The 56,116-nt window shown below is 68.0% G+C and carries 59 protein-coding genes (2 of these 59 running past the window's edge); 32 read left to right on the forward strand and 27 right to left on the reverse strand.

Annotated elements, in window-relative coordinates; genetic code table 11:
- From U9J23_RS24020 to U9J23_RS24030, 3 genes are all read right to left on the reverse strand, one after another.
- Nucleotides 1-1,554, reverse strand: partial view of a transglycosylase domain-containing protein gene (locus U9J23_RS24020; RefSeq protein ID WP_272266354.1) — the 5' portion only. The gene continues 1,020 nt to the left of window position 1, outside the view; only the first 1,554 of its 2,574 coding nucleotides appear in the window; it begins with the start codon at nt 1,552-1,554; the stop codon falls past the left edge of the window.
- 517 nt (nt 1,555-2,071) lie between these two features.
- The gene (locus U9J23_RS24025) at nt 2,072-2,230 is read right to left on the reverse strand and encodes a hypothetical protein (protein ID WP_155418938.1); all 159 of its coding nucleotides are present in this window, start codon (nt 2,228-2,230) and stop codon (nt 2,072-2,074) included.
- A 33-nt stretch (nt 2,231-2,263) separates the two neighbouring features.
- On the reverse strand, nt 2,264-2,686 hold the full coding sequence (locus U9J23_RS24030; protein WP_172414849.1) for a DUF5318 domain-containing protein: 423 nt from the start codon (nt 2,684-2,686) through the stop codon (nt 2,264-2,266).
- 232 nt (nt 2,687-2,918) lie between these two features.
- Between U9J23_RS24030 and U9J23_RS24035 the strand changes: the two genes are divergently transcribed.
- The gene (locus U9J23_RS24035) at nt 2,919-3,476 is read left to right on the forward strand and encodes a PadR family transcriptional regulator (RefSeq protein WP_006550821.1); all 558 of its coding nucleotides are present in this window, start codon (nt 2,919-2,921) and stop codon (nt 3,474-3,476) included.
- Nucleotides 3,469-4,569 carry an inositol-3-phosphate synthase gene (locus U9J23_RS24040; protein WP_272266220.1) on the forward strand — a complete coding sequence of 367 codons (1,101 nt, stop codon included), beginning with the start codon at nt 3,469-3,471 and terminating at the stop codon, nt 4,567-4,569. The genes U9J23_RS24035 and U9J23_RS24040 overlap by 8 nt, the downstream gene beginning before the upstream one ends.
- Before the next feature lie 90 nt (nt 4,570-4,659).
- Here U9J23_RS24040 and U9J23_RS24045 read toward each other — a convergent pair whose 3' ends face one another.
- The 3 genes from U9J23_RS24045 to U9J23_RS24055 are packed head-to-tail and all read right to left on the reverse strand — an operon-like array spanning nt 4,660 to nt 7,737.
- On the reverse strand, nt 4,660-5,418 hold the full coding sequence (locus tag U9J23_RS24045) for an SDR family oxidoreductase (RefSeq protein ID WP_059381884.1): 759 nt from the start codon (nt 5,416-5,418) through the stop codon (nt 4,660-4,662).
- Nucleotides 5,415-6,488, reverse strand: a complete 1,074-nt coding sequence (locus U9J23_RS24050; protein WP_059381885.1) for a phosphotransferase family protein — start codon at nt 6,486-6,488, stop codon at nt 5,415-5,417. The genes U9J23_RS24045 and U9J23_RS24050 overlap by 4 nt, the downstream gene beginning before the upstream one ends.
- Before the next feature lie 16 nt (nt 6,489-6,504).
- Nucleotides 6,505-7,737 (reverse strand): acyl-CoA dehydrogenase family protein, encoded by a 1,233-nt coding sequence (locus U9J23_RS24055; protein WP_326600834.1) that lies wholly within the window; start codon nt 7,735-7,737, stop codon nt 6,505-6,507.
- Between the two features lie 81 nt (nt 7,738-7,818).
- Between U9J23_RS24055 and U9J23_RS24060 the strand changes: the two genes are divergently transcribed.
- Complete coding sequence (locus tag U9J23_RS24060; protein WP_059381887.1) at nt 7,819-8,406, forward strand: TetR/AcrR family transcriptional regulator; 588 nt, start codon at nt 7,819-7,821, stop codon at nt 8,404-8,406.
- 97 nt (nt 8,407-8,503) lie between these two features.
- On the opposite strand, the gene U9J23_RS24065 is transcribed toward U9J23_RS24060, so the two are convergent.
- The 7 genes from U9J23_RS24065 to U9J23_RS24095 all read right to left on the reverse strand — a co-directional run bounded on the left by U9J23_RS24065 (nt 8,504) and on the right by U9J23_RS24095 (nt 17,003).
- On the reverse strand, nt 8,504-10,633 hold the full coding sequence (locus U9J23_RS24065) for a transglycosylase domain-containing protein (RefSeq protein WP_059381888.1): 2,130 nt from the start codon (nt 10,631-10,633) through the stop codon (nt 8,504-8,506).
- 169 nt (nt 10,634-10,802) lie between these two features.
- Entirely contained in the window at nt 10,803-10,994 is a 192-nt protein-coding gene (locus U9J23_RS24070; protein WP_059381889.1) for a hypothetical protein, read from the reverse strand.
- Nucleotides 10,991-11,812, reverse strand: coding sequence for a carbohydrate ABC transporter permease (locus U9J23_RS24075; protein ID WP_059381978.1), 822 nt, complete (start codon nt 11,810-11,812; stop codon nt 10,991-10,993). Before U9J23_RS24075 ends, U9J23_RS24070 begins: the two co-directional genes overlap by 4 nt.
- Before the next feature lie 83 nt (nt 11,813-11,895).
- The gene (locus U9J23_RS24080) at nt 11,896-12,969 is read right to left on the reverse strand and encodes a carbohydrate ABC transporter permease (RefSeq protein WP_059381890.1); all 1,074 of its coding nucleotides are present in this window, start codon (nt 12,967-12,969) and stop codon (nt 11,896-11,898) included.
- A 17-nt stretch (nt 12,970-12,986) separates the two neighbouring features.
- Nucleotides 12,987-14,270 (reverse strand): ABC transporter substrate-binding protein, encoded by a 1,284-nt coding sequence (locus U9J23_RS24085; RefSeq protein WP_059381891.1) that lies wholly within the window; start codon nt 14,268-14,270, stop codon nt 12,987-12,989.
- A gap of 157 nt (nt 14,271-14,427) precedes the next feature.
- Nucleotides 14,428-15,501 (reverse strand): ABC transporter ATP-binding protein, encoded by a 1,074-nt coding sequence (locus tag U9J23_RS24090; RefSeq protein WP_059381892.1) that lies wholly within the window; start codon nt 15,499-15,501, stop codon nt 14,428-14,430.
- Nucleotides 15,502-15,548: 47 nt separating this feature from the next.
- On the reverse strand, nt 15,549-17,003 hold the full coding sequence (locus U9J23_RS24095) for an alanine/glycine:cation symporter family protein (RefSeq protein ID WP_326600835.1): 1,455 nt from the start codon (nt 17,001-17,003) through the stop codon (nt 15,549-15,551).
- 97 nt (nt 17,004-17,100) lie between these two features.
- Here U9J23_RS24095 and U9J23_RS24100 point away from each other — a divergent pair, with 97 nt between their 5' ends.
- From U9J23_RS24100 to U9J23_RS24155, 12 genes are all read left to right on the forward strand, one after another.
- On the forward strand, nt 17,101-17,910 hold the full coding sequence (locus U9J23_RS24100; RefSeq protein WP_326600836.1) for a DUF2786 domain-containing protein: 810 nt from the start codon (nt 17,101-17,103) through the stop codon (nt 17,908-17,910).
- Nucleotides 17,907-18,434 carry a TIGR04338 family metallohydrolase gene (locus U9J23_RS24105; RefSeq protein WP_059381894.1) on the forward strand — a complete coding sequence of 176 codons (528 nt, stop codon included), beginning with the start codon at nt 17,907-17,909 and terminating at the stop codon, nt 18,432-18,434. The genes U9J23_RS24100 and U9J23_RS24105 overlap by 4 nt, the downstream gene beginning before the upstream one ends.
- A 291-nt stretch (nt 18,435-18,725) precedes the next feature.
- Complete coding sequence (locus U9J23_RS24110; RefSeq protein ID WP_059381895.1) at nt 18,726-19,370, forward strand: hypothetical protein; 645 nt, start codon at nt 18,726-18,728, stop codon at nt 19,368-19,370.
- 5 nt (nt 19,371-19,375) lie between these two features.
- Complete coding sequence (locus U9J23_RS24115) at nt 19,376-20,689, forward strand: SRPBCC family protein (RefSeq protein ID WP_059381896.1); 1,314 nt, start codon at nt 19,376-19,378, stop codon at nt 20,687-20,689.
- Nucleotides 20,686-21,099, forward strand: a complete 414-nt coding sequence (gene gvpJ, locus U9J23_RS24120; protein WP_059381897.1) for a gas vesicle protein GvpJ — start codon at nt 20,686-20,688, stop codon at nt 21,097-21,099. Before U9J23_RS24115 ends, gvpJ (U9J23_RS24120) begins: the two co-directional genes overlap by 4 nt.
- A complete protein-coding gene (locus U9J23_RS24125; protein WP_059381898.1) occupies nt 21,099-21,911 on the forward strand; it encodes a GvpL/GvpF family gas vesicle protein in 813 nt (270 codons plus the stop codon). Before gvpJ (U9J23_RS24120) ends, U9J23_RS24125 begins: the two co-directional genes overlap by 1 nt.
- Nucleotides 21,912-21,913: 2 nt before the next feature.
- Nucleotides 21,914-22,168 (forward strand): gas vesicle protein GvpG, encoded by a 255-nt coding sequence (locus U9J23_RS24130; protein ID WP_059381899.1) that lies wholly within the window; start codon nt 21,914-21,916, stop codon nt 22,166-22,168.
- 4 nt (nt 22,169-22,172) lie between these two features.
- Nucleotides 22,173-22,469: a gas vesicle protein GvpO gene (gene gvpO / locus U9J23_RS24135; protein ID WP_059381900.1), complete on the forward strand. Its 297-nt coding sequence runs from the start codon at nt 22,173-22,175 to the stop codon at nt 22,467-22,469.
- On the forward strand, nt 22,466-22,867 hold the full coding sequence (gene gvpJ, locus U9J23_RS24140; RefSeq protein WP_059381901.1) for a gas vesicle protein GvpJ: 402 nt from the start codon (nt 22,466-22,468) through the stop codon (nt 22,865-22,867). The genes gvpO and gvpJ (U9J23_RS24140) overlap by 4 nt, the downstream gene beginning before the upstream one ends.
- Complete coding sequence (locus U9J23_RS24145; RefSeq protein WP_085468636.1) at nt 22,860-23,648, forward strand: GvpL/GvpF family gas vesicle protein; 789 nt, start codon at nt 22,860-22,862, stop codon at nt 23,646-23,648. Before gvpJ (U9J23_RS24140) ends, U9J23_RS24145 begins: the two co-directional genes overlap by 8 nt.
- Complete coding sequence (locus U9J23_RS24150) at nt 23,645-23,872, forward strand: gas vesicle protein (RefSeq protein ID WP_059381902.1); 228 nt, start codon at nt 23,645-23,647, stop codon at nt 23,870-23,872. Before U9J23_RS24145 ends, U9J23_RS24150 begins: the two co-directional genes overlap by 4 nt.
- The gene (locus U9J23_RS24155; protein ID WP_059381903.1) at nt 23,869-24,162 is read left to right on the forward strand and encodes a gas vesicle protein K; all 294 of its coding nucleotides are present in this window, start codon (nt 23,869-23,871) and stop codon (nt 24,160-24,162) included. Before U9J23_RS24150 ends, U9J23_RS24155 begins: the two co-directional genes overlap by 4 nt.
- Before the next feature lie 10 nt (nt 24,163-24,172).
- Here U9J23_RS24155 and U9J23_RS24160 read toward each other — a convergent pair whose 3' ends face one another.
- Nucleotides 24,173-25,309: an acyl-CoA dehydrogenase family protein gene (locus tag U9J23_RS24160; RefSeq protein WP_059381904.1), complete on the reverse strand. Its 1,137-nt coding sequence runs from the start codon at nt 25,307-25,309 to the stop codon at nt 24,173-24,175.
- Between the two features lie 10 nt (nt 25,310-25,319).
- Nucleotides 25,320-26,489: an acyl-CoA dehydrogenase family protein gene (locus U9J23_RS24165; RefSeq protein WP_059381905.1), complete on the reverse strand. Its 1,170-nt coding sequence runs from the start codon at nt 26,487-26,489 to the stop codon at nt 25,320-25,322.
- A 102-nt stretch (nt 26,490-26,591) separates the two neighbouring features.
- Between U9J23_RS24165 and U9J23_RS24170 the strand changes: the two genes are divergently transcribed.
- From U9J23_RS24170 to U9J23_RS24185, 4 genes are all read left to right on the forward strand, one after another.
- Complete coding sequence (locus tag U9J23_RS24170; protein ID WP_059381906.1) at nt 26,592-27,218, forward strand: TetR/AcrR family transcriptional regulator; 627 nt, start codon at nt 26,592-26,594, stop codon at nt 27,216-27,218.
- A gap of 10 nt (nt 27,219-27,228) precedes the next feature.
- Nucleotides 27,229-28,023: an LLM class F420-dependent oxidoreductase gene (locus U9J23_RS24175; protein ID WP_059381980.1), complete on the forward strand. Its 795-nt coding sequence runs from the start codon at nt 27,229-27,231 to the stop codon at nt 28,021-28,023.
- 29 nt (nt 28,024-28,052) lie between these two features.
- Nucleotides 28,053-29,279 (forward strand): alpha/beta fold hydrolase, encoded by a 1,227-nt coding sequence (locus U9J23_RS24180; protein ID WP_272266232.1) that lies wholly within the window; start codon nt 28,053-28,055, stop codon nt 29,277-29,279.
- A 128-nt stretch (nt 29,280-29,407) separates the two neighbouring features.
- A complete protein-coding gene (locus U9J23_RS24185; protein WP_059381981.1) occupies nt 29,408-31,486 on the forward strand; it encodes a PhoX family protein in 2,079 nt (692 codons plus the stop codon).
- Nucleotides 31,487-31,535: 49 nt separating this feature from the next.
- On the opposite strand, the gene ggh is transcribed toward U9J23_RS24185, so the two are convergent.
- Nucleotides 31,536-32,873 carry a glucosylglycerate hydrolase gene (gene ggh, locus U9J23_RS24190; protein WP_059381908.1) on the reverse strand — a complete coding sequence of 446 codons (1,338 nt, stop codon included), beginning with the start codon at nt 32,871-32,873 and terminating at the stop codon, nt 31,536-31,538.
- A gap of 119 nt (nt 32,874-32,992) precedes the next feature.
- The gene (locus U9J23_RS24195) at nt 32,993-34,162 is read right to left on the reverse strand and encodes an LLM class flavin-dependent oxidoreductase (RefSeq protein WP_059381909.1); all 1,170 of its coding nucleotides are present in this window, start codon (nt 34,160-34,162) and stop codon (nt 32,993-32,995) included.
- 166 nt (nt 34,163-34,328) lie between these two features.
- Here U9J23_RS24195 and U9J23_RS24200 point away from each other — a divergent pair, with 166 nt between their 5' ends.
- The gene (locus U9J23_RS24200) at nt 34,329-35,645 is read left to right on the forward strand and encodes an MFS transporter (RefSeq protein ID WP_059381910.1); all 1,317 of its coding nucleotides are present in this window, start codon (nt 34,329-34,331) and stop codon (nt 35,643-35,645) included.
- Nucleotides 35,646-35,697: 52 nt separating this feature from the next.
- Here the strand turns inward: U9J23_RS24200 and U9J23_RS24205 are convergent.
- A protein-coding gene (locus U9J23_RS24205) for an IS5 family transposase (RefSeq protein ID WP_370670846.1) occupies nt 35,698-36,589 on the reverse strand; the annotation gives its coding sequence in 2 pieces (ribosomal slippage) (nt 35,698-36,097 and nt 36,096-36,589; 894 coding nt in all).
- 138 nt (nt 36,590-36,727) lie between these two features.
- Here U9J23_RS24205 and U9J23_RS24210 point away from each other — a divergent pair.
- Both U9J23_RS24210 and U9J23_RS24215 read left to right on the forward strand, forming a co-directional pair.
- Nucleotides 36,728-37,642, forward strand: coding sequence for a spermidine synthase (locus tag U9J23_RS24210; protein WP_059381913.1), 915 nt, complete (start codon nt 36,728-36,730; stop codon nt 37,640-37,642).
- Nucleotides 37,639-38,667, forward strand: coding sequence for a pirin family protein (locus U9J23_RS24215; RefSeq protein WP_370670847.1), 1,029 nt, complete (start codon nt 37,639-37,641; stop codon nt 38,665-38,667). The genes U9J23_RS24210 and U9J23_RS24215 overlap by 4 nt, the downstream gene beginning before the upstream one ends.
- A 47-nt stretch (nt 38,668-38,714) precedes the next feature.
- Here the strand turns inward: U9J23_RS24215 and U9J23_RS24220 are convergent, their stop codons facing one another.
- The gene (locus U9J23_RS24220; protein WP_059381915.1) at nt 38,715-39,005 is read right to left on the reverse strand and encodes a putative quinol monooxygenase; all 291 of its coding nucleotides are present in this window, start codon (nt 39,003-39,005) and stop codon (nt 38,715-38,717) included.
- Nucleotides 39,006-39,091: 86 nt separating this feature from the next.
- On the opposite strand from U9J23_RS24220, the gene U9J23_RS24225 reads away from it, so the two are divergent.
- The gene (locus tag U9J23_RS24225) at nt 39,092-39,712 is read left to right on the forward strand and encodes a class I SAM-dependent methyltransferase (protein ID WP_059381916.1); all 621 of its coding nucleotides are present in this window, start codon (nt 39,092-39,094) and stop codon (nt 39,710-39,712) included.
- A 3-nt stretch (nt 39,713-39,715) separates the two neighbouring features.
- On the opposite strand, the gene U9J23_RS24230 is transcribed toward U9J23_RS24225, so the two are convergent.
- On the reverse strand, nt 39,716-41,158 hold the full coding sequence (locus U9J23_RS24230; RefSeq protein WP_059381917.1) for a flavin-containing monooxygenase: 1,443 nt from the start codon (nt 41,156-41,158) through the stop codon (nt 39,716-39,718).
- A gap of 3 nt (nt 41,159-41,161) precedes the next feature.
- The gene (locus U9J23_RS24235; protein ID WP_059381918.1) at nt 41,162-42,172 is read right to left on the reverse strand and encodes a PHP domain-containing protein; all 1,011 of its coding nucleotides are present in this window, start codon (nt 42,170-42,172) and stop codon (nt 41,162-41,164) included.
- A 40-nt stretch (nt 42,173-42,212) separates the two neighbouring features.
- Between U9J23_RS24235 and U9J23_RS24240 the strand changes: the two genes are divergently transcribed.
- Entirely contained in the window at nt 42,213-42,917 is a 705-nt protein-coding gene (locus U9J23_RS24240) for a SanA/YdcF family protein (RefSeq protein ID WP_039584416.1), read from the forward strand.
- A gap of 10 nt (nt 42,918-42,927) precedes the next feature.
- A complete protein-coding gene (locus tag U9J23_RS24245; protein ID WP_229583042.1) occupies nt 42,928-43,599 on the forward strand; it encodes an SDR family oxidoreductase in 672 nt (223 codons plus the stop codon).
- A 21-nt stretch (nt 43,600-43,620) separates the two neighbouring features.
- On the opposite strand, the gene U9J23_RS24250 is transcribed toward U9J23_RS24245, so the two are convergent.
- Genes U9J23_RS24250 through U9J23_RS24260 form a run of 3 tightly spaced genes read right to left on the reverse strand, consistent with a single transcriptional unit; the run spans nt 43,621 to nt 46,076 of the window.
- A complete protein-coding gene (locus tag U9J23_RS24250; protein WP_106200936.1) occupies nt 43,621-44,676 on the reverse strand; it encodes a DUF6777 domain-containing protein in 1,056 nt (351 codons plus the stop codon).
- A gap of 9 nt (nt 44,677-44,685) precedes the next feature.
- Nucleotides 44,686-45,693, reverse strand: a complete 1,008-nt coding sequence (locus tag U9J23_RS24255; RefSeq protein WP_326600837.1) for an alpha/beta fold hydrolase — start codon at nt 45,691-45,693, stop codon at nt 44,686-44,688.
- The gene (locus U9J23_RS24260; RefSeq protein WP_059381922.1) at nt 45,693-46,076 is read right to left on the reverse strand and encodes a nuclear transport factor 2 family protein; all 384 of its coding nucleotides are present in this window, start codon (nt 46,074-46,076) and stop codon (nt 45,693-45,695) included. Before U9J23_RS24260 ends, U9J23_RS24255 begins: the two co-directional genes overlap by 1 nt.
- A 142-nt stretch (nt 46,077-46,218) precedes the next feature.
- Here U9J23_RS24260 and U9J23_RS24265 point away from each other — a divergent pair, with 142 nt between their 5' ends.
- The 3 genes from U9J23_RS24265 (at nt 46,219) to U9J23_RS24275 (ending at nt 48,426) form a co-directional block, all read left to right on the forward strand.
- A complete protein-coding gene (locus tag U9J23_RS24265) occupies nt 46,219-47,046 on the forward strand; it encodes an alpha/beta hydrolase (protein WP_059381923.1) in 828 nt (275 codons plus the stop codon).
- Between the two features lie 64 nt (nt 47,047-47,110).
- Nucleotides 47,111-47,707 carry a CsbD family protein gene (locus U9J23_RS24270; RefSeq protein WP_085468646.1) on the forward strand — a complete coding sequence of 199 codons (597 nt, stop codon included), beginning with the start codon at nt 47,111-47,113 and terminating at the stop codon, nt 47,705-47,707.
- A 59-nt stretch (nt 47,708-47,766) separates the two neighbouring features.
- On the forward strand, nt 47,767-48,426 hold the full coding sequence (locus tag U9J23_RS24275; protein ID WP_059381925.1) for a hypothetical protein: 660 nt from the start codon (nt 47,767-47,769) through the stop codon (nt 48,424-48,426).
- A 98-nt stretch (nt 48,427-48,524) separates the two neighbouring features.
- Here the strand turns inward: U9J23_RS24275 and leuS are convergent, their stop codons facing one another.
- Nucleotides 48,525-51,392: a leucine--tRNA ligase gene (gene leuS / locus U9J23_RS24280; RefSeq protein ID WP_059381926.1), complete on the reverse strand. Its 2,868-nt coding sequence runs from the start codon at nt 51,390-51,392 to the stop codon at nt 48,525-48,527.
- Nucleotides 51,393-51,488: 96 nt separating this feature from the next.
- Here leuS and U9J23_RS24285 point away from each other — a divergent pair, with 96 nt between their 5' ends.
- Together U9J23_RS24285 and U9J23_RS24290 are read left to right on the forward strand one after the other, a co-directional pair.
- Nucleotides 51,489-51,893, forward strand: a complete 405-nt coding sequence (locus tag U9J23_RS24285; protein ID WP_059381927.1) for an SdpI family protein — start codon at nt 51,489-51,491, stop codon at nt 51,891-51,893.
- Nucleotides 51,894-51,953: 60 nt separating this feature from the next.
- On the forward strand, nt 51,954-52,907 hold the full coding sequence (locus U9J23_RS24290) for a DUF1648 domain-containing protein (protein ID WP_326600838.1): 954 nt from the start codon (nt 51,954-51,956) through the stop codon (nt 52,905-52,907).
- A gap of 24 nt (nt 52,908-52,931) precedes the next feature.
- Here the strand turns inward: U9J23_RS24290 and U9J23_RS24295 are convergent, their stop codons facing one another.
- Together U9J23_RS24295 and U9J23_RS24300 are read right to left on the reverse strand one after the other, a co-directional pair.
- Nucleotides 52,932-53,549, reverse strand: a complete 618-nt coding sequence (locus U9J23_RS24295) for a YqgE/AlgH family protein (protein ID WP_326600839.1) — start codon at nt 53,547-53,549, stop codon at nt 52,932-52,934.
- Between the two features lie 13 nt (nt 53,550-53,562).
- Nucleotides 53,563-54,231, reverse strand: coding sequence for a TetR/AcrR family transcriptional regulator (locus U9J23_RS24300; protein ID WP_059381929.1), 669 nt, complete (start codon nt 54,229-54,231; stop codon nt 53,563-53,565).
- A gap of 166 nt (nt 54,232-54,397) precedes the next feature.
- Here U9J23_RS24300 and U9J23_RS24305 point away from each other — a divergent pair, with 166 nt between their 5' ends.
- Complete coding sequence (locus U9J23_RS24305; RefSeq protein ID WP_106200926.1) at nt 54,398-55,348, forward strand: NAD-dependent epimerase/dehydratase family protein; 951 nt, start codon at nt 54,398-54,400, stop codon at nt 55,346-55,348.
- Nucleotides 55,349-55,445: 97 nt separating this feature from the next.
- A protein-coding gene (locus tag U9J23_RS24310; RefSeq protein ID WP_059381931.1) for an MFS transporter crosses the window boundary here: on the forward strand, nt 55,446-56,116 show its 5' portion. It continues 649 nt past the right edge of the window; 671 of the gene's 1,320 nt are visible here — the first part of the coding sequence; the start codon lies at nt 55,446-55,448; its stop codon lies beyond the right edge, outside the window.

Here is a 56,116-nt window from a genome sequence, read left to right on the forward strand (position 1 = left end):
ACCGTTGTCCATCTCGAGCATCATCCGGTAGAAGCTCGTGTTCAAAGACCGCTTGAGTGCTTCGGCGATGGTGCACTGCCCGCACGACTCGCCCTCGACGTTGCCGATCTTGATGCCGTTGACCGTCAGCGGACCGCTGTCGTAGGTCTTCGACAACGGCACACCCTGGTCGAGGTTGGCAGCCAGGCCGAACACCTTGAACGACGAACCCGTCTGCAGACCGGACTGGGCGAAGTCGTAACCGACACCGCTCTCACCGCCGTAGTAGGCGCGGATCGCCCCCGACCGGGGATCGACCGACACCACCGCGGTACGCAACTCCTCGGGTTCACCCTCGAGATTGCTCTGCGCCGCCTCGACCGCCGACTGCTGGGCCTGCGCGTCGATCGTCGTGGTGATCTGCAGACCGGCCGTGTTGAGGAGGTTCTCGTCGATGCCCTCGCGGGACAGCTCGGCCAGCACCTGGTTCTTGATCAGGCCTTCGGGGCCGGACGACTGGTCGCCGTTGTCGAGCTCCGCGATCGGCACGTAGGCCGGGTACTTCATGCCCGCCCGCTCGGCCGCATCGAGCGTGCCGGCGGCGACCATGCCGTCGAGCACGTAATTCCAGCGCGCCTCCGCGCCCTCGGGGTTCTGCTCGGGATCGAGCAGCGACGGCAGCTGGATCGACGACGCGAGCACGGCGCCTTCCTCGACGGTGAGCTCACCGACGGGCTTGCCGAAGTACGCATTCGACGCGGCAGCGATGCCGTAGGCACCGCGACCGAAGTAGATGGTGTTGAGATAGGCCGCGAGGATGTCGTCCTTGGCCCACTGGTTCGCCATCTTCGTCGACAGCACCAGCTCCTTGAGCTTTCGCGTCAACGTCCGCTCGGAACCGACGACAGCGACCTTCACGTACTGCTGGGTGATGGTCGAACCACCACCGGCGCTGTCTCGGCCGAGCACGTTGTCGCGGGCGGCACGCGCGAAACCGGTGACCGAGAAGCCCGGATTGCTGTAGAAGTCGCGGTCCTCGGCGGCGAGCACGGCGTTGCGGACGTGCACGGGAATCGCGTCGAGTTCGACCTCGCTGCGGTTGCCCTCCGGCGGGATCACCTTCGTGATGACGCCCTCGCCGTCGGAGTTGAAGATGGTCGCGGCCTGGTTCGTCTGCAGCTCACCGGGGCGCGGCACGTCCTGGACGATGTACGCCAGCATGAACGTGAGGATCGGGACGAGGATGCCGGCGGCGACCACGACGTAACCGATCCGACGGATCGTGCGCCAGCGGTTGCTCTTGCCGCCACCCTTTCCGCCTCCGGCGCCGCCACCCGAACCTCCACCGGGCGGAACGGTGGGAGGTCCGCCTGCGGGCGGGCCGCCGGCGACGCGCGTCGTGGGTGCATCGTTCGCAGCACTCGCACTTCCTGCGGTGCTCGCACCCATCGCAGCGGAAACCCGCTGCGTCGGGGCATCCGCTCCGGGACGCATGGCAACGGTCGGATCGGCCTGCGGCGTGCGCTGGACGGGAGGCACCGCGCCGGGCGGCAACGTGCCGGGACGCGGCGGCATCGGCTGATCGGGGTTGCGCGGCTGGTTCGCGCCCGGGGCAGGCACCGGTCCGCGCGGCGGGTACGGCTGTCCCGGCCGACCCTGCTGGGGACCCGGCCCCTGAGCCGGACCCTGGGGACGCTGCCCCTGACCGGAAGCCGGAGGACGCTGCCCCTGACCGGGGATCTGAGGACGCTGCCCCTGACCGGGACCCTGGGGCGGGTACGGCGGACGGCCGCCGGGGCGCGGCGGCTGCTGACCTGCGGGGCCGGGCTGTCCGCCCGGTCGACCCGGCTGACCCTGAACTCCCGGTCGACCCTGTGCTCCCGGTTGACCCTGCGGTCGCGGTTGCGGCGGCAACGGACGACCCTGCACCGGTCCCGGGGCAGGGCGCTGCTGTCCCGGACCGGGCTGTCCCTGACCGGCACCGGCAGGAGGACCGGGACGTTGCTGCCCGGGCTGCGGTCCGTCGGGACCGCCGCGCTGGGGCGGAACGGCCTTGTTGTCCTCGGGTTCGTTGTCGGGGGAACTCACGTACTCATCTCCAACTGTTCTCGCGACGCATCACGCCGCGGCCTCGACACTGCTCCACGAACGGCCGATCGGCGATGCCGGCGGACGGCAGCCGATCGACGATGTGCGCAGCGGACGACGCGACGATCAGGTCGTGCGGGTCGGACCCAGGAGCGAACTCCACGAGAAAGCGTACGGGCACGTTGCCGGTACCCCTTCACTCGCTGGCGGTACGACGGCTCGATCCCGTCGACCGGCGACGCGGGCTCTTGGGGGCGGGTTGCGATCCCAGGACGTACGACTGCACCAGGTGATTCCAGCTACAGGTACGGCACACCTCGACCACGTGAACCGAGAATTCTTCCTGGCTGGCGGCCAGACGCACCAACTCTTCGGGAGTGCGCGCCGACCCGGACACCGGACCGAGTTTGTCGCCGAAGACCCACGAGACGAGGGTCAACTGCTCCTTACGGCAGATGGGGCACATCACATCGCTGCCCCGTCCGTGAAATTTCGCCGCCCGCAGCAGATAGGGGCTCGCGTCGCAGACCTCGCTGACTCCGCGCCGCCCCGAGTAGACCTCGGCGAGCAGCGAGCGTCGCTGCAACGCGTAGTCCACCACCTGCCGCTGAATTCGCACGGCTTCCAGAGTACGTGCGGGCTGTGCGGCGTTGGGCGCGGAGTGGCCCACCGGACATCGAAGACGGGTGGTCGAAGCGGTACCGACGTATTTCCGATCGGGCCCGGAGAAGGGTGCCCGTGTGCGACCCGACGTGACACGAATCGTGTGGGGCGTATCGTCGTATATATCGGCGCGATATAGTTCTGTGTCGTATCAATCGGTTGGTTCGAACGGAAACAGGAGGTGACCCGTGCTGGAACTGGCGATACTCGGGCTCCTCCTCGAATCGCCCATGCACGGCTACGAGCTGCGCAAGCGTCTGACCGGGCTCCTCGGAGCCTTCCGCGCCTTCTCCTACGGGTCGCTCTATCCGACTCTGCGGAGAATGCAGGCGGACGGCCTCATCGAAGAGGATCCGGGAATTCCCGGTCCCGTGAAACGACGTGCCCGCCGCGTCTATCAGCTCACCCCGAAGGGTCGAGAACGCTTCACCGAGCTGGTCGCCGACACGGGACCGCAGAACTACACCGATGACGGATTCGGCGTGCACCTCGCCTTCTTCGGTCGCACTCCCGCCGAAGCGCGGATGCGAATTCTCGAAGGCAGGCGCCGCCAGGTCGAGGAGCGCAGAGAAGCGCTCCGCGATGCGATCGGACGGGCCAGCGGCACACTCGATCGTTACACCCGTCAGCTCCATCAGCTCGGCCTCGAGTCCAGCGAGCGCGAGGTGCGCTGGCTCAACGAACTCATCGCCGCCGAGCAGTCGTCAGCAGCACGCAACAAAGAAGGAGAACCCGACCATGGGTGAGAACAGCACCGCGGTGCGCGTGGCCATTGTGGGCGTGGGGAACTGTGCCTCTTCCCTGGTCCAGGGCGTCGAGTACTACAAGGATGCGGACGCCGAGACCACCGTCCCCGGCCTGATGCACGTCGAATTCGGTTCCTACCACGTGCGCGACGTCCAGTTCGTCGCCGCGTTCGACGTGGATGCCAAGAAGGTCGGCTTCGACCTGTCCGAGGCGATCCTCGCGAGCGAGAACAACACCATCAAGATCGCCGATGTGCCGCCGCTCGGCGTGCCCGTGCAGCGCGGCCACACGCTCGACGGCATCGGCAAGTACTACGCCGAGACCATCGAGCTGTCCGACACCGAGCCCGTCGACGTGGTTCAGGCGCTCAAGGACGCCCAGGTCGACGTTCTCGTCTCCTACCTCCCCGTGGGTTCCGAAGAGGCAGACAAGTTCTACGCGCAGTGCGCCATCGACGCGGGCGTCGCCTTCGTCAACGCTCTCCCCGTGTTCATCGCCTCCGACCCCGAGTGGGCGCAGAAGTTCACCGACGCCGGTGTCCCGATCGTCGGCGACGACATCAAGTCGCAGGTCGGCGCCACCATCACCCACCGCGTGATGGCGAAGCTGTTCGAGGACCGCGGTGTCGTGCTCGACCGCACGTACCAGCTCAACGTCGGCGGCAACATGGACTTCAAGAACATGCTCGAGCGCGAGCGTCTGGAGTCGAAGAAGGTCTCCAAGACCCAGGCCGTCACGTCGAACCTCAACGGCCCCCTCGCCGGCAAGGTCCACGACCGCGACGTGCACATCGGCCCCTCCGACTACGTGCAGTGGCTCGACGACCGCAAGTGGGCGTACGTCCGCCTCGAGGGTCGCGCGTTCGGCGACGCTCCGCTGAACCTCGAGTACAAGCTCGAGGTCTGGGACTCCCCGAACTCGGCCGGCATCATCATCGACGCCATCCGCGCGGCGAAGATCGCCAAGGACCGCGGCATCGGCGGCCCGATCCTCCCGGCTTCGGCATACCTGATGAAGTCCCCGCCGGTCCAGATGGCCGACGACAAGGCTCGTACCGAGCTCGAGGCGTTCATCATCGGAGCCGACGCGTAAGTCGTTCTTCGGCAGTATTTCCGACGAAGGCCGCATCCCTCACCGGGATGCGGCCTTCGTCGTTCCTGTTGAACGGGTTCCGGACCCTGCCTACGCCATCTTCCGGATCACCGACAGCGGCAGCACCTTCATCGCGTAGCCGAGCGGAATCCACGGCCAGCCCGGAACGTACGCCTTGGACGGTTCCTTCTCGATCGCAGCCGCCAGTGCGCGACAACCTGTTTCGGTGTCGACGATGAACGGGACCTTCTTCACCTTCTCGTTGATCTCCGACCGGATGTAGCCGGGGAAGATCGTGCTCACCGAGATGTCGGTGTCCGCCAGATCGGCTCGCATCCCTTCACCGAGCGAGGCGACGGCGGCCTTCGACGCGGCGTAGGTCGTCAGGTTGCGCGGCATGCCCCGCAACGCGCTCATGGACGAGATGAGCACGACGTGCCCGCGTCCCCGGGGTCGCATGAGCTCGAGGGCCGCTTCGCTCTGCGCCAGTGCACCGAGGAAGTTGGTGTTCGCGGTCTGGACGTTCGCGCGGAAGTAGCCGGTACCGAGGGGTTGTCCCTTGCCGAGGCCGGCGTTGACGATCACCCGGTCGAGACCACCGAGTTCCTCGTCGAACTCGCGGAAGACGGTGAACACGTCGTCGTGCTCGTTCACATCGAGGGCACGCACGCTCACGGTGATACCCGGGTGTGCGGCGAGCAGTTCGGCCCGCAGCTCCTCCAGTCGTTCGACGCGGCGTGCGGCGAGCGCCAGATTCCTTCCTCGCGCGGCGAATTCACGCGCCATACCGGCACCGAGCCCGGAACTCGCACCGGTGATGAGGATGTTCCGTCGCTGCGGGCGGCTCATCGGCTCTCCTTCTCGTATCGATCGATCAATGCACTGCAACGGGATTCGAGGTAGCCGACCACTATCCAAAAGTCCTTGAAGGCCGGATTGGTGGTGTGGCCGTGGTGGTAGCGGTAGTAGATCTGCTGGGCGATCACGGCGAGGCGGAACAGTCCGAACACCTCGTAGAATCCCCAGCCGTCCACCGGCAGTCCGGTTCGCTCGGAATAGTATTCGACGATCTCCTGCCGGGTGAGCATGCCGGGGAGATCGGACGGTTGCCGCTTCGTCAGCAGCAGCATGTCGTCGTCGTCCGCCTGGACCCAGTAGGCGAGCGAGGAGCCGAGGTCCATCAGGGGGTCGCCGATGGTGGCCAGCTCCCAGTCGAGTACCGCGACCGGCTTCAGCGGATCGTTCTCGTCGAGCACGATGTTGTCGAGCCGGAAGTCGCCGTGGATCACGGTCTGCGCGACGTCCTGCGGTTGCCGCGCCGCCAGCCACTCGGTGACGCGGGCGAAGTCGGGGACGTTGTCGGTGCGGGCCTTGGCATAGCGCGACGTCCAGCCCGCGACCTGCCGTGCGACGTAACCGGATCCGCGACCCAGCTCGGACAGTCCGGCGGACTCCGGATCGATGCCGTGCAGTTCGACGAGCAGGTCGACGATGCGCAGGCACAGGGTGCGGGTGTCCGCTTCAGAGAGGTCGAGCTTCGTGGGCGGATTCGTGCGCAGGATGGTGCCGGGAACCCGGTCCATGACGTAGAAGTCGCTGCCGAGCACGCTGTGATCGGTGCACAGACCGACCATGGTGGGCACGTACGGGTAGACCGGCGCGAGCATCGACTGGATGCGGTATTCGCGTGCCATGTCGTGCCCCGACGACGGCTTCGCCCCGGCCGGTGGGCGGCGCAGCACGAGATCACGATCCGGATAGCGCAGCAGGTAGGTCAGATTGGATGCGCCGCCGGAGAACTGGCGAACCTCCGGCACCCCTGTGATGCCGGCGTTCTCGGTGAGCCAGGCCGCGACCGCGCCGACGTCGAAGGCGTCCTCGTCGCGAACGGTGCGGGCGTTGTCGGGAAGTGTGGTCATCGTCGAAAAATCCCTCTCACGCGTACTTGCCGAGTTCGAACCGGGCGACGAGCCCCTGGTGCACCTCGTCGGGCCCGTCGGCGAGACGTAGTGCTCGCGCCGCCGTCCACGCCCCGGCGAGCGGGAAGTCGTCGGAAAGCCCACCGCCGCCGTGGATCTGGATGGCGAAATCGACGATCTGCTGGGTGACGCGCGGTGCGACGACCTTGATCTCCGAGACCGCCGAGCGCGCCCCTGCGAGTCCCTGCGTGTCGAGCAGCCAGGCCGCATGCAGGACGAGCAGTCGCAGCTGGTTGATCGCGATGCGGGCGTCGGCGATGCGTTCGCGGTTGCCGCCGAGGTTGATGATCGGCTTGCCGAAGGCGGTGCGCTCGAGACCACGGCGGCACGCGAGTTCGAGGGTGTGCTCGGCCAGCCCGACGAGGCGCATGCAGTGGTGGATACGACCGGGACCGAGGCGGCCCTGCGCGATCTCGAATCCTCGTCCGGGACCGGCGATGACGGCGTCGAGCGGCAGCCGGACGTCGGTGAAGGACACCTCACCGTGGCCGCTGGGCTCGTCGAAGAAGCCCATGGTGGGGAGCATGCGTTCGACCTCGACACCCGGGGTGTCGAAGGGCACGAGGACCATCGAATGTCGCTGGTACTTGTGGGCTTCCGGATCGGTGAGGCCCATGAAGATGAGCACCTTGCAGTCGGGATGGCCGACGCCGGTGCTCCACCACTTGCGGCCGTTGAGCACGATCTCGTCGCCCTCGACCACGGCGGTCGCGGCCATGTTCGTCGCGTCCGACGACGCGACCTCAGGTTCGGTCATGCAGAAGGCCGAACGGATCTCGCCGTCGAGGAGGGGACGCAGCCACTGTTCCTTCTGCGCCTCGCTGCCGTAGTGGTAGAGGACCTCCATGTTGCCGGTGTCGGGGGCGTCGCAGTTGAACACCGCGGAGGCGAACTGCGAGCGGCCCATCTCCTCGGCGAGCGGGGCGTATTCGACGTTCGACAGTCCGGCACCGAGTTCGGCGTCGGGCAGGAAGAGGTTCCACAGGCCTTCGGCGCGGGCCTTGCGCTGCATCTCGCGGAATTCGGGGGAGACGGCCCACCTCTCGGCGGCGTCGATGTCGCGTCGTCCCTCTCCGGTGGTGCGTCGCTCGGCCCGCAGTCGCTGTTCGACGGGCGTGACCTCTGCGGCGATGAACGCTCGGAGGCGTTCGAGATAGTCGCGACTGCGCTCGGACTGTGCGAAATCCATCGGGTGCCTTCCGTCGAGTTCGACCGGGAATCTGCCCGGTCGGGCGGTCGTAACTGAGCGATGCTCAGTTAGGCTATCGGTGTGAGCACCCCGCGACAAGAGGCTCCCAAGGGACGGCGTCGTCTGCCGCCCGAGGAACGTCGACGGCAACTCGTGGCGATCGGGCTGCAGGAACTGTCGACGCGCCCGATCCACGCTCTGTCGATCGACCGCGTCGCCGAGATCGCCGGCATCTCCCGCGGCCTGCTGTTCCGCTACTTCCCCACGAAGCAGGACTTCTACGTCGCCGTCGTCGGCGCCGCGTCACGCCGGTTGCTCCGCGCGGCGGATCCCGATCCGGACGAGCAGGATCCGCTCCGGGCGGTGCTGCAGCCGTTCGTGTCGTTCATCGACCGTCACGGTGACAACTACCAGGCGTTCTTCCACAGCGGCGTCGGCTCGGATCCCCAGATCCGCGACATCCACGACTCGATGCGCGACACCATGGTCGAGCGGGTCGTCGCGGCGCTGGGCTGCGACGACACCCCCGTCACCCGCATGCGGCTGCGGGCGTGGTGGGCACTCGTCGAGTCGCTGGCGATCGACCGGTTCCACGAAGGCACGCCGAGCATCGACGAGATCGTCGACTATTCGGCCGCCCTGCTGCCGACGGTGCTGACCGGGCCGTAGACGAATCACGTCGTCGACGACGAAGGGGAGGTTGTGTGCGTCCCCGGTCGGGAGAACGCACACAACCTCCCCCTCGACGAACGAGTGGACTCCCCCTCTACAAGCCGGGGATCTGGATCGTCACGCCGGGGAACACCTCGATCTGCGAGGGCACCTGGACCGGCAGGTCGACCGGCGGCGCCGGAATCGTGATCGGCGGCAGGTTCGACAGGTCGGGCAGCTGGAAGGTCGGCGGCGGGGCAGTGGTGGTGGTCTCGATACCGGCGTCCTTCGGGACACCCGCCTGACCACCGATCGGTGCCGGCCACGGGAAGCTTTCGACGGGTGTGCCCTCGAGCGCGCCGTCCATCGTTCCCTTCCAGATGTCCGACGGCAGTCCGGAACCGTAGATCGACCCACCCCAGCTGTTGGTGATCGGCCCGGCGTCGGGGGTGCCCATCCACACGGCCGTCGACAGCGACGGCGTGTACCCGACCATCCAGGCGTCCTTGTTCAGCCCGGTGTCACCGAGCTGCGTGGTACCGGTCTTCGACGCCGACGGCCGGCCACCGGCGAGCGCATGCCCGCGCGAGTAGGCGGCGATCGGCATCATGGCCTGGGTCGCGTTGTCGGCGACCGCGGCATCGAAGCGCTGCTCGCCGGGGGACGCCGGTCGATCGAGGAGCACGACACCGTCGGCCGTGACGACCTTCTGCACGAAGTACGGCTCGTGGAAGACACCGGACGCGGCGATCGTCGCGTAGGCGGAGGCCATGTCGATGACACGTGCCTGGTACTGGCCGAGGACGATGCCGCCCTCCGGAGGACCGCCGTTCTCGCTCAGCGTCTGCCCCTCGACGCCGGGGATCGTCAGCGGGATTCCTGCTGCGTGCGCGGCGTCGGCGATCTTCTGCGGGCCGTTCGACATGGACATCATGAGCCGATAGAAGCTCGTGTTCAGCGACCGCTTGAGTGCCTCGGCGATCGTGCAGCGTCCACACGACTCGCCCTCGACGTTGCCGATGCGGATGTTGCCCACCGTGAGCGGGGAGCTGTCGAAGCGCGCGTTGAGGCCGATCCCGTCGTCGAGTGCGGCGAGCAGGCCGAACACCTTGAACGCCGACCCGGTCTGGACGGGTGCCTGCGCGAAGTCGAAGCCGGCGCCGTCCTCACCGCCGTAATAGGCGCGCACGGCACCGGAGCGGGGATCGACCGAGACCACCGCGGTGCGCAGCTCCCCGGGCTCGCCGGACAGCGTGGACCGGGCGGCGTCGATCGCCGCCTGCTGGGCCTTCAGATCGATGGTGGTGGTGATGCGCAGGCCCTCGGTGTTGAGGTCCTGTTCGCTGATCCCCGCCGCGGACAGCTCGCGCAGCACTTGCGTACGGATGTGTCCTTCCGGACCCGTCGCCTCGGTGGCCAATACAAGGGTGTCCGACGGCACCGTCGGGGGGAACACCTGCTCCGACCGCTCGGAGGGGTCGAGGACGTCCATCTCGACCATGCCGTCGAGCACGTAGTTCCAGCGCTCCTCGATGGCCGGCAGGTTGTACTCGGGGTCGAGCGACGACGGCGTCTGGATCACCCCGGCCAGGACAGCGCCCTCGGAGACCGACAGTTCCTCGACGGGCTTGCCGAAGTACGCCTGCGACGCCGCGCCGATGCCGTAGGCGCCGCGACCGAAGTAGATGGTGTTGAGATACGCCTCGAGGATCTCGTCCTTCGACCACTGTCGCGCCATCTTGGTGGAGATGACGAGCTCGCGCATCTTGCGTTCGAGCGTGCGATCGGCGCCGACGAGCACGTTCTTGACGTACTGCTGGGTGATCGTGGACCCACCGCCGGCGGTGTCCTTGCCCATGACGTTGTCGCGGGCCGCGCGCGCGAAACCGGTGATCGAGAAACCGGGATTGCTGTAGAAGTTGCGGTCCTCCGCCGACAGCACGGCGTTGCGGACGTGCTCGGGGATCTGCGCGATACCGACCTCGAGACGGTTGCCCTCCGGCGGGACGACCCGCGTGATCTCGGTGGCGTCGTCGGACGCGTAGATCCGCGCGAGCTGGTTCGTCTTCATGTCCGCCGGGGTCGGCACCTTCGCCGAGTAGTAGGCGGAGGCGAAGATTCCGAGCGGTACGAGCACGGCGAGAACGAACGCGACGAGTACGGCGTAGCGAACGATGCGTCCCCTTCGCTTCTTCGCTGCGGCCGCGGCGGCGCGCGAGGATGTCGACCTTTTGGGGCTCGTCACTCGTTCCACTTTCTCGGTACCGGTAATCCGGACGGGAGGGTCTCCCGCCCACCGTATGGTACGGAAACGACCGCAGGACGCCTCCGGAACACCGCTTCGGTGCTCCTTCTCACGTCACGACAGAGTCGATCCGATCGGCGTCGATCCGATCGGCGTCATTCCGATCGCGTCATTCCGATCGGCGCCACGCGCGGAACGCGAACCCCCACATCACGACGAATGCGAGCAGCACGAGGGACGGCACGATGCCGGGTTGCGGCGACGTCAGCTCGGCGACGGCGGAGATCACGGCCATCACCGTGAACACCGTGAGCAGGCCGAGCAGCATCTCGAGTCGGTTCCGGCGCGGAACCTTCCTCACGACTTGACGCCACCCGCGGTCAGACCCGAGATGATGCGTCGCTGGAAGATCAGCACCATCACCACGAGCGGCACCATGACGAGCGTGCCGCCGGCCATGATCGACGCGTACGGGGTGACGTACGGGTCGGTACCGGTGAACCGTGCCATCGCGACCGTCACCGGGGCCGTGCTCTCGCTCGACAGCTGCGACATCAGCAGGTACTCGTTGACGGTCGCGATGAAGGCGAGGATCGCCGTGGTGAACAACGCGGGTGCCGCGAGCGGCAGCATGACCAGGCGGAACGCCTGCCCGCGCGTCGCACCGTCCATCCGGGCGGCCTCCTCGAGTTCCCACGGCAGCTCGGAGAAGAACGAGGTGAGCGTGTAGACGGTCAGCGGCAGCACGAACGAGATGTTCGGGATGATCAGCGCCTGGTACTTGCCGATCCAGCCGATGTCGGTGAACAACTGGAACAGCGGCGTCACGAGCGCGACGACCGGGAACATCGACGCGCCGAGGATGAGGCCGGTGACGAAGTACTTGCCGCGGAACTCGAACCGCGACAGCGCGTAGGCGGTGAACACGCCGAGCAGCAGCGCGACCGCCGTGGTGGCACCGGCGATGATGACGCTGTTGAGCAGCGCCCGCGAGAAGTTGACCTTGGCGTCGGGGTCGAGCGCGTCGGCGAAGTTCTGCAGCGTCGGGTTCGACGGCCACAGGGTCGTGCTGAACGTCTCCGACGGGTCGCGCAGGGCGGTGACGATCATCCAGTAACAGGGAGCCAGGCCCCACACGACGATCAGCGCGACACCCACGTAGGTGCCGACCGTGCTCATCCTGCGCTTGAACGGCACCTTGCGGGACTGCACCGGCGTGGGCTCGGGCTCCGGCTGGATCCGGGGAATCTCGGTGGTGACGGTCATACGACCTCCCCCTTACGCTGCTTCTCCTGCGTACTCACCGCGTTGGCGCCGAGGAACCGCACCAGCACGAAGGCGACGGCGAAGATGAGCAGGAAGGTGATCGTCGACAGGGCCGACGCGGAGTTCGAGCCCTGACGCATCTGGTCGACGACGAGCACCGAGATCGTGGACGTCGCGGGATTCGACCCCATCATGATCGCGGGCAGGTCGTACATGCGCAGCGCGTCCATGGTGCGGAACAGGATCGCCACCATGAGGGCGGGCTTCACCAGCGGCAGCGTGATCATCTTGAATCGCTGCCAGGCGTTCGCGCCGTCGACCTTCGCGGCCTCGTAGACGTCCTGCGGGATCATCTGCAGGCCGGCGAGGATGAGCAGCGCCATGAACGGCGCCGTCTTCCACACGTCGGCGACGATGATCGCGAAGCGCGCCGGCCACGGATCGGCGGTCCACAGGTAGTCGGTGCCGAGCAGTTTGTTGGCGGCACCGTCGTTGGCGAAGATGAAGAACCACAGCTTGGCGGTGACGGCGGTGGGGATCGCCCACGGCACCAGCACCGAGGCGCGCAGCAGGCCGCGGCCCCGGAACGACTTGGCCATCACGACCGCCATCGCGAAACCGATCACCGTCTCGAGCGAGACCGTGACGACGGTGAAGAAAAAGGTGTTGAAGATCGACTGCCAGAACTGGGAGCCGAGGGTGCCCGGGGGGCACGGAATCGAACCGGTGGCGGTATTGCAGGTCTGGGTGATCCAGCGCGTGTAGTTCTCGATCCCCACGAAACCACCGGTGACGAACCGGCCCGTCTCGGGATCGAGTCGCTTCGAGTCACCGTGCAGCGACATCCACACCGCTCGTCCGAGCGGGTACAGGATGATCACGGCCAGGACGAGCATCGACGGTGCGACGAACATCCATACCGGGACCTTGCGCCGCGTCTCCACCGCCGCGGCGGGAGGCGCGGGCACGCGGTGACGTCCGCCGACACGTCCGCGGTCGGGACCGGGGACGGTCCCGACCGCGGGGGCGTGTGGCGGATCCGCGGGATTGTCGACCTGCGGGTCAGCCATGTACTGCTCCTAGAGCATCAGTTGCCGGCGGTCTCGATGCCGGCCTTGGTGTCGTCCAGCGCCTGCTGGACGGTCTTCTCGCCACGGATCGCAGCGTAGGCGTTGTCGGAGATCGCCTTCGACACGGCCGAGTAGTACGGCGACGCCGGACGCGGCTTGGCGGCCTCGAGGACCTCCTTCAGCGTCGAGAAGTAGGGGTACTGCTCGAGGATGGAGGCGTCGTCGTAGACCTCGGCGAGAACCGGGGCGCCGCCCGCTTCCGCGTAGTACATCTGCGACTGGCGGGTCTGCATGAACTCGAGGAAGTCACGCGCGGTGGCGGGAGCATCCGAGAACGCGCTGATGCCGACGTTGTAGCCGCCGAGCGTCGAGACGCCGGGGCCGTCGATGCCGGGCAGGACGGCGATGCCGTAGTTGCCGGCGACCGACGAGGTCTCACCGTCGGTGTAGAAGCCGGGCCACGTGCGCAGGAACAGTGCCTCGCCGTTGCCGAAGGCGGTCTGCGACTCGCCCTCGGTGTAGGTCTGCGCGGCGGCCGGGATGATGCCGTCCTCGAAGTTGTCGACGATGAACTGCAGGCCCTCGGCCGTCTTGTCGTCGATGGCCGGGGTCAGGCCGTCCTCGGCGACGAAGGAGCCACCGAAGGCGTTGACGATCTCGGTGACGTTGACCGTCAGGCCTTCGTAGTTCTTGAACTGACCGATGTAGCAGGCGATACCCGCCTCCTCGGCCTTCGGGCACTCGGCCTTCAGGTCGTCCCAGGTCGCGGGCGCCTCGTCGACGAGGTCGGTGCGGTAGTAGAGGAACGCGCCGTTCGTGTTCTTCGGGGCGGCGTACAGGGTGCCGTTGTAGGTGCCCGACTCGACGGTCGCGGGCAGCACGCCCTCGGTGTCGATCTCCAGGTCGCCCTCGAGGGGGAGCAGCCAGCCGTTCGCGGCGAACTCCGCGGTGTTGGTGACGTCGACGGCGATGAGGTCGTACTCGTCGCTCTTGGCCTGCATGCGCTGAGCGATGTCGTCGTACTGGTCGTTGGCCTCCTTGGCCAGCGGCTTGAACGTCACCTGCTCGTCGGGATGCTCGGCGTTCCAGTCGGCGATGATGCTCTCGAGTGCCGTGTTCAGGGGATCCTGCCCCTCGACGATCGTGATCGGGCCGCGGCCCTCGGCGGACGCAGCGGTACCCTCGCTGCCGCTCGAGGTGTCGTCGCCACCGTCGTCCGACGAGCAGCCGGCGAGAACGAGCGCGGTCGCGGCCGTAGCGGCGATCGCAGCCCTCCGCATCGCCTTCGTATTCAGAACCATCAACAACTCCCCATTCGAGGTCGAAAAACACACGTCGGTGACCCTGGTGCACCGACACCGGCCACTACTGTGGCACGCAGCACCGGTAAAAGTCGGCATTCCGCCCATCCTGAATCGGTCGAGTGTCGAGTGCACCGACCGATCACGGGAACGATCGTCAGCCGATCCGCTTCCCGTCGGACGTCCCGAAGACGTGCACGTGCTCGGGGTCGAAGCGCAGGTACAGCCGGTCGCCCTTCTGCGGAGGATTGCGCCAGTCGCTGCGCGCGACGATCTGCTGCACGATCCCGCCGACATCGGCCCGGCCGTAGACGTAGGCCTCCGAGCCGAGCTCCTCGACCACGTCGACGTCCATGGCCAGACCCTCGTTCGAGATCTCGAGGTGTTCGGGCCGGATACCGAGCACGACCTCCTTCTCGGTGACCTGACCGAGCACGTCGCGCGGCACCGGTACGTGGATGTCGCCGATCATCGCGCCGCGGTCGAAGACCGGGAGGCGGAAGAGGTTCATCGCGGGCGAGCCCATGAAGCCGGCGACGAAGACGTTCGCGGGCCGGTTGTAGAGCACACGCGGCGATGCGCACTGCTGCAGGATGCCCTTCTCGAGCACCGCGACGCGGTCGCCCATCGTCATCGCCTCGACCTGGTCGTGGGTGACGTAGACGGTGGTGGTGCCGAGGCGGCGCTGCAACTGCGCGATCTGCGTGCGGGTCTGCACGCGGAGCTTGGCGTCGAGGTTCGACAGCGGCTCGTCCATGAGGAAGACCTGCGGCTGGCGGACGATGGCGCGGCCCATCGCGACGCGCTGACGCTGGCCGCCGGACAGTGCCTTGGGCTTGCGGTCGAGGAACTGTTCGAGGTCGAGCATCTTCGCGACCTCGACGACCCGCTCACGGATCTCGTTCTTCGGTGTCTTGGCCAGCTTCAGCGCGAAGCCCATGTTCTCCGCGACCGACATGTGCGGGTAGAGGGCGTAGTTCTGGAACACCATCGCGATGTCGCGTTCCTTCGGATCCTGCCCGGTGACGTCCTGGTCACCGATGAGGATGCGCCCGCTGTGCACCTCCTCGAGGCCGGCGAGCATGCGCAGCGAGGTCGACTTGCCGCAGCCCGACGGCCCGACCAGGACGAGGAATTCGCCGTCCTCGATCTCGAGGTCGAGCGCATCGACCGCGGGCGTAGTCGAGCCGGGGAACAGGCACGTGGCCTTGTCGAAGGTCACCGACGCCATCTCGCAGATCCTTTCCGAAGCGGAACACGCTCGTGCGGTAGGGGAATCTACCGTGCGTCGCTCGATCGGTTCTCGACCGGCGTGATGTCGTCGTCGTTCCAGACCTGGATCCCCCGGACGCCCGGGACGTCACCGGCGTGGAAGACCGGATCGCGGCCCTGCTTGCGCTGCGCGCTGTAGTGGTGGAACAGGGCGTAGGCGATACCCGACAGCGGGATCAGGGCGATGAGGTTGACGATGGCCATGACTCCCATGGCGAGGTCGGCCAGTGCCCACACCAGCGGCAGCGATCCGATGGCCCCGAGGAAGACGCACAGCACGACCGCCGAGCGCAGGTAGGGCAGGATGCGGCGCGATCCGGTGAGGAACTCCATGTTGGATTCGCTGTAGTAGTAGTTGCCGATCACCGAGGTGAACGCGAGGAAGAAGATCAGCACGGCGAGGAAGTGCACCGTCCAATCGCCGAGCTGCAGCGCGAGCGCGTTCTGCGTCAGCGCCGCGCCCTCGAGACCGCTGCCGAACTCGGGCTCCGACAGCAGGATGATGAAGGCCGTGATCGAGCAGACCAGCAGGGTGTCGAAGTAGACGCCGAGGCTCTGGACCAGGCCCTGCTTGACCGGGTGGGAGACCGCGGCGGCAGCGCCGGCGTTGGGTGCCGAGCCCATACCGGCCTCGTTCGAGAAGAGCCCTCGTCGGATGCCGTTCATGAAGGCGGCTCCGAAACCACCACCGACGATCTCCTCGAGACCGAAGGCGTTCTCGACGATGAGCCGGAAGACGGTCGGAACCTCGCCGATGTTGAGGACCACGACGATGATGCCGATGATCAGGTAGACGAACGCCAGTACCGGTACGACGACCTGGGAGACGCCGGAGATACGGCGGATACCGCCGAAGATCACCACGCCGACGATGAGGGCGACGACCAGGCCGACGATCACCTGGAGTGTCATGGTCTTCTCGCCGAGGGAACCCGACACCGCGTCGACGATCGAGTTGGTCTGCACCGCGTTGAACACGAATCCGTAGGTGATCGTGATGATGACCGCGAAGATCATGCCCATCCAGCGCTTCCGCAGCCCGTACTGCATGTAGTAGGCGGGGCCGCCGCGGAAGGTGCCGTCCTCGTCGCGCACCTTGTACAGCTGGGCGAGGGTGGACTCGAGGAAGGCGGTCGCCGCACCGATCAGGGCCATGGCCCACATCCAGAACACCGCTCCGGGACCACCGAGGCTGATCGCGATCGCGACACCGGCGACGTTGCCCGTTCCCACGCGGGAGGCGGCCGAGACGGAGAAGGCCCGAAAGGCGGACAGGCCCGGTTCCCCGTTGGGTAGTTTCTCGGGTTTCTCCACGACGGAGCGCAGCATGTCGGGCAGGAGCCGGATCTGGATGAACCGGGACCGGAACGTGTAGTACAGACCCGAACCGATGAGCAGTGCGATCACCGCATACCAGAACGTGTCGTTGATATCGGCGACGAAATCGACCGCAGTGTCCATCTGCACGATCTTGGTGGGTCGCGGGTGGTTTCGCAGGAATTTCGTGCGTGTTCCCGGTCTCGCGGGCGGAGTCGGTGCCAGGCTCTACGCTCGCTGGGTGAGTTCGGACAAGATGTTGAGCCGTATCGGTGGGTTGCTCCGCCAGGCGGAGTCCACCGACAACCCTCACGAGGCCGACGCCTTCCTCGCCGCGGCACAGCGGCTCGCGACGTCCTCCTCGATCGATCTGGCGGTCGCGCGCAGCCACACGGCGGCGAAGGAACGTCGCGCGACTCCCGTGCAGCGACTGATCACCATCGGTGAGACGGGGAAGAAGGGACTGCGCACCTACGCCCAGTTGTTCATCGCGATCGCGGCGGCCAACGACGTGCAGTGCGACATCACCGCGAACTCCACCGTCATCTACGCCTACGGCTTCGCCGACGACATCGACGTGTGCGAGGCGCTGTACTCCTCTCTGCTCGTGCAGATGGTGCGGGCGTCCGACGCGTATCTGCGCGAGGGCACCTACCGGAACGAGACCACGGTGCGCACCGTTGTCGAGGAACGCGGCGGTCGCCGTGTGCGCACACGCGTGCGCAAGCCCGTCGCCGCGGTGACGGCCCGGCTGAACTTCCAGTCGGCGTTCGCCGCCCGGATCGGCGCCCGGCTGACCGAGGCGAAGCAGAAGATCGAACGCGAGGTGGAAACATCCGCGCCCGGTACGGCGTTGGTGTTGCGTGGGAAGAGTCTGGAGCTCCAGGACTTCTACCGCAGTACGTCGGAGGCACGGGGCAGTTGGCGGGGCAACCGCGCACCGTCGGCGCGCTCGGCCGATGCCCGGCGCGCGGGCGACCGTGCCGGACGGGCGGCACGACTGGGAACGGCACCCGAACTGCCGTCGGCTCCGAGGAGGCTGGAACGGTGAGCAAGGTGCGCGATACCCGCAGAACCGCTGTGTACGAAGCGGAGTCGATCGTACGGAAGATGCTCGACCGCGCCGACGAGCGCGGGTTGCGGACCGTGGAGGTCGCCGGCTCCCACGTCACGCTCCCGGTCGAGAGACGGTTCGCCTCCATCGCCTCGGTCCAGGAGTACATCGACGCCGTGCTCGCCCTCGACTGGGTACGCGCCCGGTGGGAGCGCGCCGCCGTGCCGGTGCGCGTGCGGGCGCGGGCCGGCAACGCGGCCGCACACTACGAACGCGACTGCGCGACCATCGCCCTTCCCGAGCATCGGGCGAACACGGCGTGGGCGTTCCGCGAGATGGTGGTGTTGCACGAACTCGCGCACCACCTCGATCCGCACGATCCCGACGACGCCACCGAGGGTGCCCACGGGCCGGCCTTCGTCGAACGGTTTCTCGCCCTGGTCGGCGAAATCATCGGTCCGGAAGCAGCATTCGCGTTGCAGGCGACCGGGATCGCTACCCCGGCACATCCCCGTCGATAGTCTCCGGTTTCCGAAACCCTTACCGGCTCGAGAACCTTTCTTTGGCATCGCCGCCGACGACCGAGCCGGATCTGTAGCAATGCTCGTATCCTGCTGCATAACATAATGATTGGTACTTTCCGGGCCCGCCGTTCGCTCCGGGATCCGCGTGCCGACGAAGCATGCGAACCAAGGTCTCGAGTGACGTACTGTGGTTTGCATCACACAAAGACACGCGTCGGTTGCGTACCGAGACCTCCAAGCCCCTTCCGAACACGCCACACGACGCGCGGCATACGAAGGAGAACGGTGATGAAACCCGGAGCACGAGTCGCCCTCGGTGTGGGCATCGGATATTTCCTCGGCCGAACCAAGAAGATGCGGTTGGCCATGATGCTCGCCGGTGCCGGCATGACCGGCAAACTGCCCAGCAACCCCCAGGAACTCCTGCAGCGCAGCGCCTCGATGCTCGGCTCGTCTCCCGAGATCAACAAGATCACCGAATCCGTTCGCGGAGAACTCATGAACGCGGCGCGGGCCGCTGCCGTGACCGCGGCCAGCAACCGGATCGACGCCCTCAACGAACGTCTGCAGTCCCGCGCGAGCGGTGGCGGCGAGCGATCGGAGGACGAACCCGAGGACGCCGAGTACGAGGACGAGTACGACGAGCGCGACGAGGAACCGGAGTACGAGGCCGACGAGAGCGACGCCGCGCAGGACGAGACGGGCGACGACGAGGGCGCCGAGGAGGAGTCGGACACCGAACCCGAGCGCCCCGCACCCCGACGCCGCACCACCCGCGCGTCCTCCCGTCCGCGAACATCCCGCAGCAAGAAGGCATCCGACAGCGAGGACTCGGACGATTCGGACGAGGCACCGGCCAAGCCGCGTAAGCGCGCGGCGCGCAGCAGTGGCTCGTCGTCCGGCCGCGCCCCGGTCCGCCGAACGGGACGGTGAGGACGATGGCCAGGTCGAAGGGCGTCGCGGGCGGAGTCACCGACGCGGTGGGCAAGGCCGGGAAGACCGCTACCGATACCGCCGGTGAGGCCGGTCGCACCGCCACGGACACGGCGGGGAAGGCCACGGGCGGACTGACCGGTGGACTGCAGCAGTCGTTGCAGGGCCTCGCGGGGACGGTCGCCCAGAACGCGTTGTCGAGCCTGTCCGACAGGGTCACCGGCACGGCGGGACGATTACAGGATTACTCCGAGGGCAAGGGCGGGAACCTGGCCAGTGCGCTCACCGGTGTCGACAAGCTCGCTCAGGGCGAGTCGCCGTTGAAGGCGGCGGCAAGTTCGGGATTCGAGAACCTGAAGAACACCGCGAAGGACAAGTTCCAGGACGTCAAGGAGTCCGTCACCGGTGGTGGTGGAGGCAAGGGTGGGGGCGGTAAGAAGCTCAAGCTCACCAACATCGTCGAGAGCATCGACGTGGGCGTGCCGATCGACCTCGCCTACGACCTGTGGACCCAGTTTGCCGACTGGCCGAAGTTCATGAAGAAGGTCGAGCAGGTCGAACAGGTCGAGGACGAGAAGCTCCACTGGACCGGCAAGGTGTTCTGGTCGCGCCGGAACTGGGAGTCCACGATCCTCGAACAGGTGCCGTTCGAACGGATCGTGTGGCGTTCCAAGGGCGGCAAGGGCTACATCGACGGTGCGGTGACCTTCCACGAACTCACACCCGATCTCACCCGGATCCTCATGGTCCTCGAGTACCACCCCCGGGGTCTGTTCGAGCGCACCGCGAATCTGTGGCGGGCGGTCGGTCGCCGGTCACGCCTGGAGCTGAAGCACTTCCGGCGCTACGCCATGACCGAGGCCATCCTGCATCCCGATGACATCGTCGGCTGGCATGGCGAGATCCGCGAGAGCGAGGTCGTCAAGGACGACGAGACCGCGCGTCAGGAGGAAGAGGAGCGCGAACAGGAGGACGCCCGCGAGAACGGCGAGGAGGGGGTGACCGACACCTCCGGCGACGAGGACGAGATCCGCGACGAGGACGAGGATTTCGAGGAGGGTGAACCGTCCGAGGACGAGTACGAGGAGGAGTCGCCCGAAGACGCAAGCGACGAGGAGTCGCCCGAGGACGAGGAGGATCTCGAGGACGAGTATCCCGAAGAGGAGGACGAGACCGAGGAGGACGAGACCTCCGGCGAAGAACCCGACGACGAAGAGGACGAGCCCGAACCGCCTCGGAAACGCGCGCCCGCGAAGCGGACCCGCGCGACGAAGGCCACCGGTACGCGCTCGGCCCGCTCGAGAGGATCCCGGTCATGACCATCCAACCTGCAGGGGGCGGCGGCGGTGGAGGCGGCGGGGGCGGTATGGCCCGTCCCAATTCGTCCGGCCTCGCCGACGTCATCGACACGATCCTCGACAAGGGCCTCGTCATCGACGCGTTCGTGCGTGTCTCGCTCGTCGGTATCGAACTGCTCACCATCGACGCCCGCGTCGTCGTGGCCAGTGTCGACACCTACCTGCGTTTCGCGGAGGCGGTGAACCGGCTCGAGATCTCCGACAACGAGCCGAAGGGTCTTCCGGATCTCGTCGGCGACATCACTTCGGGCGGTTCCAAACACAAGACGAAGGGAGCACTCGAGGCTGCGGGGGAGAAGGTCAGCGAGTTCCTCGGGGACGTCCAGGAGCAGCGCGAGCCCGCTCGACGATCTCGCAGGGGTGAGGACTGATGTCGACCGGACAGACCGAACGGCCCGAGCAGGGCGACAACGACGAAACCGCCACGACCACTGCGGTCTACGTCTACGGGATCGTCCCGTCGGATGTGGAGCCGGAGGATCATGCGGAAGGGGTGGGTAATCCGCCGGCCGAGGTGTCAGTGGTCAGATCCGGTCGCGTCGCCGCACTGGTGAGCGAGATCCCCACCGATCGCGCCCTCGGCACACCGGACGATCTCAAGGCGCACGCCGAGTTGCTCGACGGGACCGTGACGGTCGCCCCCGTGCTCCCGTTGAGATTCGGGGCGGTCCTCACCGATCGGGATGCGGTGGCCGCGGAACTGCTCGAGGGGAACGAGGACGAACTCGCCTCGGCCCTCGACCAACTCGAAGGTCTCGCACAGTACGTCGTGAAGGGGCGCTACGTCGAGAAGACGATCCTGCAGGAGATCCTCGAGGAGAACTCCGAGGCGGCGCAGTTGCGGGAACAGCTCCGCGGGCAGTCCGAGGATGCGACCCGCGATGCGCGGATGGCGCTCGGAGAGATCATCAATGCGACGATCGAGGCCAAGCGCGCCGAGGACACCCGTCGCACGGTCGAGGCCCTGTCGTCGCTCGAACCGATGGTCAACGAGCGGCAGCCCACGCACGAGCAGGACGCCGTGCACATCGCCGTCCTCGTCGAACTCGAGCGGCAGGACGACCTCGAACAGGCTCTGCAGGAACTGGGCCGGGAGTGGGAGAACAGGGTCGAGTTCTCGTTGCTCGGTCCGATGGCGGCCTACGACTTCGTGGCGAAATCCGATCCCGGTGAAGGAGGTTGACGATGGGTCTGCTGACCTCCCTGCTCACGCTGCCCCTCGCTCCCGTCAAGGGAGTGATGTGGCTCGGAGAGGTCATCCAGGAGCAGGTCGAACAGCAACTGCACGACCCCGCCAACGTGCGGCGCGAACTCGAGGAGATCGAGGAAGCGGCGGAGGCGGGTGAGCTGACGCCCGAGGAGAAGGACGAGGCGCAGCAGGCCGTGCTGAACCGGATGATCTCCCGGGGCGGATCCGGCCCCGCCGAGGGAAAGGAGTGATCCCGTGGCGCAGGACACCGGCCCGCCCGCGATCTCGGCGGCCGAGGCCGCATCGGCGGCCCTCACACATCTGAAGGAACTGACCTCGAAGGAGGCTCAGGGGGTGACCTCCGTCGAACCCACCGAGGACGGTTGGGTCGTCGAGGTGGAGGTCGTGGAGGACAGGCGGATCCCGTCGTCGGCCGACATGCTTGCGCTCTACGAGGTGGAGATCGATCTGGACGGAAATCTGCTCGCGTACAGGAGGACCCGGCGTTACGGACGCGGTAGCAGCGATATCGGTGCGAGGACCGGATCATGACGGTGATCGGGGGCGGTGGAGGCGGCACGTCGTCGCCGCAGCCCTACGGGGGCGGGGGCCGGTCGACCAATCTCGGCGACATCCTCGAGCGTGTCCTCGACAAGGGATTGGTCATCGCCGGCGACATCCAGGTGAATCTGCTCGACATCGAACTGCTCACGATCAAGCTCCGTCTCGTCATCGCGTCGCTCGAGACCGCCAAGGCCGTCGGGATCGACTGGTGGGAGAGCGATCCGTGGTTGACGAGCAAGGCCCGGGCACCCGAGGTCGATTCGAGCCGCGCGGAACTCGAGTTGGAGAACCGGCGTCTGCGCGAGCGGTTGGCCGCACTCGAGGCCCGAGCGGAGGAGTTGGAGCCGGAACCGGCGGAGATCGTGGACGAGGAGGACCGTGACTGACACGACCGGGATCTGGATGTACGCCGTGACCGACGGGACGCTCGTCGGCCACGAGACCGAGGGCACCTCCGGTGTCGCCGGCGAGCAGGTCCGCACCGTGCAGGAGGGCGGGCTGACCGCCGTCGTCGGAACGGTGCCCCTGGACGATTTCGGCGAGGCTGCACTGGCACGCAATCTCGAGGATCTGGACTGGTTGGAGAGAGTGGCCCGCGCCCATGATTCGGTAGTCGCCGGAGTGGCACGTCACGTCTCCGTGGTACCCCTGCGACTCGCGACCGTCTGTCTCGACGACGAACGGGTCCGTGCCCTGCTCACCGAGCACCGGGAGCAGTTCTCGTCGGCGCTCGCCCTCGTGACGGGTCGTACCGAATGGGGGGTCAAGGCGTTCGCCGATCGCAAGGCACTGACCGCCGCTGTCGCCGAAGCGCAGACGGAGGGGGCGGGTTCCGGCACGGGCACGGCCTATCTGTTGCGCCGCCGCGCACAACTGGCGGCGCAGGAGAGCGTCGAACGCGACGCAGCCGCACGTGCCGCCGAGATCCACGAGCGGCTGCTGCGGGTGTCGGCCGCGGGTCGCCGGGGTGCACCGACCGATCCGGCACTGAGCGGCAGCCACGAGTGGATGCTGCTCAACGGGACGTATCTCGTCGACGACGACAGGACGGACGAATTCCGTTCCGAGGTCGAGGAACTCGCGTCCATGTATACGGGCATCAGGCTCGAGACGAGCGGCCCGTGGCCGCCCTACTCGTTCGCCGGAGCAGAACGGATCTCGCCGTGAGATACGCCGACGGATCAGTGGACGAGGAGCGGCGGATCGCTCTGATCGATCTGCTGGACCGGGTGCTGTCCGGTGGTGTGGTCATCACCGGCGACATCACGTTGTCGATCGCGGAGATCGATCTGGTGCGGATCTCGTTGCGCGCGTTGATCTCGTCGATCAGTACCCTGTCGCTGCCCGGGGTCGACGTCCCCGTTCCCCGTGGGGCCCGGGAGGATTCGTGAGCGAACCGGTGAACTTCCCGTCGCGTATCGACGCCGATCCCGAATCCGTGGAGCGGGGTCTGGTGACGCTGGTGCTCACGCTCGTCGAACTGCTCCGGCAACTGATGGAGCGTCAGGCCCTGCACCGCATGGATGCAGGGGATCTCAGCGACGAGCAGATCGAACGTCTCGGCACGACACTGATGCTGCTCGAGCAGCGCATGGCCGAGCTGCGCGACCATTTCGGGCTCACCCCCGAGGATCTCAACATCGATCTCGGTCCGCTGGGGACACTGCTGCCCCGGGAGTGAGCCCGATCGGTCACATTCCGGCGATCTCCACGAGCTCGTAGTCCTTCACACCACCGGCGAGCACCCGCAGGTGATCGTCCATGGTGCCGAGGGTGTGCTCGATCGCGGTCAGGCGGCTCAGGTAGTGGCCGATGGAGTGCTCGGCCGTGACCCCGATGCCGCCGTGCATCTGCACGGACTCCTGGCCGATCTTCCGAGCGGACCGGCCGACCTGCAGCTTGGCGCGCGACGCGATGGTCGGGTCGACGATGCCGTCGGAGAGGGCCATGGTCGCGTACAGGCTCATGCTCGACGCCAACTCGTACAGCACGTACATGTCGGCCGCACGGTGGGTGAGCGCCTGGAACATCGACAGCGGCACACCGAACTGCTTGCGCTGCTTGAGGTAGCTCGTCGTCAGCTGCACCGAGGAGTCGAGGGCACCGACCGCCTCGGCACACAGTGCCGCCTGCGCATGCACCTGCGCAGCAGTGATGGCTGCGGACGCGTCGGCCGCCTCACCGAGCGGAGTGGCCGCGACGTCGTCGAGCACGAGCTGCGCGCCGCGACGCTCGTCGTGGGTGCGGTACGGAGTGCGGGCCAGACCGTCGGCCGATGCGTCGACGACGAACAGTCCGACGCCACCCTCCGGGAGCTTCGCCGAGACGATGAAGGTGTCGGCGCAATCACCGTGCAGCACAGGGTTCTTGCGACCGGAGACGGTCCAGGAGTCGCCGTCGCGCGCCGCGGTGGTGGCCACCTCGGTGTGCGGCCAGCGGCTGCCCGGCTCGTCGTGCGCGAACGCGAGGAGCACGGTGCCCTCGGACAGTCGCGGCAGGATGTCGGAGCGCTGCGCGTCGGTGCCGACGTCGGCGACGAGCCGGCCGGGCAGGTAGACGCAGTCGAGCACGGGCTCGGGTGCGAGGGCGCGGCCGATCTCGGTCATGACGGCCATGACCTCCACCGGTCCGGCTCCCATGCCGCCGTGCTCCTCCGCGAAGGGCAGGCCGAGGACGCCGAGTTCGGCGAGCTGCTTCCACACGTCGCGGTTCCAGCCCAGGTCACCTTCGGCCACCCGGTTGCGCGACTCGACGTCGTACGCACCCGAGAGGAGGTCGCGGACGGTCGCGCGGAGCATGTCCTGTTCGGTGTCGAGTTCGAAATTCATGTCCGGGGCCTCACAGTCCGAGAATCGAGGAAGCGATGATCGAACGCTGAACCTCGTTCGACCCGCCGTAGATGGTGACCTTGCGGTTGTTGAGGTAGGTCGGCATCGTCAGCCGCGCCCAGTCGGGCGAGTCGATGTCGGCCTCGCCGGCGGGCAGCGAATCGGGGCCGGCGATGTCGACGAGCAGTTCGGTCGCGGCCTGCTGGAGCTCGGAGCCGCGCATCTTGAGCAGCGACGATGCCGGGTTGGGCTTGCCGTCGGCCGAGCCGGCGACGACGCGCAGCTGGGTGAGCTCGAGAGCGAGCAGCTCGTTCTCGAGTTCGGCCAGGCGTGCCGCGAAGATCGGGTCGTCGAGCAGCGAGCCGCTGCCGTAGCGGGTCTCGGCCGCGAGGGACTTCGCCCGCGCGAGCTTGACCTTGGTGGCGCCGACCCGGGCGATGCCGGTGCGCTCGTTGCCGAGCAGGAACTTCGCCTGCGTCCAGCCGGTGTTCTCCTCGCCGACGAGGTTCTCGGCGGGAACGCGCACGTCCTCGAAGAAGACCTCGTTGACCTCGTAGCCACCGTCGATCAGCTTGATCGGACGGCGGGTGACGCCCGGGGTGTCCATCGGGAAGAGCAGCATCGAGATGCCGGCCTGCTTCTTCGCGTTCGGATCGGTGCGGACGAGGCAGAAGATCCAGTCGGCGTGCTGCGCGAGCGTCGTCCACGTCTTCTGCCCGTTGACGATGTAGTCGTCACCGTCGCGGACGGCGCGGGTCTTGAGGGACGCGAGGTCGGAGCCGGCCTCGGGCTCGGAGAAGCCCTGGCACCACCAGATGTCGAGGTTGGCGGTGGCGGGGAGGAAGCGTTCCTTCATCTCCTGCGAGCCGAACTGCGCGATGACCGGACCGATCATGGATGCGTTGAACGGCAGCGGGTCGGGCACCGAGGCGAGCTGCAACTCGCTGAGCCAGATGTTGCGCTGCATCGGCGTCCAGTCCTGACCGCCCCATTCGACGGGCCAGTTGGGAACGGCGAGGCCGCGCGAATGCAGGATGCGCTGAACGGCGACGTAGTCGTCCTTGCCCAGCGGGGTGCCGGAGGCGGTCTTCGCACGCACTTCGGCAGGGATCTCGGTGGTGAAGAAGGTGCGCAGTTCGTCGCGGAACGCACGCTCCTCCTCGGTGAGCTTCAGGTTCATGGAGGGGCCTTCCAGGGATGCCGGCGCCGTAGCGCTTCTCGCGATTCCAAACTAACCTTACATTGTTAGCTCGTCCAGGCCGGGCCGGAAGGAGGACGACGGATGGCGCGTCCGCGCACGCCGCTGCTCAGCCGTGAACTCATCCGCGACGTCACGCTACGACTCGTCGACGAGCACGGCCTCGACGCCGTATCGATGCGTCGGATCGCCGCCGAACTGGGTGTTCGCGCCCCGTCGCTGTACAGCCACTACGCCACCAAGGAAGAACTGCTCGACGACATCGCCGACGCCATCGGCGAATCGGTCGACGTCAGCGGGTTCGCCGAGAACGACTGGCAGGAAGCGCTCCGACGCTGGGCCCGCACCTACCGCGACGCGCTCGCCGCACACCCGAACATGGTTCCCTTCCTCGCGTCGAGCCCCGGCACCCGGCCCGTCTCCCTCCAGGCGTCCGATGCCATCCATGGCGGCCTCACCCGCGCCGGCTGGCCGCCCCGCTTCGCGACGATGATCGGCGCCTCGATCAAGTACATCGTCATCGGTTCCGCGATCACCTCGTTCGCGGGCGGATTCGACGATCACATCGACACCTACAACGAGCGGTATCCGCATCTGTCGCAGGCGCATCGGCTCCGCGAGTACGCGGCCGAGATCGACGCCGAGAGCTTCGACCTCGTTCTCGAGTCCTTCCTGCGGGAACTCGGGCGACGATACGAGATGTTGCCTTAACGTGGACTCCATGACGCGCCCCATTCGCATCGGACTCCAACTACAGCCCCAGCAGCAACCCGACTACGGCGTCATCCGCGACACCGTGCTCCGCGCCGAGGACGCAGGCGCCGACATCGTGTTCAACTGGGACCACTTCTACCCGCTCTACGGCGACCCCGACGGCGCCCACTTCGAGTGCTGGACGATGCTCGGCGCCTGGGCGGAGCAGACCGAGCGTGTGGAGATCGGCGCACTGGTCACCGGCGGCGGCTACCGCAATCCCGACCTGCTCGCCGATATGGCCCGCACCGTCGACCACATCAGCGGCGGCCGCCTCATCCTCGGCATCGGCTCGGGCTGGTTCGAACGGGACTACGACGAGTACGGCTACGAATTCGGCACCAAGGGTTCCCGCCTCGACCTGCTCGCCGAGTACATGCCCCGCATCGTGAACCGTCTCGGCAAGCTGAACCCGCAGCCCACCCGGCACATACCCATCCTCATCGGTGGCGGCGGCCCGAAGAAGACGCTGCCGATGGTCGCGAAGTACGCCGACATCTGGCACAGTTTCGGCGAGATGGAGACCCACGCCGAGAAGTCCGAGATCCTCGCGCAGCGCTGCGCCGAGGCCGGTCGTCGCCCCGAGGACATCGAGCGGTCCACCTCCTGGCCCGGCGCCGAGGCGGCCCCGTCCTACGTCGAACTGGGGATCACGCAGTTCACGGTGGGTGTCGGCGGTCCCGACTACGACCTCACCGAACTGCGGGAAGCCATCGCGTGGCGCGACGACAACTCCGCACCCCCACTGACGGGCCTGAGCTGAGCACAGCACGTCGGTAGCATCGGTGGTGCATGTCGAACGCACCTTGGCTACCGCCCTGCACCGCCGACGACTGGGACGACGGCCGTCGGCGGCGACGTCTCCGCGACACCCGCACCGGTCATCACTGGGTGCGGTTCGGCCGGCTCCGACGAGCCCTCGCACGGACGGCCGTCGCGGCGCTCCCACTCGTCGCCCTGTTCACGCAGTACTGGGCGTGGGACGTCGCGCCGGTCCGTGAGCGACTCGCCCTCACCCAGCCGCAGATCCATCCGATCCACGACGCGGCGTCGCGGGAAGACCGCGACACGGCGGTCGTCGACCTGGTGGGTCTGGGCAACCTCGACGCGACCGAGACCGCCGCGGCACTGCCCGCACTGAGCGAACTCGGGCAGGTATGGGCGGTCGAGTACGACAACAGCGGTCTCGACACCGCCGTCGTCAGCCGCCTGATCCACGAACGTGCGGCGTGGTCGGGAATCGAGAACGTCGTGCTCACCGGGCACAGCATGGGCGGCATCATCGCCCTCGAGGTCGCCCAGCATCTGTACCAGGACACCGATCTCGAGGTGACCGGCGTGATCCTCGACTGCACGCCGCTCGATCTGCACGCCGTGCGGGCCGACGCGCGCAGCGCCGGTGAGGACCTGTTGCGCTGGATCGGCTGGCTGCCCGGCGCTCGGGAGAGCCGCAGCATGCGGATGCTCGTCGAGGTCGTCGCCCGCATGGACCGTTTCGTGCTCCCCTCGGAGCGGTGGTACCGGCGCATCGACACCGAAGAGTTGCGCGACGTCGCGGTCGAGGTGCTCAACGACAAGATCTTCTCGACCGACGCCGCAAGCAACGGATTGATCGAATCGCAGTTCCGGGCGATCGTCGCATCCGGTGCAATCGACAACCTGCGGGCGCTCGCCGACGAACGCGACGACAAGATCCGTCCCGCCGTGGTGTTCCTCCGGCCACGGAACGCACTGTCCGACAACGTCGTCGACGTCGAGTACAGTCACCGGATCCTGATCGACCAGTCCGGCGGTGTCGACGGCACGCTACTGGTGTCGAAGCTCGACCGCACCGGCCACGCCAATCCCATCCAGGCTCCCGCCGAATACAACACGGCGATCACGAACCGGGTGGTGCCGTTCGTCGACGGCAGGCCCGGCGAGGGCGAGGACGAGCAGTCGCGGGACGAGGAGTTCTCCGATCTCGACCGTCCCGGTGTCCGGCCGATCGTGGATCTCGACCGCATCGCCCCGGGCTGACCTCGATCCGTTCTGTGACCGCCGTCTCACGGCAGCCGAATGCTCATCGGGTGTTCACCTTCTCGTTCCGTCCGACTCGCCTGACGCTCCTACGGTTCCGGCGTCGAACCGATTCCGAGGAGATCGTTGTGGCCCGTAGAGTCCTGCCCCTGTTCGTCACGCACGACGGCATATCGTCGCGCTCGAACATCACGTGCAAGTACAAGTGCGGGGACGCCTGTTCGCATGCCGTCCCGAACACCTCCCGCGGTGAATATTTCGGCGACATCGTGCGCGCTGCCGTCTCGCGTCGCGGGGTCCTGCGGGGCGGTGCCTCGGCCGTACTCGCCGTCGGCGCCGGTGGCGTCCTGACGGCCTGTGCTGACGATTCCGCCGCGGCCGCCGGCAGTGACACCGCGGCGGCCGGTGATCTCGGTCCGGTGCCCGACGGCACGAACTTCACGGCGGTCGCACCGAACACCGATGACGCGGTGACGGTTCCGGAGGGATACGAGAACGACGTCGTCATCCGCTGGGGCGATCCGGTACTGCCCGATGCACCGGCCTTCGACATCGGCAACCAGACGGCGACCGCGCAGGAGAAGCAGTTCGGGTTCAACAACGACTTCGCCGGTCTGCTCCCGGTGGACGGCCGACCCGACACCTACCTGCTCGTCGTCAATCACGAATACACCACCGAACCCTTCATGTTCGCCGACTACGACCCGGACGACCCCACCGAGGAACAGGTGCGCATCGGCATCGCCGGCCACGGACTGTCGGTCGTCCAGGTGAAGGGCGAACCCGGGACCGGCCGACTGACACCGGAATTCGGCGAGTACAACCGTCGTATCACCGGAACCACCGAGCTCCTCCTCGCCGGCCCGGCCGCGGGCAGCGACCTGCTGAAGACCACGGCCGACCCGACGGGCACGCGGGTCGCGGGAACGTTCAACAACTGCGCCGGCGGGCTCACCCCGTGGGGCACCGTGCTGTCGGGCGAGGAGAATTTCGACCAGTACTTCGCCAACGCCGAGAGTGTGACCGACCCGGTCGTCGCCGAGCGTCTCGCCCGGTACGGACTCGAGGGCGCGGACACCGAACGGAAGTGGGAACGGTTCGACAACCGATTCGACATCGCCGCGGAACCCAACGAGGTCAACCGGTTCGGATGGATCGTCGAGATCGATCCGTGGGATCCGAACTCGGTGCCCGTCAAGCACACCGCGCTGGGGCGGTTCAAGCACGAAGCGGCCACCGTCCACATCACCGGCGACGGCACCGTCGTGTCCTACAGCGGCGATGACGAACGCTTCGACTACATGTACAAGTTCGTCTCGTCGCGGAAGATGCAGCCCGGGAACTCACGAGCGGCGATGCGGCACAACATGACCCTGCTCGATGCGGGAACACTGTACGTCGCGAAGCTCAGCGGCGACCATCCGGACGAGATCGACGGCTCCGGAAGGCTTCCCGAGGCCGACGAGTTCCGAGGCAGTGGCGAGTGGATCCCGCTGCTGCGCGCGAACGAGGACGGCAGCGCCGAGTCGCTGGTCGACGGCATGAGCGCCGAGGAGGTCGCGGTGTTCACCCGGCTCGCGGGCGACAGGGTGGGCGCGACGAAGATGGATCGTCCCGAGGACTTCGAACCGAATCCGGTGACCGGCAAGGTCTATGTCGCACTCACCAACAACACCAAGCGCGGCGTCGACGGTGCCGCGCCGGCCGACGAGGCGAATCCGCGCGAGAACAACAAGAACGGTCAGGTCCTCGAGATCGACGACGACCACGCGGGTACGTCCTTCACGTGGACGCTGCTGCTCGTGTGCGGGGATCCGAACGAGGCCGACACCTACTTCGGCGGCTTCGACAAGTCGCAGGTCAGCCCGATCTCGTGCCCCGACAACCTGGCCTTCGATTCGTACGGCAACCTGTGGATCTCGACCGACGGCAACGCACTCGGTTCCAACGACGGGCTGTTCAGCGTCGTCCTCGACGGACCGCGCCGCGGTGAGACGAAGCAGTTCCTCACCGTGCCGATCGGTGCCGAGACGTGCGGCCCGATCGTGCAGGACGGGCGGGTCGTGGTGTGCGTGCAGCATCCCGGGGAGACGGACGACGCGTCGTGGGCGTCGCCGGCCTCGCACTGGCCCGACGGAGGTGACTCCCAGCCGCGTCCCGCCGTGGTCGCCGCATGGAAGTCGGACGGCGGACGCATCGGGGTCTGACACCTCGTGCGTGGTTCCGGTGGCGCTCGCTACCGGGACCACGCACGGTTCATCCGAGCCAGTCCAATACCGCTGCGGCGGTCCACGACTGCTGCATACTGCCGAGCGGGTCGCCGGTGAACGGCTCGTAGTACTCGGCGAAGGTGCCGTCACTCGCCTGCCGGAGCCCTTCCGCGCGAAGCACGTTCGCGCGTTCCGCCCAGCCGCGGCGCGCGAACGCCCACGAGAACAGCCACGTCATCACGGGCCACACCGGCCCGCGCCAGTACTCACGGGGACGGAAGTCGCCCGAGACGGGGGAGGTCGACGGCGGTACCGCATAGCGGAGATCCGGGTGCCCGCAGAACTTCGGTCCTTCGAAGGTGCGCAGCAAGGCGCGCTCGGCCTGCCGGTCGAGACCGCCGCACAGCAACGGCGCGAACATCGCGAGGGTGTCGGTGGCGACCCACTTCCCGCTGCGCAGATCGAAATCCTTCGCCGCGCCCGTGCGCGGATCGGTCGTGGCGATCACGCCCTTCCGGAACCGCTCGGACCACGAATACAGCTCACGCACATCCGCATTGGGCCGGGAATGTTCCTCACCGATGGTCGCGAGCACCTCGCACGAGAGCGAGAACACCGCACTGACGAAGACGTCCTCCACGGCGAAGCTCATGGCCTTCGCGAGCACGTCGTCCTCGTAACGCGCCGTCTTCATCTCCTCGAGCAGCCACAGATAGCGCGCGTATTCACGATCGCTGGGCCGCTGGGTGGCGTCGGCGACGTGCTCGAGATCCTCACGATGGAAGGGTGGCACCGGACCGGCGACGACGTTGGCGTACGCCGCATCCCAGCGCGGGGAGTTGTCCATCCCCGACTCCCACCCGTGGTACAGCGCGATGCGGCCGTTACCGTCGAGATCGCGCGCGTGGGCGAGCCAGCGGTGCCAGCGCACCAGATCCGCCCACCGGCGATCCAGGAACTCCTCGGCGACAGCACGTGTCGAACGACCGTGCCGCCGTGAATGCTCGAGGATGCGCTGCACGGCGATGGCGTGCACGGGGGGCTGCGTGATGCCCGAGGTCTGCACCTGGGCCGGTGCGTGCGCGGCCAGTTCGGACACCGCCCAGCGTGCCGGGCCGGGAAAGTAGCCGTCGACACCGTTGGCGAAGACGATGTGCGGGATCATCCCGTTCTTCCACTGCGCCGAGAGCAGGGTGTCGAGTTCGACCACCGCCCGTTCGACGCTCAGCGGCGCGAGCCCCACGGCGACGAACGCCGCATCCCAACTCCACATGTGTGGATAAAGCTTGGGAGCGGCACTCGTCATGGTGCCCAGGTCGTTCCCACGCAACAGGTACGCCGCGCGCGCGGCGAGCTGTGTCGGCGTGAATCCTCGGTCCGGCATGGCCCCATTCTCTGTCCTGCGGACGGATCCGCACGACGAGGGCCGCAGCTGTAACAGCGCCGACACATTTCGTGCCGGCGCTGTGTCGAGCTGTGCTGTATCGAATTGTCAGGGGAGCGTCAGTGAGCCGCGGGCAGGAAGGCCGTCGAACCCGACAGGTCGCCCGAGCGGACGGAGGCCGGCGCGAGCAGGCCGCGACGCTCGAGGATCGGGCGGACGCCCTCACCGAAGCGGTAGGCCTCCTCGAGATGCGGGTAGCCCGACAGCACGAAGTGGTCGAGACCGATCTCGGCGTACTCGGCGATGCGGTCGGCGACCTCCTCGTGGGAACCCACGAGCGCAGTGCCCGCGCCACCGCGGACGAGTCCGACGCCCGCCCACAGGTTGGGCGAGACCTCGAGGCTGCGGGCGTCCTTGCTCGCGGCGTAGGCGCTACCGCCGCCGTGCAACTCGACCATGCGGCGCTGGCCCTCGGAACCGGAGCGGGCCAGGCTCTGCTGGGCCTTCTCGATCGTCGCGGGATCGAGCGCGGAGAGCAGGCGATCGGCCTCGGCCCACGCCTCCTCGGAAGTGTCGCGGCTGATGACGTGCAGGCGGATGCCGTAGTCGAGGGTGCGTCCCTGGATGTCGGCGAGTCCGCGGATCCACGCGATCTTGTCGGCGACGGCGGCCGGCGGCTCACCCCACGTGAGGTAGGTGTCGCAGAACTGCGACGCGACGGTGCCGGCAGCGGGGGAGGACCCGCCGAAGAAGAGCGGCGGCACCGGATCGGGGATGCGCTGGAGCTGGGCGTTCTCGACCTGGATGTACTCGCCCTTGAAGTCGACCGGGCCGTTGCCCGCCCACAGGCGCTTGATCACGTCGAGGTACTCGCCGCAGCGCGCGTAGCGCTGGTTCTTGTCGAGGAAGTCACCGAAGGTTCGCTGTTCATGGTCCTCACCGCCGGTCACGACGTTGAGCAGCAGGCGTCCCTGCGACTGCCACTGGAAGGTCGCGGCCATCTGCGCGGCCAGCGTCGGGCTGATCAGCCCGGGGCGCAGCGCGACGAGGAACTTGAGGGTCTCGGTGGTGTCGATCAGCATCGCCGTCGTCAACCAGGCGTCCTCGCACCACGCGCCGGTGGGGGTGAGGACCGATTCGAAGCCGCTCGACTCCGCGGCGGCGGCGATCTGGTTCAGATACCGCAGCGTCGCCGGACGATCGCCCGACATCGAGCTGCCGTGGCCTCCTGCCATGAGGTTTCGCGAGTCGCCGTAGGTGGGCAGGAACCAGTGCATATGCAGAGACAAGACGAAGTCCTCGAGTCGACGGCAGGCAATCGTGATGTCCAGGAGAACAGCCGTCGAGGGGGCCCGGCAACATTTGCAATCAGCATGATCGGAACCCGTGCGTGAATGTGTCGGACGTGGTTAGCGTCGCCGGGTTGCACGCTGTCCACCACCGGGAATCGAGTCCATGACCACGCTGTCCCAGCCCAGTTCCGCACCCGAGTCCGATCTCGATCGTCGCAGGAGACTACGCACCGTGGTCGCGGCGAGCCTGCTCGGCACCACGGTGGAGTGGTACGACTTCTTCCTCTACGCGACGGCCGCCAGCCTGGTGTTCAACCAGCTGTTCTTCCCCGACCAGAGTTCGTTCGTCGGCACGATGCTGGCCTTCGCGACCTTCGCGGTGGGCTTCGTGGTCCGCCCCATCGGCGGTGTCGTCTTCGGCCACATCGGCGACCGGATCGGACGCAAGAAGACCCTCGCCCTGACGATGTTCATCATGGGCGTCGCCACCGCGCTGATGGGCGTCCTGCCCACCCACGCGCACGTGGGTGTGGTCGCACCGATCCTGCTGCTCCTGCTGCGCATCCTGCAGGGCTTCGCGCTCGGCGGCGAATGGGCCGGGGCCGTGCTGCTCGCCGTCGAGCACAGTCCGGAGAAGAAGCGTGGTCTGTTCGGCAGCATCCCTCAGGTGGGCCTCGCGCTCGGTCTCGCGTTGGGCACCGCGGTGTTCGCAGCGTTGCAGGTGGTCTTCGACGAGCAGCAGTTCCTGTCGTACGGCTGGCGGATCGCGTTCCTGCTCAGCCTCGTCCTCGTCGCCGTCGGTTTCGTCGTGCGCCTGAAGGTCGACGAGACCCCGGCCTTCCGCGAGGTGCAGGAACTCGCGAAGAAGTCGTCCGCGCCGCTCGTGGACGTCTTCCGGCCCGGCGTGCGCCGCAGCACCGTTCTCGGTCTGTTGTCGCGGTGGGGTGAGGGCGCGGCGTTCAACACGTGGGGCGTCTTCGCCATCACCTACGCCACCAAGGACCTCGACTTCGAGAAGGTGCCGGTGCTCCTCGTCGTCACCCTCGCCGCGCTGGTCATGGCCGTGCTGCTCCCGGTCTCGGGCACCCTGGTCGACCGGTTCGGCGCGAAGCAGGTCTACACCGTCGGTATCGCCGCCTACGGCATTGCGGTGTTCCCGACCTTCGCCCTGTTCGGCACGAACAACCTGTTCTGGTTCGCCGTGGCGATGATCCTCGTGTTCGGCGTCGTCCACGCCCTGTTCTACGGCGCGCAGGGAACGCTGTACGCGAGCCTGTACCCGGCGGAGATCCGCTACACGGGCCTGTCGGTCGTCTACCAGTTCTCCGGCATCTACGCGTCGGGCATCACCCCGATGATCCTCACCGCGCTCATCGCCGTGGCCGGCGGTCCGTGGCTCGCCTGCGGCTATCTCGTCCTCACGGCCGTGATCAGCGTCGTTGCGACCACCATGATGCGCAAGGAGGACCTCCACCTCTGATCCGCGGCGAAGGAGGGGCCGGTACTAGGGCGTGTTTCAAAAGGTCGCTGCCTCATAGCCACTGACTGATTGCGGCGATCTGGACGGTGGCCAGATACCGCACTGCGAGCTTGTCGAAGCGGGTGGCCACCGCCCGGAACTGCTTGAGTTGGTTGATGCCGCATTCGACGGCATGCCGCTGTCGGTAGACGGTGCGGTCGAAGACCGGTGGTCGCCCACCATCGGAGCCGCGGTTGCGGCGGTGGGCGAGCTGATCGGACGGGATCGCAATGGTGGCTCTGATCCCACGTTTACGCAGGTAGTCCCGGTTCGCCCGGGAGCTGTAGGCCTTGTCCGCCAGCACCCGATCCGGTCGCGTGCGCGCCCGGCCGGCACCGAACCGCGGTACCCGGATCGCGTCCAACACGGCGGTGAACTGCGGACTGTCCCCGTGCTGACCGGCTGTCAGTAGCAGCGAGCGGCCGTCGATGCTGTTCGCACGCCAGATGCAGCTTCGTCGTCCATCCACCCCGGGAGCGACCCAACGCGTGGTCGGCCGGTTCGGTCACGACACCGCCGGGCGGTTCGACCTGCTCGCTGCCCTCGCGGCGGGCGCCGGCGGCGTGCTGATGCGCCCGCATGATCGTCGAGTCGACGCTGACGTCCCAGGCGATCTGGTCGGCGGCGTCGGCGATGGTCTGCAACCGGGTCAGCACGTGTGCCCAGGTGCCGTCACGTTGCCAGCGGCGGAACAGCCCGTAGACGGTTTGCCAGGGACCGTAGCGGTCCGGGACGTCCCGCCACGGGGCGCCGACGCGGATGCGCCAGCGGATCCCGTCGATGAGCTGGCGTTTCGGCCACTTCGGTGGACGGCCGATCTTCGACACGGGAGGCAGCAGCGGAGCCAGACGCGCCCACTGCGCGTCGGTGAGGTCCGCTCGCCCCGCTACCGCTACGCTGGGCACGAGGTCTCCGAGATATCCAGGTTTTGCTTGGTCGCTAAACCCAGATACCGGAGGCCTCACTCATTCCCTGACTGCGACACCGCTTCCTGCAGAAAACCGGTTCAAGATCACTTTTGAAACATGCCCTAGGCTCGTCGTATGAGCAGGCAACGAGGTGGCCGCGCCGCATCGTCGCCGCGCAAGGAGAAGACCGGTGCACCCGGCGGCCCGGTCGAAGGGTTGTACGACATCGACACGGGCACGTGCGAGCTCGTCAAGGACCGTTATCTCGCCGACGGTTGGGTGCTCGAGATCAACGGGGTGCCCAGCTCGCACATCGACCTGAGCGACCCGGCCCTGCTCGAGTTCGAGTACATGCGGTGGATCGCGATGCTCGTCGAGAGCAGGTTCGAACGCGACTCGAGACTGCGCGTGCTGCATCTCGGCGGGGGTGCGTGCACGATGGCGCGTTACTTCGCCGCGGTCTATCCCGACGCGCGGCAAGTGGTCGTCGAGATCGACGGTCGCCTCGCCGAACTCGTCCGCCACTGGTTCGACCTGCCCCGCGCCCCGTTGCTGCGCATCCGGGTGGGGGAGGCCCGGCAGGTCCTCACCTCACTGTCCGATGCGAGCCGCGACGTGATCGTGCGGGATGTCTTCGCCTACAACCGCACTCCCGTCGCACTCACGACCCTCCAGTTCACGCAGCACGCCCGGCGCGTGCTCGCGCCCGGCGGTGTCTACGTCGTCAATTGCGGCGATTTCCGCGACCTGGCAGTCGCGAAGCGCGAGGCCGCGACGATCGGTGAGGTCTTCGAACACACCGTGATCATCGCCGACCCCGCGATGCTCAAGGGACGTCGTTACGGCAACGTCGTCATCGCCGGCAGCGACCTGCCGCTCGGCGACTCCCCGGCCCTGGCCCGCGACCTGCTCGGCGGTGCCGTCCCGGCACAGATCCGGCTGGGTGACCAGGTGGAGAAGTTCGCCGCCGGGGCGCGTGTGCTCGACGACAGCGAGGCCACCACACCACCCGGAACAAAGAGCACGGGCACGGAGTTGCACGGGTCATGACGTCAGCAGCCCCTACTCCGGTACTCCAGGTCTTCCGGCTCGGTATGCCCTGGCAGACCATCGATCCGTTCCTGTTCGTCGCGCACCATGTCGACGCGTATCCGGCGGGCAACGACGAACTCGGACCCGACGCGTCGCTCGACGGCCGCCCGCTCGGCCAGGACTTCGGAAACCCGGCGGGCTGGAGCATGTACCACGGAACCACCGTCCCGGGATTCCCCGGCCATCCGCACCGCGGCTTCGAGACGGTGACCTTCGTGCGCTCGGGTTTCGTCGACCACTCCGATTCGGTGGGTGCGGCGGCGCGTTTCGGTGAGGGCGACACGCAGTGGCTCACCGCCGGAAACGGCATCGTCCACAGCGAGATGTTCCCTCTGCTGAACAAGGATTCGGGCAATCCCCTCGAGCTGTTCCAGATCTGGCTGAACCTGCCCGCCGAGTCGAAGACCGTCGACCCGCACTTCTCGATGCTGTGGAACGAGGACACCCCCACCGTGACGGTCGCGGACGAGGACGGACGCACCGTCTCCATCCGCGTCATCGCCGGTGAGCTCGACGGCGCGACTCCGCCGCCGCCCCCGCCGAATTCGTGGGCATCCCGACCCGGCACCGACGTCGCGATCTGGAACATCGATCTGTCGTCCGGTGCGCGCTGGGAACTGCCGGCCGCACGCGGTGAGCAGACGCAGCGGGTCCTGTACGTGTACAACGGTTCCCCCGTGCGGATCGGTGATCGGACGATCGAGTCCGGGCACGGAGTGGTCGTCGACGCGTCGGTGCCGGTACACCTCACCGGTGGCGACGAGGGCACGCAGATCCTGATGCTGCAGGGTCGCCCGATCGGCGAACCCGTCGTGTCGTACGGCCCGTTCGTGCTCAACGACGAGGCCGGGGTCCGGCAGGCGTTCGAGGACTACCGACGCACCGGATTCGGCGGATGGCCCTGGGACAGCGACGGTCCCGTGCACGAGCGTGACGCCGGCCGGTTCGCACGGTATCCCGACGAGCAGCTCGAGCAACGCTGATCGCGTGCGCAGATCCTGTCGATCTCCGGCCGGATCCGCGACGAGAACTACTCGTTCGTCGGCTGCACGTCCGGGACGAGGTACTCGGACACCTCCATCGACCGGATCTCCCGGGCCTGATCGTCGTCGGGTCCGCTGCCGCGAAAGTCGTCGAGATGTGCCCGTGACTCCCACCGTTCGTAGATGCAGACGCGATCGGGTTCGATCAGGTCGGCGGTGACGGCGAAGTCGAGGCAGCCCGGCGCTCTGCGGGCCGCCTCGACGGCGGCCCTGCAGGTCGCCAGGTAGGCCTCACGCCTGTCGGCGTCGACGGTGAGATGTCCTGCGACGATGATCATGGATCCCCTCCTGTGGTGACTGCCTCGTCGTGGATAGGACCTGCGAACGGGGTCGAACTCATCGCGGCCCGTCGTACGATGCCGGGGTGACCCAGCCCGGATACGACGTCCTCGCGGATCTGTACGTCGAGCTGTTCCCCGATCCGTACCTGACGCCGCTCGAACGCCACACCGTCGCCGCCTTCGCCGAGATGGTGTGCCAGAGCCAGGTGCAGGGTGTCGTGCTGGACGTGGGTTGCGGACCCGGATACGTGGCCGCGGATCTCGCCGGACGCGGACTCGACGTGATCGGCCTCGATCCCAGTACGCAGATGCTGCGCATCGCGCGGGACGCCCACCCCGCCCTGCGATTCGTGCGGGACGACGCGCGACTCGCATCCGACGATCTCCGCGGTGTGGTTCCGAGCGCGATCATCGCGCGGTTCAGCCTCATCCACGTTCCGCCGCTCGAGATCCCCAGGGTCCTGGCCGGGTGGGCGGAGAGGATCCCGCCCGGGGGCGTGGTGCTCGTCGCGGGGCAGACCACCGACGAGCCGGGTGAGGTGGTCGAGTTCGACCACGCGGTGGCGCCGGCCTGGCGGTGGCACCCGGATCGTCTCGCCGCGGCCTTGTCCGACGCCGGATTCGACGAGGTGTGGCGGACGGTCGGCCGTCCCGACGCCGACCATCGCTTTCCCGACGTCCACCTGGCGGCGCGCCGGCGCTGACCGTCAGGGCGTGAACTGCATCGATTCGTCGACACGCCCGAGCCGCATGGTGGGCAGGTCGAGGAGATAGTTCTGCCGCATCAGCCATGGGCTGCGCGAACCCTGCTTGGGCAGAGCACCTTCCGCGCGGTGGATGTAGCCGGCGTCGAGACCGAGCAGCGGGCGGGTGCGACCGTCGCCCGAATACCTCGGCACCGCCGAGCGGTAGCCGTTGCGGCGCATGTACCGCAGCAACCGGCACACGTACAGGGACGCGAGATCGGCGCGCAGGGTCCACGACGCGTTGGTGTAACCGAGGCACATCGCGGCATTGGGCAGGCCGTCGAGCATCATCCCGCGGTAGATGAACCGGGTGGAGAGGTCGATCTTCTCCCCGTCCACGACGAACTCGATCCCCCCGGCGGGCACCAGTTGCAGACCCGTTGCGGGAATCAGGATCTCGGCCTCGAGTTCGCGGCCGGACTCGAGGCGGACGCTCTTCTCGGTGACGGTGTCGATCCGGTCGGTGACGATCTCGGCGTTCCCGGCGCGCAGGGTGCGGAACAGATCGGAGTCGGGGACCACGCACAGTCGCTGATCCCACGGGTCGTAACGCGGTGAGAAGTGGGGATCGACCGGGATCCTGCCGCGCAGGCGACGTTCGGTGAGAGTGCGCAGCACGCGTTTCGCAGCCGACGGGAACCGCTGACAGAACTGGTAGAAACCGAGGTTGACCACGACGTTCTTCGTCCGCACCGCGCGATGGGCCACCTTGTCGGGCAACAGGCGTCGTATCCGCGTCGCGATCGGGTCGCGCGCCGGCAGCGACATCACGTAGGTGGGGGAGCGTTGCAGCATCGTCACGTGTTCGGCCTTCTCCGCGAGCGCGGGCACGAGAGTGACGGCCGTGGCGCCGCTGCCGATCACCACGATCTTCTTCCCCTCGTAATCGAGGTCCTCGGGCCAGAACTGCGGATGTACGACCGTACCCGCGAAGTCCTGCAGGCCGGGGATGTCGGGGAGGTATCCGGACTCGTAGCTGTAGTAGCCGCTGCAGAGATAGAGGAAGGAACAGGACATCTCGACGGTACCCTGCCCGGTCGAGGCACGCACCGTCCACCGGGCATCATCCGACGACCAGGATGCGTCGATCACCTTGTGGCCGAAACGGATCTGCCGGTCGATGCCGAATTCTGCAGCGGTGTCGCGGATGTACTGCAGGATGTCGGGGCCGTCGGCGATGGACTTCTCACCCCGCCACGGGCGGAACGGGAATCCGAGCGTGTACATGTCGCTGTCCGACCGGATCCCGGGATAGCGGAACAGATCCCACGTACCGCCGATCGCGTCGCGACTCTCGAGGATGGCGTACCCCAAATCCGGGCACTGTGTCTGCAGCCGGTAACCGGCATCGATGCCGGACAGCCCGGCTCCCACGATCAGTACGTCGACGTGTTCCACGCGCATCCCCTACCTGTCGGTCCACGCCAGCAGGTCGTCGACCTCCCAGGTGTTGATCACCTGTTCGGGTTCGACGCCCCGCTCGGCGGCACGTTCGCAACCGTACCCGAGCCAATCGAGTTGTCCCGGTGCATGTGCATCGGTGTCGATGGAGAACAGGCAACCCATCCCGAGTGCGAGATCGATGAGACGCGACGGCGGGTCGCGGCGTTCGGGCCGGCAGTTGATCTCGACGGCGGTGTCGTGATCGCGACACGCGGCGAAGACCTTCTCGGCGTCGAACTTCGATTCGGGACGGCTTCCGCGACCCCCGCCGACGAGCCGGCCGGTGCAGTGCCCGAGGACGTCGACGTGGGGATTCGCCGCCGCACGCAGCATGCGTTTCGTCATCACCGACCGGTCGGCCCGCAGGTTCGAGTGCACGCTCGCGACGACGACGTCGAGTTCGGCGAGCAGCCCTTCGTCCTGGTCGAGCGATCCGTCGTCGAGGATGTCGACCTCGATACCCGTGAGAATCCTTGCACCATCGGCGTTCCCGTTGATCTGCGCGACGACGCCGAGTTGCGAGCGCAGCCGCTCCGCGGTCAGACCGTTCGCAACCTTCAGACGGGGGGAGTGGTCGGTGAGAGCGAAGTACTCGTGCCCGATCATCATCGACGCGACGCGGTGCATCTCGTCGATCGGGCTGCCGCCGTCGGACCAGTTCGAGTGGGTGTGCAGGTCGCCGCGCAGGGACTCGAGCAGGTCGCGGGCGCCTCGTCCGATCGGTTCGGCCTCCTCGCGCAACTGCTCGAGATAGGCGGGCACTCCGTCGAACGACTCGCGGATGACGGTGGCGGTCTTCTTCCCGATGCCGGGCAGATCGGTCCACGAGTCGGTCTTCCGCAGAACCTCCCGCTTGTGGTCGCTCACGTCGGCGAGCACCTCCGCCGCGCGTCGATAGGCCTGCACACGGTAGGTGTCGGCGTGTTCGCGTTCGAGCCAGAAGGCGACTTCGCGGAGTGCGTCGACGGGGTCCACCCCTCCATTGTGGCCGCCGGGCGTCCGTAATCTGGGACGCATGCTCGAATCCGTCCGGCCGTCGTCCCTCCTCGGTGCGGTCTCCGCACTGGCCGTCGGTGCGGTGTCCGCGCTGACACTCGTCTCCGCCCGCGTGGCGTCCGAGGCGAAGGGCCTCATCTACGAGGTGGACGACGCACCACCCGCCCCGGTGGTGATCGTGCCGGGCGCGCGGGTGCACGAGGGCCGTCCGATGCGGGTGCTCCGCAGCCGTCTCGACGTCGCCGTCGCGTTGATGGAACGGGGACGGGTGCAGGCCGTGCTCGTCTCGGGCGACGGGGCGGGAACCTCGGGCGACGAGATCGCGGCGATGATCGCGTATCTCGTCGAGCAGGGTGTCAACCGGGAACGGATCGTCGCCGACCCGTACGGTCTGGACACCTACGACACCGCCCGGCGCGCCGTCGCCACCTACGGCGTGCGGCATGCATTGATCACGACCCAGGCCTTCCACCTTTCGCGCGCGGTGGCGTTGTGCCGGCGGGCGGGAATCGACATCGCCGGAGTCCGCGCCGCGAACGACGTGCGACCGCGCACGCGGCTGAGGAATCTGGCGCGCGAATACGTGCTGTCACGACCCAAGGCGTTCCTCGAACTCCGGTTCCCTCGCGACCCGGCGGTGTCGACCCCGCCGGACGACCGGCTCGCCGAGATCCTGGCCGGTCTCGAGCACGGTGCGGTGGCCGCCCCGCCCTCGGCTTCCTAGGCTCGTGATCATGCGCCCCACAGCTCTCGTCACCGGAGGGGGTCGCGGTCTCGGCGCCGCGATCGCCCACGAACTCGCTCCCACCCACGATCTGCTCCTCGGCGGCCGACGTCGCGAGTCGCTCGATGCGATCCTCGAGGAACTGCCCGACGCCACGCCGTGGCCCGTGGACCTGCTCGACCACGACGCCGTCGCCGCGGCCGCCGCCGACATCGACCGGCTCGACGTGCTCGTCCACAATGCGGGCGTCGCCGAACTGGGCACGATCGCCGACAGCGAGCTCCGGCAGTGGCGCGAGACGTTCGAGGCCAACGTCGTCGCCGTGGTCGCCCTGACGCAGGTGTTGCTGCCTGCCCTGCGGGCCGCGAACGGGCACGTGGTGCTCATCAATTCGGGGGCGGGGTTGCGCGCTCGCCCCGGGTGGGGTGCCTATGCCGCGAGCAAGTTCGCGTTGCGGGCGTTCGGCGACGCGCTGCGCGAGGAGGAACCCGCACTGCGGGTCACCTCGATCCACCCGGGCCGGATCGACACCGACATGCAACGCGCAATCGTCGCGTCGGAGGGTCGCGAGTACGACCCGTCGCAGTTCCTCAGCCCCGGCACGGTGGCGCGCGCGGTACGGCAGGTCGTCGAGGCACCGGTCGACGCCCACCCCACCGAGGTCGTCCTGCGTCCTCGCTGACGACTCGGAACGACTGACGATTCAGAAGGGCAGTGGGATCACCACCGGGGGAGCGCCCGGGATCTGGATCTGGATCTGCGGCGGTGGCGGCGCGGGAGCCCGCGGCGCCGGCGGAGGTGCCGGGGCCGGTGCCACCACCGGGGGCGGTTCCGGAGCCGGCGGCGGTGGCGGTGGTTCCGGAGCGGGTGGCGGCGGCGGTTCCGGAGCGGGTGGCGGCGGTGGCGGCGGTGCTGCGGCTTCCGGCACCGGAGCGCGTCGCGGTGCGGGAACGGGTGCCTGCAGCGCCTCGGTCTCCGGCCGGGTTTCCTCCGTGGTCTCCGGTGCGGCCGGAGCCGTGGTCTTCGGCAGTGCCTCACCGACCGGCACGGGGACCATCGCACCGGTCGTGATGTCGACGACCTCCAGCTCCCGCACGGGAGTCGCGGCGGGCTGGACGACGAACATCCGCTCGGCATTCAGGCCGGGCCATTTCGGGCCTTCGAGTTCGTCGTTGCCGGTGAGCACCGGCGCGGACAGCGGATTGCCGCGCACGCACCGCACGCGCGGAACGCCGAGTTCATCGACGAGGACGATCGTGCCGCGCTCCAGCAGCGACTGCACGGGCCGCGCGGCACCGTCGCGGTACTCGTGCATGGTCACCCGGGTGTCGGCGCGCAGGAGGACCGCGGTGAGGGTGTCGGTGTAGCCGCGGATGTCGGGCACGCCGAGAACACCGCGCCACGCTTCGGCCTTGTCCGGGTCTTCTTCCAGATGGAGGACGAGGGCTTCGCGGTCGCACAGGGGCCGGTCGAGACTTCCCCCGTAGAGGGCGGGGCGATCACCGGGGACGGCCGGGGTTCCGGCGGTCGCGGTGACCGGGTCGCCGCCGTCCTCGACGACCTCGGGGGGTGGGGGCGGCACCGCGACCGGCACCTGGGGTGGCACGAGACGCGGCGTCCACGGGTCGTCCTGCGCGGTGGCGACATGCAGGTGCACGGGCGTCGTCGTCTCGACCGAACCGCCCGACGAGCAGGCACCCGCCACCAGTGCCGTCAGTGCGAGTGCCAGACCGAATCCACGAACCGTGTCGCTGGCCACGCCGTCATGCTAGGTCGATGATCGCCGGTGAAAGTGCTGTTCGGCGGTTCTCGTCGGTATCCGGATCCCGGAGACGAAGCTCAGGAGAAGCTCGTTCACCTCGTCGCGACGTTCCATCTGCACGAAATGCCCCGCGCCCTCGAGCAGGTGGGCGCCGCGCAGATCGGGGACGAAATCACGCATCCGTTCGAGCGCCGACGGTCCCGACATCGCGATGACCGGATCCCGGTCGCCGGCCACGAACAGCGTCGGTACCTGCACTTTCGCACCCTCGTAGGGACGCGACGCCTCCCAGTTCGCGTCGTAGGCGCGGTACCAGGACAGGCCTCCGCGGAATCCGGTGCGGGCGAACTCGGCCGCGTAGTGGGCGAGTTCGTCGTCGGCGAGCCAATCCCACGGCAGGTCGGGAGCGGTGGGCAGCACGTCGAGATATCCGCGTCCGTCGGACGGATGCGACCACACATCGAGATAGCGGTATCCGCCCGAGAGGGCGAAGAACAACCGCTGCAGGAATTCGCGCGGGTGGGGATCGAGTTCCGCTTCCGCGACCCCCGGTTCCTGGAAGTAGTGGAGGTGGAGGAAATGCTTGTCGGCGAGACCGCGGAAGATCTCGCTCGGTCGCACCGGCATCCGGTCGGGCGAGTAGGGCACCGCGAGCAGGACGAGACCGGCGACGCGATCCGGATGTCGCAGCGCCGTCGTCCAGGCGACGGGCGCACCGAAGTCGTGACCGACGACGACCGCGCTGTCGATGCCGAGGACGTCGAGCAGCCGAACGAGGCGATCGGCGACCGCGACGTTCGTGTACTCCTCGACCTCCCGGGGCCGGCCGGTGCGGCCGTAGCCGGGCATGTCGGGGGCGACGGCACGGTATCCGGCGGCGACGAGCGCCGCGAGCTGGTGCCGGTAGCTGTACCCCAGTCCGGGAAATCCGTGGCACATGACGACCGCGGGCCCGTCACCCCGATCGTCGATGTTCCACGTGAAACCATCGACCTCGACGATGCGGCTGCCCATCAGGAGGCGGGGACGGTCTGCATGTCCTCCTGGCTCCAGAACGCCCTCATGCTCGTGATCCTCGCGTCGTCGTCGAAGGTCATCACGTCGACGACCTCCATGATCAGATCCTGCTCACCTAGGTGCGTGACCAGGCGGAACACGAAAGCGGCGTTGTTCTCCGCGATCTTGAGGGTGATCACCTCACCGGTCTGCGCGAGTGGTTCGACCACTCCGTAGAACTCGCGGATCTCGGCCTCGGTCGCGCGGACGGGTGTGCCGACCGGATCCTCGACGGTCGCGCCCGGTGCGTACAGGGCGAGGACGTCGTCGACGGTGCCCGAGGCAACGGACTTCACGTAGTTCTCGACGGTGGCGCGGATCGCGTCCCGACTCGGTGACATGAGGTCTCCTTCGTTCGAATCTGGAACACGTTTCAATCGACGGTAGTGGGCCGGTTCCGCGGATGCACTCACGATTCCCACTCGGAAGACCCCGCGCCGGAGGACGATGACATCGCCATCACCCGGAACGATCGGAGACCCGATGATCGACGCTGTCGCCTTCACCCTCGACGGACACGCCGGCGCCCTCGCAGCGCGCAAGTGGGTCGACGAGACCCCGCGCTACGTGGCGCTGCTGTGCCACGGTTACGGCGAGCACTGCGGACGCTACGAATACGTGGCAGCGCGCCTGGTCGCCGACGGCGCCGCCGTCTATGCGGTGGACCACATCGGTCACGGTCTCAGCGACGGCGAACGCGTTCTGATCGACGACTTCGAGAAGGTGGTCGACGACTTCCGCCTGCTCGATCTCACGGCGCGACGCGAACATCCCGACCTGCCGGTCGTGCTCGTCGGGCACTCGATGGGCGGCATGATCGCCGCCCGGTACGCGCAGCGATACGGAGCGGAGCTGACCGCGGTCGTCCTGTCCGGGCCGGTCCTCGGCAGGTGGGCCACCGTCGACGCCCTGCTCGCGGCCGAGGAGATCCCCGACACCCCCATCGATCCGTCCACCCTCTCCCGCGATCCCGAGGTGGGTCGCGCCTATGTGGCCGACCCGCTCGTCTGGCACGGCCCGTTCGAGCGCACCACCGTGCAGGCGCTGAAGACCTGCATCGACACGATCACCGCCGCCGGTGCCGTCGACGACGTGCCCGTGTTGTGGCTGCACGGTGAGGACGATCAGCTGGTTCCCCTCGACGGCACCGCCACCGGATGGTCGTCGCTGGCAGGTCGCGGGTCGTCGTCGAAGACCTATCCCGGGGCACGACACGAGGTCTTCAACGAGACGAATCGGGACGAGGTCCTGGGCGATGTCGTCGACTTCGTCGGCACGCACATCCACCCTCTCGAGCCTCTCGAGGATTGAACCCGACCGTGCCGGGCTACCCCACTCCATGGGGCCGTCCCCTTCGTGTCCCGTACGGAAGGAGATGACCGTGGTCGAAGACAGTCCATCCGACGGGGCTCGCCCTGGTCCGGCCGACAAGGCACGCCTCGGGTTGAAGCAGACCGTGTTCGGCAAGGCGAAGGAGGTCGCCGGCGCTCTGACCGGCAACGATTCCCTCACCACCGAAGGCCGACTCGAGCAGGAGCAGGCCCGGCAGACCAGGAAGGCCGACACACTCTCGCACATGGCCGAGGCCGAGAGCGACGAGGCGGTCGAGCAGCTCGACGCCGTCCGCGAGGCCGGACAGCAGGAACGCGAGGCCGTGCAGCAGCGGACCGACGCCGTCGAGTCGCAGGTCGAGCAGGAGGCACGGATCCGTAAACAGGCCGCCGATCTCGAATGTCAGGAGAACATCGTCCGAGGGCGGTCCGACGCCGTCCGCGAGGCCACCGCCGCCGAGCAGCAGGCACGCCGTGAGGAGAACGACCAGGTCACGGATGCCGCCGCCGAGGTCGCGGCTGCCGACGAGGACCACCGGCGCGCCTCCCACGACGCCGAACGTGCACGTCTCCAGGCCGAAGAGGAACGCCGCAAGGCCGAAGCCCTCGAACGCACCTTGACCGACGAGCCGGAGCGCTGACGAACACCACCGACATTCCCTACCGGAGCTGTACCCCCATCGAAGTTGGAGATGCGCCCATGAACCTCACCACCCTGCCCAAGAGCGTTCTGCGACTGCAGTACAAGATCGCCCGTTTTCCGCTGGGACTGCTCGAGCAGCAGTTGCGGTTCCTGCCCACCGACGCCCCGCCGCGCCTGATGTACGAGCGGGGACTGGGCATGCTGGACGGCATCGTCGGCAGCGTGCTCGACGATCAGGAGATCGCGACGCGCGGGGCACTCGCCACCGAACGCGCCGAAGCGGTGAAGCGCGCGGAGAAGCTCGACGCCCAGGCCGCGGCCGAGAAGCGCGCGGCGGACGCCGAACTCCGCCGGACGCGTGAGCGCGCCGAAGCCGAACAGGAAGCTGCACGGCGCGACCGCGAGAAGGAGGTCCAGCAGGCGCGGGAGCGTGCGCAGGAACGCGCGAAGCAGGCTGAGAAGGAAGCCGAGCAGAAGAAGGCCGCCGAGACGGCGAAGGCCGATCAGGAGGCCGCCGCGAAGCGCCGTGCCGCCGAGACGGCGAAGAAGAAGGACGAGGAGCGCATCAGCAAGGCCGAGGAGGAGGCCGCCGAGCCGGCCAAGGTCTCCCTCAAGGAGGCCGTCGCCAAGCAGCTCGAGGCGAAGGAGGCGGAGGAGCGCGCACACGATGCGGGCGAGGTCGCCGAGTTCGAGAAGATCGAACACAAGAACCCCTGAGCGCGAAGTGCTCTCGGTGAAATTCGAGCGCACAGCACAGAGACGACGAGACCCCGGTGCACAGGATGCACCGGGGTCTCGTCTGTCGGAAGCTGTTGCTACTTCACGACATTGACCATCTTTCCGGGAACCACGATCACCTTGCGCGGTGCGGCACCGCCGAGCAGGTCGGCGATCTTCTCGTCCGCGAGCGCAGCGGCCTCGATGGCGTCGGGCGCGGCATCGGCCGGGACGGTGATGCGGCTGCGCACCTTGCCGTTGACCTGGATCGGGTACTCGACGCTGTCCTCCACGAGCCACTTCTCGTCGGCGACCGGGAACGGGCCGTGCGCAAGCGATTCGGTGTGTCCGAGACGCGACCACATCTCCTCGGCGAGGTGCGGGGCGACCGGGCCGAGCATGAGCACGAGCGGTTCGACGGCGCTGCGCGGCGCACCCGACGGGTACTGCTTCGTCAGGTGGTTCGTGTACTCGATGAGCTTGGCGATCGCCGTGTTGTCGCGCAGGTGGGTGAAGTCGTCGGACACACCCGCGACCGTCCTGTTGAGTGCCCGCAGCGTGTCGTCGCCGGGGGTGTCGTCGGTGACGCGCAGCGCACCGCTCTCCTCCTCGACCACCAGACGCCACACGCGCTGCAGGAAGCGGTGCGCGCCGACGACGTCCTTGGTCGCCCACGGACGCGACTGGTCGAGCGGACCCATCGACATCTCGTAGACGCGCAGGGTGTCGGCACCGTACTCGTCGAAGATCTGGTCGGGGCTGACGGAATTCTTGAGCGACTTGCCCATCTTCCCGTACTCGCGAGCGACCTCCTGCTCACCGTCCGGGCCGGTCCAGTAGAACTTGCCGTCGCGCTCGACGACCTCCTCGGCCGGCACGTACACACCGCGCGAGTCGGTGTAGGCATAGGCCTGGATGTAGCCCTGGTTGAACAGGCGACGGTACGGCTCCGAGGAAGTGACGTACCCGAGGTCGAAGAGCACCTTGTGCCAGAACCGCGCGTACAGCAGGTGCAGCACCGCGTGCTCGACACCGCCGACGTACAGGTCGACGCCACCCGGATCGTTCGGGCCGTGCAGTTCCGGCCGCGGGCCGGTCCAGTATGCCTCGTTCTCCTTGTCGCAGAAGGCTTCCGAGTTGGTGGGGTCGATGTAGCGCAGCTGGTACCACGAGCTGCCGGCCCACTGCGGCATCACGTTGGTGTCGCGCGTGTAGCGCTTCAGGCCGTCGCCGAGATCGAGCTCGACGTTCACCCAGTCGACCGCCTTCGCGAGCGGCGGGGACGGTTCGGAGTCGGCGTCGTCCGGATCGAACGAGACCGGCGCGTAGTCCTCCACCTCCGGAAGTTCCACGGGCAGAGCGGATTCGGGCAGCGGGTGAGCGCGTCCCTGCTCGTCGTAGACGATCGGGAAGGGCTCGCCCCAGTACCGCTGCCGCGCGAACAGCCAGTCGCGCAGCTTGTACTGGATGGTGCCGCGCCCGGTGCCCTCCTCCTCGAGCTTCGCGACGATCGTCTTCTTCGCCTCGGCGACGTCGAGACCGTCGAGCAGGCCGGAGTTCACCAGCACACCGTCGCCGGTGTACGCCTCGGTGGTGACGTCGCCGCCGGAGATGACCTCGCGGATGGGCAGACCGAAGGCGGTCGCGAACTCCCAGTCGCGCTGGTCGTGGCCCGGAACGGCCATGATCGCGCCGGTGCCGTAGCCGGTGAGGACGTAGTCGGCGATGAAGATCGGCAGTCGCTCGCCGTTGACCGGGTTCACGGCGTAGGCGCCGAGGAACACACCGGTCTTCTCCTTCGACTCCTGCCGCTCGAGATCGGACTTCGCGGCGATCGACGCGCGGTAGGCGGCAACCGCGGCGGCCGGATCGGCGGCACCGCCGGTCCAGCGCTCGTCGACACCCTCGGGCCAGGACGCACCGACGATCCGGTCGACGAGTTCGTGCTCGGGCGCGAGGGTCACGTAGCTGGCACCGAACAGGGTGTCGGGCCGGGTCGTGAACACCTCGATCGCCGAGTCGTGGTCGGCGACGGCGAACTTCACCTGGGCACCGTGCGAACGCCCGATCCAGTTGCGCTGCATGGACTTGACCTTGTCGGTCCAGTCCAGGTGCTCGAGATCGTCGATCAGGCGGTCGGAGTAGGCGGTGATCCGCATCATCCACTGCCGCAGGTTCTTCCGGAAGACCGGGAAGTTGCCGCGCTCGGAGCGGCCGTCGGCCGTGACCTCCTCGTTCGCGAGCACCGTGCCCAGGCCCGGGCACCAGTTGACGAGCGAATCCGACCGGTACACCAGGCGGTACGAGTCGATGACGTCGGCGCGCTCACCCTCCGACAGCGACGCCCAGTCACGTCCGTCCTCGGGACGACGCGTGCCGTCGGCGAACTCGGCCTCGAGTTCGGAGATGCGGCGCGCCCGGCCGGCCTCGCGGTCGTACCAGGCGTTGTAGATCGTCAGGAAGATCCACTGCGTCCACCGGTAGAAGTCGACGTCGGTCGTCGCGACCGAGCGACGCTCGTCGTGCCCGAGACCGAGCCGGGAGAGCTGCCGCTTCATGTTCGTGATGTTGGCCTCGGTGGTCGTGCGCGGGTGCGTGCCCGTCTGCACGGCGTACTGCTCGGCCGGCAGGCCGAAGGCGTCGTAACCGAGGGTGTGCAGCACGTTGCGGCCCTGCATGCGGTTGAAGCGCGCGTACACGTCGGTGGCGATGTACCCGAGCGGGTGCCCCACGTGCAGGCCCGAGCCCGAGGGGTACGGGAACATGTCCTGCACGAAGAGCTTGTCGGAGGGCACCTCGCCGGCGAGATCGCCCACCGGATTGGGGGCGTGGAAGGTGCCGCGCTCGCGCCAGAGCTCCTGCCAGCGCTGCTCGATCCGCCCCGCAAGCTCGGCGGTGTACCGATGCTGCGGAGTGCTGCCGGGTTCGTGCTGGGAGGTCTGTTCGGGACGGGTCACGGTGATCACTATCTACTCGGCCGGGCGTGTGAGTGCTCCTACCAGGGTAGAACGTGCCCGCACCCGCGCAGACCGGTGGCACCACCGGCCGCGTATCCTGGTCGGGTGCTCATCGTCGCTGTCCTGCTCTTCGTGCTCGCTCTCGTCGTCGGCGCGGTGGGTGTCGCGGCACTGACCGGCAAGCTCCCGCGCAACCGCTGGGCCGGTGTGCGCACCCCCGACGCGCTGCGTGACGACGACGCCTTCACGCTGGCCAACAAGGTCGCCGCGCCCAGCATGCTCGGGTCCGCGGTGCTCCTCGCCCTCGGTGGAGTCGCGTCGCTGACCCTGCCCACCGTCGCCGGGATCATCGCGGTCGTCGTCACCGTGGTGGCCGCCCTGATCACCGCCGGAGCCGGCGGATCCGTCGCAGCGCGGGTCGCTGCGGCGACCAAGCCGGAGGAGACGGCCGGCTGCGGTACCTCGTGCGGCGCGTGCAGCCTGCGCGGGGCGTGCGAGCCGACCGCCTGACGGTTCGGCGAGAGCGGAACGAGGACGGCCCGGTGGAGGCCCGCACCCTAGGCTGAGCCCATGACGACGCGTCAGGTCGACCCCGTGGGTGTGCTGCTCGGGCTGGTCGTTCCGTTGCTGTGTGCCGTGGCCGTACTCGTGCTCACCCGTTCGTGGCTTCCACGGTTGCCCGGTGAAATTGCCACGCACTGGTCGGGCACGGCCCCCGATTCGTTCGGCCCGCCCATGACCTCGGCGTGGACCGCCGCCCTGCTGATCGTGCTCGTCGGGGGTGGGTGCTGTGCGATCGCCGCGCTCGCACAGGCGCAACTGCTCATGCGCCGCTACATGCTCGCGGTCGGTCTCGGGGTCACCGGGACGATCACCGCGCTGTTCCTGGCCGGTCTCGCCGGGCAGCTCGACACGACCGACGCCACGCAGGCCGCGTTGGAGGGTCGGCCGGCGGTGCTCGGCATGTGGGCGGGTGTCGCGGTGGGCTGGTTCGGGGGACGGCTCCTGCGCGACGGCCGGGAGCGGAAGGCGGCGACCGCCGCTCCGGATCCGTCACTGCCGCGTGGTCGCGCCGAGCTGCCGATCGTCGAGCAGGTGGGCACCGGTGCGGGCACCACGGCGGGACTGTCGCTGCTCGTCCTGATCCCTGCACTCGTCGTGTGCGGTGCGACGCAGAGCTGGTGGCCGCTGGGCCTGATCGCACCCGTCGGTCTGCTCGTGCTGGGTCTGCTGCGCTACACGGTGGTGGTCGACGCGGACGGGATCCGGGTGTCGAATCTGGCCACCGACGCGCTCGGATACGACCTCGACGAGATCGTCGGCGCGAAGGTCACCGAGACCCGCCCGTTCCAGGACTGGGGCGGCTGGGGGCTGCGGGCCAAGGGTGGCAAACGGTACGGCCTGGTCACGCGCACCGGACCGGCGGTCGTGGTGACCACGGCGTCGGGACACGAATTCACCGTGACCGCAACGAGGGCCGAGGAGATGGCCGGCGCGATCAACACTCTCGCCGACGCCCGCTGACCGGTCCCGGTCGTCCGCCGGGACTCAGTTGCGTTCGACCTCGATCGGGTGGGTCGCGAGCAACGCCATCGGCAGCGGCTGCCGGCGCAGCACCCTCGCCCACAGGTCGAGGTGCGCGGGGGCGAGCACGTCCGCGGGCAGTGCCGAGACCACCATCCAGTCGTCGTTGCGCAGTTCGCCGTCGAGCTGACCTGCGCTCCACCCCGCGTATCCCGCGAAGATCCGCACACCCTCGACATAGTGGGCGATGTGCCCGGGATCGGCGTCGAGGTCGATCATCACCACTCGGCCGTCGACGTGGCGGATGCCGGGGACGTCGGTGATGTCGGCCCCCACCCGCAGCGTGCCGAGGCACAGTGCCGAACTGCGGTGGACGGGGCCGCCCACGAACAGGGTCTTCGGTTCGGCGGCGAGCCACGACCACTGCGGCAGCATGGCGTCGACGGAGGTGTCGCTGATGCGGTTCAGGACGACACCGAAGCTGCCCGCGTCGGTGTGCTCGATGATGTAGACGACGGTGCGGCGGAAGATCGGCTCGGTGAGATCGGTGGCGGAGACGAGCAGGCTGCCGGCCCGCACCCTGGGTGTCGAGGGTGCGGTGCGGTCCTCGGGTTCGTCCTGATGCTGCGCCACGTCAGCCATTCTGTCACCGCCGTCACCGGCGCGTGGGGTGGAACCCAACGGTCTGTGCCAACAAGGTGAGATGATGTTCGAACAGGACCTCACGGTCCGGAAATGTGTCGGGGCCGTACTGCCCGAAGACCTCGAAGCTCACGGACCCGAACAGTGACGGCCATGCCCAGAGACCGCGTGCCAGTACGGAATCCGGGGCGGTGAGGGAGAATTCCTCCCTGATCCGGCCCAGCGGTTCCCCCAGGTTCTCCGGCGGTGGGGTACCGGCCGTGTCGTCCAGTACACCCGCGGCGTGGGCCTCGTCCACGATCCGGGCCAGTCGCAGGACCACGCGGATACCGGGTGCGGTGGTGCGTTCGGCGGGGGCGGCGTAGCCGGGCACCGGGCTGCCGTACAGCAACCCGTAGCGGGCGGGTTCGGCCAACGCCCACGAGCGCACGGCACGGCCGAGGGTGAGGAACCGTTCGCGGTGGTCGGAGGGGTCGACCGCGTCGACGGCTCGGTCGACACTGTCGCCGAGTTCGTCGTAGGCGTCGACGACGAGGAGGGTGAGCAGCTCGTCGCGGCTCGAGACGTAGCGGTAGACGGCGGAGGAGACGACACCCAGGTCGCGGGCGACGGCACGCAGCGACAGCGCCGCCGCTCCGTGGGTGCCGAGATGTTCGCGGCCGATCCGGAGGATGTCGGCCATCGTCTGTGCGCGTGCGCGCGCCCGTGGTGTCGTCACCCGGCCATTCTGCCGTCAAACAGAGAGCACCGTCAACAAACGAGAGCACTGCTCTTGACAAGCGCGTCTACATGGAGGATCGTCGAAGCCATCAGAGAGCACTGCTCACACTTTTCGGAATCGAGGAATCATGTCGCATCTCCAGGTGGTCGCAGGAGCCGGACCCGTCGGCTGGACCGTCGCCGAAAAACTTGCCGCACAAGGACATCGAGTGCGTGTTCTCACCCGATCGGGCAGCGGGCCGGAAGATCCGGGTATCGAACGCCTGCGCGTCGATGCCACCGACCCCGAGGCCGTCGCCGCAGCCCTCGTCGACGAGGACGGACTTCCCACCGACGCCGTGTACATGTGCGTCCACGGCTCGGCCTACCGCGCCGACGTGTGGGCACGCGAACTCCCCGTCGCCGAGCGCGTCGTCCTCGACGCCGCCGCGAACCTGTCGGAGAAGACGGTCGTCGTCTTCCCCGAGAGCCTCTACTCGTACAGCGAACCCGACCGCGTCATGACCGAGGACTCACCCCGTGAGGCCGACACCGGCAAGCGCGGCGTCCGGCGGCAGCTCCTCGCGGCCCGCGCCGCCCATCGCGCACCGACGGTGAGCGTCGTGGCATCGGACTTCTTCGGTCCGCGGGCACGGAGCGCGATGGCCGGAGAACGCATGGTGCCCACCGTGCTCGCCGGCAGGAAGGTGCGGGTGCTCGGTTCGGCCGACCTCCCGCACTCGTTCACCTACGTGCCCGACCTGGCCGCGGCGATGATCGCAGCTGCGGGGGAGCCGGCGGTGTGGAACACCGTGATCCACGCACCCACCGGACAGGCCGTAACACAGCGTGAGATCGCCACCGCCTTCGCCCGGGCCGCCGGCCTGCCCGCGCCCGCGGTGGGGACGATCCCGTCCTGGCTGCTGCGGGCCGGGGGCGTCGTGAACCGGGACATGAAGGAACTCGCGGAGATGCTCTACCAGTTCACCGCTCCGTTCGTCATGGACTCGACCCGCACCGAACAGGTACTCGGCCTGTCACCCACCCCGCTCGACGAAGCGGCGGCAGCAACCGTCGCGTGGTGGCGCGCCCGCGGGTGAGTCGCGCGGCACCGCGCCGGCCGTAACGGCCCAGGTCACGGCCGTGGTCGAGCGCCCGACCGGACCCGACCGGTCACAACGGATAGTGTCGGGAGTTGTGCGAGACTCCAGGCAGCAGTCCAGGCAGCGGGCGTGGCGATCGACCGCGACCGCCCTGCGGAACTCGCCGGGTCTCGTACGACTGACCGGGGTGCGGTTCGCGAGCCAGTTCGGCGACGGACTGTTCCAGGCCGCACTCGGCGGGGCGATCCTGTTCAACCCCGAACGTCACACCGACCCCGTGACGATCGCGGCAGGCTTCGCCGTGCTGCTGTTGCCGTACTCGGTGATCGGTCCGTTCGCCGGCGCCCTGCTCGACCGGTGGGACCGGCGTCTCGTCCTCGTGTGGGCCAACCTGCTCCGCGGAGTGTTCATCGCGGCGGCCGCGGCCGTGTTGCTCCTCGGGGGACCGCAGACCCCGCTCATGCTGTTCGCGCTCGCCGCCGTCGGCGTGAGCAGATTCGTCCTGGCGGGCGTCTCGGCCTCGTTCCCGCACGTCGTGGCCCAATCATGGCTCGTCCCGGTCAATTCCGTTATGGCGACGGTCGGTTCCGGTGTCTCGGCGGTCGGGGCCGCCACGGCGGTCGCGACCATCGGATTCGTGGGCGCAGGCGACACCGGCTCCGGCACTGCCGTCCTTCTCGGAGTGAGCGGTTCGCTCGTCGGCGCGATCGCCGCAGCCGGATTCGCCGCGAATGCACTCGGCCCCGAGGGAATACGTCCCCGGGC

The organism is Rhodococcus sp. PD04 (genome assembly GCF_035918275.1).
Lineage (GTDB): Bacteria > Actinomycetota > Actinomycetes > Mycobacteriales > Mycobacteriaceae > Rhodococcus > Rhodococcus rhodochrous.

Bases quoted from the DNA above. Each gene is read 5' to 3' on its own strand.
- U9J23_RS24040 (WP_272266220.1), top strand. From the start codon at position 3,469: ATGGGTGAGAACAGCACCGCGGTGCGCGTGGCCATTGTGGGCGTGGGG.
- U9J23_RS24045 (WP_059381884.1), bottom strand. From the start codon at position 5,418: ATGAGCCGCCCGCAGCGACGGAACATCCTCATCACCGGTGCGAGTTCC.
- U9J23_RS24050 (WP_059381885.1), bottom strand. From the start codon at position 6,488: ATGACCACACTTCCCGACAACGCCCGCACCGTTCGCGACGAGGACGCC.
- U9J23_RS24055 (WP_326600834.1), bottom strand. From the start codon at position 7,737: ATGGATTTCGCACAGTCCGAGCGCAGTCGCGACTATCTCGAACGCCTC.
- U9J23_RS24075 (WP_059381978.1), bottom strand. From the start codon at position 11,812: ATGAGCACGGTCGGCACCTACGTGGGTGTCGCGCTGATCGTCGTGTGG.
- U9J23_RS24080 (WP_059381890.1), bottom strand. From the start codon at position 12,969: ATGGCTGACCCGCAGGTCGACAATCCCGCGGATCCGCCACACGCCCCC.
- U9J23_RS24085 (WP_059381891.1), bottom strand. From the start codon at position 14,270: ATGGTTCTGAATACGAAGGCGATGCGGAGGGCTGCGATCGCCGCTACG.
- U9J23_RS24090 (WP_059381892.1), bottom strand. From the start codon at position 15,501: ATGGCGTCGGTGACCTTCGACAAGGCCACGTGCCTGTTCCCCGGCTCG.
- U9J23_RS24095 (WP_326600835.1), bottom strand. From the start codon at position 17,003: ATGGACACTGCGGTCGATTTCGTCGCCGATATCAACGACACGTTCTGG.
- U9J23_RS24110 (WP_059381895.1), top strand. From the start codon at position 18,726: ATGAAACCCGGAGCACGAGTCGCCCTCGGTGTGGGCATCGGATATTTC.
- U9J23_RS24115 (WP_059381896.1), top strand. From the start codon at position 19,376: ATGGCCAGGTCGAAGGGCGTCGCGGGCGGAGTCACCGACGCGGTGGGC.
- gvpJ (WP_059381897.1), top strand. From the start codon at position 20,686: ATGACCATCCAACCTGCAGGGGGCGGCGGCGGTGGAGGCGGCGGGGGC.
- U9J23_RS24125 (WP_059381898.1), top strand. From the start codon at position 21,099: ATGTCGACCGGACAGACCGAACGGCCCGAGCAGGGCGACAACGACGAA.
- U9J23_RS24130 (WP_059381899.1), top strand. From the start codon at position 21,914: ATGGGTCTGCTGACCTCCCTGCTCACGCTGCCCCTCGCTCCCGTCAAG.
- gvpJ (WP_059381901.1), top strand. From the start codon at position 22,466: ATGACGGTGATCGGGGGCGGTGGAGGCGGCACGTCGTCGCCGCAGCCC.
- U9J23_RS24160 (WP_059381904.1), bottom strand. From the start codon at position 25,309: ATGAATTTCGAACTCGACACCGAACAGGACATGCTCCGCGCGACCGTC.
- U9J23_RS24165 (WP_059381905.1), bottom strand. From the start codon at position 26,489: ATGAACCTGAAGCTCACCGAGGAGGAGCGTGCGTTCCGCGACGAACTG.
- U9J23_RS24170 (WP_059381906.1), top strand. From the start codon at position 26,592: ATGGCGCGTCCGCGCACGCCGCTGCTCAGCCGTGAACTCATCCGCGAC.
- U9J23_RS24175 (WP_059381980.1), top strand. From the start codon at position 27,229: ATGACGCGCCCCATTCGCATCGGACTCCAACTACAGCCCCAGCAGCAA.
- U9J23_RS24180 (WP_272266232.1), top strand. From the start codon at position 28,053: ATGTCGAACGCACCTTGGCTACCGCCCTGCACCGCCGACGACTGGGAC.
- ggh (WP_059381908.1), bottom strand. From the start codon at position 32,873: ATGCCGGACCGAGGATTCACGCCGACACAGCTCGCCGCGCGCGCGGCG.
- U9J23_RS24200 (WP_059381910.1), top strand. From the start codon at position 34,329: ATGACCACGCTGTCCCAGCCCAGTTCCGCACCCGAGTCCGATCTCGAT.
- U9J23_RS24210 (WP_059381913.1), top strand. From the start codon at position 36,728: ATGAGCAGGCAACGAGGTGGCCGCGCCGCATCGTCGCCGCGCAAGGAG.
- U9J23_RS24215 (WP_370670847.1), top strand. From the start codon at position 37,639: ATGACGTCAGCAGCCCCTACTCCGGTACTCCAGGTCTTCCGGCTCGGT.
- U9J23_RS24220 (WP_059381915.1), bottom strand. From the start codon at position 39,005: ATGATCATCGTCGCAGGACATCTCACCGTCGACGCCGACAGGCGTGAG.
- U9J23_RS24230 (WP_059381917.1), bottom strand. From the start codon at position 41,158: ATGCGCGTGGAACACGTCGACGTACTGATCGTGGGAGCCGGGCTGTCC.
- U9J23_RS24240 (WP_039584416.1), top strand. From the start codon at position 42,213: ATGCTCGAATCCGTCCGGCCGTCGTCCCTCCTCGGTGCGGTCTCCGCA.
- U9J23_RS24245 (WP_229583042.1), top strand. From the start codon at position 42,928: ATGCGCCCCACAGCTCTCGTCACCGGAGGGGGTCGCGGTCTCGGCGCC.
- U9J23_RS24255 (WP_326600837.1), bottom strand. From the start codon at position 45,693: ATGGGCAGCCGCATCGTCGAGGTCGATGGTTTCACGTGGAACATCGAC.
- U9J23_RS24260 (WP_059381922.1), bottom strand. From the start codon at position 46,076: ATGTCACCGAGTCGGGACGCGATCCGCGCCACCGTCGAGAACTACGTG.
- U9J23_RS24265 (WP_059381923.1), top strand. From the start codon at position 46,219: ATGATCGACGCTGTCGCCTTCACCCTCGACGGACACGCCGGCGCCCTC.
- U9J23_RS24270 (WP_085468646.1), top strand. From the start codon at position 47,111: ATGACCGTGGTCGAAGACAGTCCATCCGACGGGGCTCGCCCTGGTCCG.
- U9J23_RS24275 (WP_059381925.1), top strand. From the start codon at position 47,767: ATGAACCTCACCACCCTGCCCAAGAGCGTTCTGCGACTGCAGTACAAG.
- U9J23_RS24290 (WP_326600838.1), top strand. From the start codon at position 51,954: ATGACGACGCGTCAGGTCGACCCCGTGGGTGTGCTGCTCGGGCTGGTC.
- U9J23_RS24295 (WP_326600839.1), bottom strand. From the start codon at position 53,549: ATGGCTGACGTGGCGCAGCATCAGGACGAACCCGAGGACCGCACCGCA.
- U9J23_RS24300 (WP_059381929.1), bottom strand. From the start codon at position 54,231: ATGGCCGACATCCTCCGGATCGGCCGCGAACATCTCGGCACCCACGGA.
- U9J23_RS24305 (WP_106200926.1), top strand. From the start codon at position 54,398: ATGTCGCATCTCCAGGTGGTCGCAGGAGCCGGACCCGTCGGCTGGACC.